Origin of the sequence: Ralstonia condita (genome assembly GCF_958405655.1) — a bacterium.
GTDB classification, from domain to species: Bacteria; Pseudomonadota; Gammaproteobacteria; order Burkholderiales; family Burkholderiaceae; genus Ralstonia; species Ralstonia condita.
The window spans coordinates 1-55721 of the sequence record NZ_CATYWO010000007.1 but is presented as its reverse complement, the minus strand read 5'-3'; the positions used below and the strand labels follow the sequence as shown (position 1 = coordinate 55721).

The following is a 55721-nucleotide window of genomic DNA, read 5'->3' as shown; positions in this document are numbered from 1 at the left end:
GTTTGCGGTTGCTGAGCTAGGGGGGCATGCAGTGCCGTTCGCGCTTCATCGCTCCCGAGGTATAAAAAAACGGCGGCACATTGGCCGCCGTTCCGTTGTCCGTGTCGTCGCTTACGGTTACTGCTCCTCCTCATCCGGCGACGGCATTGGCAAGCTACGGCGCGTCGGCGGAGGACGCTTGCCCACGATGATGGTGAGCTCCACCGGCTTGCCCTTGCGCGAGACCGCCACCTTGGCCTCTGCGCCCGGCTTCAGCTGGGCGATGCTATTGAGCAGAGCGGTCGTATCCGGAATCGACTCACCGTTCACGCTGGTCAGGATGTCTCCGGGCCGCAAGCCTGCGCGGTCTGCCGGGCCACCCTGCACGACCGCCGCAATCAGCGCGCCATCCTTGCGCGAGAGGCCGAATGATTCAGCAATCTCGGGCGTCACATCCTGCGGTTCGACGCCGATCCAGCCACGGACCACGCTACCGGTCGAGATGATCGACTCCATGACCTGTTTGGCCAGCGATACGGGAATCGCGAAGCCGATCCCGAGCGAACCGCCCGACCGCGAGTAGATCGCGGTATTGATGCCCAGCAGGTTGCCGTCGGCATCGACCAGTGCGCCACCCGAGTTGCCTGGGTTGATTGCTGCGTCGGTCTGGATGAAATTCTCGAACGTGTTGATCCCCAAATGGCTGCGGCCCAGCGCCGAGACGATGCCCATGGTGACCGTCTGGCCGACACCGAATGGATTGCCGATGGCGAGCACGACATCGCCGACGCGCACGTTCTCGAGGCGGCCCAGCGTAATCGCCGGCAGGTTCGGCAAGTTGATCTTGAGGACCGCCAAATCAGTTTCGGGGTCGGAGCCGACCACCTTGGCGTTGGTCTTGCGTCCGTCGGTCAGGGCGACTTCGATTTCATCCGCGCCATCCACGACGTGGTGGTTCGTTAAGATGTAGCCTTCCGAGCTGACGATCACGCCGGAACCGAGACTGGCCGTCGGTTCCTGCCGTTGTTCGGGGGCGCGATCACCGAAGAAGAAGCGAAACCATGGATCTGCGCTGGCCTGGGGATTGTTGCTCCGTTTCGGCGCGTTCTTGCTGCTGAAAATATTGACGACCGCCGGCATTGCCGCCCTGGCGGCTTCGGCGTAAGAGTTACTGGAGGCGCCGCCATGTCCGATCGGCGCGACTTCCTTGAGCGCGACGATGGGCGAGCCGGACTGCACTGCCAGCTTGCCGCGCTGCAGCCACTCGGGTTTGAGCGTGGCGATCACAAACCAGACGGCGAGCACGACCGTGACGGCTTGCGCGAAGAACAGCCAAAAGCGGCGCAACATAGGGTGAAATTGAGTCGAAATGGATCGAAAAGAACTTGAATTGTACTTGAACGACCTGTTGCAGGCCGCGCGTTTTCGGGACTACTGCCCCAATGGGCTGCAGGTCCAGGGGCGGGAGACGGTGTCCCATATTGTGACCGGCGTCACTGCCAGTCTGGCGCTGATCGAAGCCGCCATCGACGCCCGCGCCGATGCCATCCTCGTCCACCATGGCTATTTCTGGAAAGGGGAGGATGGCCGCATCGTCGGGCAGAAGCATGCGCGGCTGAAACCACTCCTGGTCCAGGATCTGAACCTCTTTGCCTATCACTTGCCGCTGGATGCGCACCCTGAGTTGGGGAACAACGCCCAACTGGGGGCCTTGCTGGGCATTGAGCCGAAGGGACGTTTTGGTGACGACGAATTAGGCTGGATCGGCGTACTGCCGGAGCCGACCACCCTCGAGGTGTTTGCCGAAGCCGTGGCGACGCGACTGGGTCGGACGCCCTTGGTGATTGGCGGGGCCAATCGCCCGGTGCGCACGGTGGGCTGGTGCACGGGCGGCGCACAAGGCTGGTTTGATGCGGCGGTAGCGGCCGGCGTCGATGTCTACCTGAGCGGTGAGGCATCCGAACAGACCACGCATCTGGCGCGTGAATCGGGCGTTGCCTACATTGGGGCGGGCCACCATGCCACCGAGCGCGGTGGCGTACGCGCACTCGGCAACCACCTGGCCGAGCGCTTCGGGGTGCGTCACACCTTCATCGACATCCCGAATCCGGTGTGACGCAAGAGGCTCATGCTCACTTGCTCTTCAGGCTGTCCCGAATTTCGCGCAGCAGCAGGATGTTTTCGGGCGTTTCGGCCGGGGCCGCAGGCGGGTTGGCGTCAATCACCCGCGTGATCGCGCGCACCATCAGGAACACGATGAAGGCCAGGATCAGGAAATTCACCGCCACAGTAATGAAATTGCCGTAGGCAAAGACGGGTACGCCGGCTTTTTTCAGGTCGGCGAGAGTCTGCGGGACGCCAGCGGGTGCATCGGCGAGCTGGATGTACAGATTCGAAAAATCGAGCTTGCCGATGACGCGGCCGATGAGCGGCATGATGAGGTCGTTGACAAGCGAATCGACGATCTTGCCGAATGCCGCGCCAATGATGACCCCCACCGCCAGGTCGATTACGTTGCCGCGCATCGCGAATTTCTTGAAGTCTTGCATCAGGGCCATCGGTTTTCTCCGGATTGTTTGATTCGAGACAAACGGTCAAGCTACAGATCGGTTGACCTGAATTGTTGAAAGCGATGCTGCAATAGAGAAGCCAAAGCCTTGCCAGTATTGGCTTGGCGGGCGATCGCCGTGTCCACTATATCTGCAAGTGGCGCGCCCCGCGACCGCTATCGTTGGCCAGGTACGCTCGGGTATAATTTTTGGTTGACGCGAATCTATCTTGATTTCTTACCCTGGGGTCTTGAATGAGTGACCAGCAAAACGTGGACAAGGGTCGCCGCAATCTGTTGATTGCGACGTCCGTGGCTGGTGGTGTGGGAGGGGTGGCGGTAGCGGCCCCTTTCGTTTGCACATTCGCACCATCTGAAAAGGCCCGCGCAGCGGGCGCGCCCATCGAGGCCGACGTAAGCGACCTGGCCCCCGGCCAGATGAAGGTGGTGGAATGGCGCGGCAAGCCGGTCTGGCTCCTCAAGCGCACGCCCGAAATGCTGGAATCGCTCAAGAAGACCGATACCGAAGTCGCCGATCCCAAGTCCGACGTGCCTTTCACCATGAAGACGCCGGATTACTGCAAGAACGAAACCCGTTCTCGCGCCGAGCATAAGGACCTGCTGGTCGTGGTCGGCATCTGTTCTCACCTCGGCTGCTCTCCGTCCGGTCCGTTCCCCGCAGGCGCCAACGTGCAGCTTGCCGGCGACCCCGGCTTCGTGTGTCCGTGCCACGGCTCCACGTTCGACCTGGCTGGCCGCGTATTCAAGAACAAGCCCGCGCCGCAGAACCTCGACGTCCCGCCGTACATGTTCCTGTCCGACACGAAGCTGGTGATCGGCAAAGACGAGAAAGGAGAGGCTTGATCATGGCCGAGAAAAAGGTGGAGACCACGGGGCTGCTGGGCTGGATCGACGCTCGCTTCCCGCTGACCGAGACATGGAAGGCGCATCTCTCCGAGTATTACGCGCCCAAGAACTTCAACTTCTGGTATTTCTTCGGCTCGCTGGCGCTGCTGGTGCTGGTGATCCAGATCGTCACGGGCATCTTCCTGGTGATGAACTACAAGCCGGACGGCACGCTCAACGCCGCCGGCATCCCCGTCGCCTACGCGAGCGTGGAGTTCATCATGCGCGAGGTGCCGTGGGGCTGGCTGGTGCGCTACATGCACTCGACCGGCGCTTCGGCGTTCTTCATCGTCGTGTATCTGCACATGTTCCGCGGCATGCTGTACGGCTCATACCGTAAGCCGCGCGAGCTGGTCTGGATCTTCGGCTGCCTGATCTTCCTGTGCCTGATGGCCGAAGCCTTCATGGGCTATCTGCTGCCGTGGGGCCAGATGTCGTACTGGGGCGCGCAGGTGATCGTGAACCTGTTCTCCGCCATTCCGCTGATCGGCCCGGACCTGTCGCTGTGGATTCGCGGTGACTACGTGGTGTCTGACGCGACGCTGAACCGTTTCTTCTCGTTCCACGTGATCGCTGTCCCGCTGGTCCTGCTGGGCCTGGTAGTGGCGCACGTCATCGCGCTGCACGAAGTGGGCTCGAACAACCCGGATGGCATCGAGATCAAGGCCAAGAAGGACGCGCGCGGCATTCCGCTCGACGGCATTCCGTTCCACCCGTACTACTCGGTGCACGACATCATGGGTGTGGCGGTGTTCCTCTTCATCTTCAGCGCGATCGTGTTCTTCGCGCCGGAAATGGGCGGCTACTTCCTGGAAGCCAACAACTTCATTCCGGCAGACTCGCTGAAGACGCCGCCGCACATCGCGCCGGTGTGGTACTTCACGCCTTTCTACTCGATGCTGCGCGCGACCACGTCGGACTTCCTGCCGTGGCTGTGGGGCTTCGTCGCGATCATGCTGGGCCTGCTGTTCGTGCGTTCCAAGAGCATGAAGGTCAAGGGCGTGGCGGTGGCTGTGGCGGTGATCCTGGCGCTGGGCTTTGCGTTCATCGACGCCAAGTTCTGGGGCGTGGTGGTGATGGGAGGCTCGGTGGTGATCTTCTTCTTCATGCCGTGGCTGGACCAGTCGCCGGTGAAGTCGATCCGCTATCGCCCGGGCTTCCACAAGGTGCTCCTGGTTCTCTTCGTGATTGCCTTTGCGGTGCTGGGCTATCTGGGCATCCAGCCGCCGAGCCCGGTCGGTTCCATCATTTCGCAGATCGGCACCATCGTGTACTTCGCGTTCTTCCTCGCGATGCCGATCTGGAGCCAGATCGGGACGTTCAAGCCAGTGCCAGAGCGCGTCACGTTCACGCCGCACTGATTCGAGCCGAGCACAAGGTCACCTGAAGGACACAAGAATGAAAAAGCTGCTTGCGATTTTCGCCTTGGCCGGTCTCGTGTTTGCCGCGCCCGTGATGGCCAGTGAAGGCGGCGTGCCGCTTGATCCGGCGCCGAATCAGTCCAGCGATACGTCTGCGCTGCAGCGTGGCGCCAAGCTGTTCGTCAACTACTGTCTGAACTGCCACGGCGCCAGCGCCATGCGCTACAACCGCCTGCGCGACATCGGCCTGACGGAAGAGCAGATCAAGCAGAATCTGCTGTTCACTTCCGACAAGGTCGGCGACACGATGCGCATCGCCATGGATCGCGAGGACGCCAAGAAGTGGTTTGGCGCCGTGCCGCCGGACCTGTCGGTGATCGCGCGTGCGCGCGGCAGCGACTGGCTCTACACCTACCTGCGCACGTTCTACCGTGACGACACGCGTCCGACCGGCTGGAATAACCTGGCGTTCGACAAGGTTGGCATGCCGAATGTGCTGTGGGAACTGCAGGGCCAGCGCGTGCCGAAGTACGAGACGGTCAAGTCTGAGCACGGCGGTGAGCCCGAGCACAAGCTGGTCGGCTTTGAACAGGTCACGCCAGGCAAGATGAGCTCGGTCGAATATGACCAGGCCGTCGCCGACCTCGTCACTTATCTGGACTGGATGGCCGAGCCTGCTGGCAACCTGCGCAAGCGGCTCGGCGTGTGGGTGCTGTTGTTCATCGGCGCGTTCTTCGTGCTCGCTTGGCGCCTGAATGCGGCCTATTGGAAGGACATCAAGTAAAATCCGTGTTTTCCGGGCAAGGGCTAGGCCGGTGCTGAACTGGTCCTAGCCCTTTGCCTTTTCGCTTTTGTGCCGTGGTGATGGGGTTCTATCGCCGCGGCTGTACCGTCATCGGGCCGCCCCCGGTCCATGCGCCAAGGAACTACAACCATGATGGTTTTGTACTCGGGCACCACCTGCCCGTTCTCGCAGCGTTGTCGCCTCGTCCTGTTCGAAAAGGGCATGGATTTCGAGATCCGCGACGTCGATCTCTTCAACAAGCCGGAAGACATCGCGGTGATGAACCCGTACGGCCAGGTGCCGATCCTGGTTGAGCGTGATCTGATTCTGTACGAGTCGAACATCATCAACGAGTACATCGACGAACGCTTCCCCCATCCGCAGCTGATGCCCGCGGATCCGGTGCAGCGCGCCCGCGCCCGTCTGTTCCTGTTCAACTTCGAGAAGGAACTGTTCACGCACGTTTCCGTGCTCGAGAACGAAAAGGGCAAGGCTGCCGAGAAGTCGCACGAGAAGGCACGCGCCGCCATCCGCGACCGTCTCACGCAACTCGCCCCGATCTTCCTGAAGAACAAGTACATGCTGGGCGAAGAGTTCTCGATGCTGGACGTAGCCATTGCGCCGCTGCTTTGGCGCCTGGACCACTACGGCATCGAGGTGTCGAAGAATGCCGCCCCGCTGATGAAGTATGCGGAACGCATCTTCAGCCGCCCGGCATATATTGAAGCGCTGACCCCGTCTGAAAAGGTCATGCGCCGCTGATTGCGGCCGGTTGCCGGCCGCGCCTGCGCGCGGCCGCGCTCAACGGTTATCAATGTCACCATGCCGGAAACTTCGACCAAGCCCTACCTGATCCGGGCCATCTACGAATGGTGCACGGACAACGGCTTCACGCCGTACATTGCTGTCTTTGTCGACAACAGCACCAACGTGCCGCGCGAGTTCGTCAAAAATGACGAGATCGTGCTGAACGTCAGCTTTGACGCGACCAGCCAGCTCGACATGGGCAACGATTGGATCACGTTCCACGCCCGTTTCTCGGGTGTGTCGCGCAAGATCGAGGTACCGGTCGAGAACGTACTTGCCGTTTATGCACGCGAGAACGGCCAAGGCATGGCCTTCCCGGTCGAGCGCAGCGCGCCCACCACAGCGGCTGCGACTGAACGCGAGAACAATCCGCCGCCGAAGTTGGCTGCAGTGGATACGGAATCGGCACCGGCTCCGGTTCCCGCCGAAGCAGACGGCAGCCCCGACGATGAGCCGCCACCTAACGTGCCGCGCATCGGCGGCAAACCGGCATTAAAGGTCGTCAAGTAACGCGCGTTGCGCTAGAATCGCGGTTCTTTGCCGGCTTAGCTCATCAGGTAGAGCAGTTGATTTGTAATCATCAGGTGGCGGGTTCGAGTCCTGCAGCCGGCACCAGTCTCATGAAGCGGCCTCCCTTGCGGAGGCCGTTTTATTTGTTGGTCATCCCGAGCGTCGTTCCGGGCAGGACTGTCCTGCGTCACTCGGCATGCAACGGGATTGCATCCAACACGTCGAGTCGACAGCGAGGGCCGGCTTCCATGTGAAGTGGCAGCGCACCGGAAAGTGATGCATAACTGACTTGCGCCGCGCCTCGAAGGGGCGCGCACTGGTTGAGCACGCGGGCGCACATCTGGGGGCACCGTAGGCTGCGCGCCACTGTGGCTGATTGTCGCAGTGCAACAACAAGCACTTTCGATTTGCTTACCCGCAAAGCCGCGCAAACCCTAGAGATGTAGGGCGGACGAGGCTTGTCAACCGACCGCGCTTTGTCTCTGCCTGAGCAAATTGCGCGATCTCAAGCGCCGTCTGGCGGTAATATCGCGTCCGCAATCCACTCCAACCGCGCTCCCCCAACGAGCGCCTGACGTAGTGCCTGCTTCGACTCCATCCGCCCCCGATCTGTCGTCCGCCGCTTTGTGCGACGCGGCGGCGCTCGGCGTCGCTCGTGCCCGGCATGAGCGAAGCCCGCCTCGGCAACAGAGGGCGTTGGATTCAGCTTTTGCCTGACCGGCGCCCGAGGTGATCGAAGACCTGCAGTCGCACATTGGCGAATCCGACGTGCCGGTAACCAGGTCCTCCCTCATTTCCCGCGTTTTTCCGCCTGTGGCTGCAGTTTGGGCTGCGAGGCTCCCGTGATGGCCGGAAGCACCGCCGGCGCAATTGTGCAAGACATGAAGAACACACTCGTTCCACATATGAAGCGGCTTCTGGCCGCAAGCCTCCCGCTCCTGCTGGCGGGCTGCAACCTGACGGTCCTGGATCCGAAGGGGATGATCGCGGCGGAGGAGAAGACGCTGATCCTGGTGGCCACCGGCCTGATGCTCCTGGTAGTGATCCCGGTGATCGTGCTGACGCTGGTGTTTGCGTGGAAGTACCGCTCCACCAACACCAAGGCGCGTTACGAGCCGGACTGGTCGCATTCCAACGCGATCGAGGCCGTGGTGTGGCTGATTCCGTGCCTGATCATCATCGTGCTGGGCGTGATCACTTATCGCTCGACGCACGCGCTCGATCCGTACAAGCCGATCGAATCGGACGTGAAGCCCATTACCGTCGAGGCGGTTTCGCTCGACTGGAAGTGGCTGTTCATCTATCCGGATCTGAAGATCGCCACGGTCAACCAGCTCGCGTTCCCGGCCAACACCCCGGTTAACTTCAAGATCACGTCCGACACGGTGATGAACGCGTTCTTCATCCCGCAACTGGGTAGCCAGGTCTACGCAATGGCTGGCATGCAGACCAAGCTGCACCTGATTGCCAACGAGACCGGCAAGTTCGACGGCTTTTCGTCCAACTACAGCGGAGCGGGCTTCACGGGCATGAAGTTTACGGCGACGGCCATGACGAACGACGAGTTCGATGCATGGGTCAAGCAGGTTCGCGCTTCGTCGCAAAGCCTGACGAAGGAAGGCTACGCCGAGCTGGCCAAGCCGAGCGAAAAAGTGCCGCCGACGATGTACGCCTCGGTGGACCCGATGCTGTACCACAGCATCCTGCACAAATACATGGGCGACTCGGACAAGGTCCTGACGCTCGATGAGGCTCTCGGTGGCGCGACTTGCACCGTGGAGACGGCTGAGACGATTTCGGACCCGGCTCCGGTGCAGTCGGCTCTGCCGGCATCCACCGCTGTGCGCAAGAATTCCTAGGAGTTGACGATGTTTGGCAAGTTGAGTCTGGAGGCCATTCCGCTGCACGAGCCCATCGTGGTCGTGACGGTATCGGCCATTCTGCTGGGTGGCGCAGGTGTATTCGGCCTGATCACCTACTTCAAGAAGTGGTCGTATCTCTGGAATGAGTGGATCACCTCGGTCGACCACAAGAAGATCGGCGTGATGTACTGCATTCTGGCCATCGTGATGCTGCTGCGCGGCTTTGCCGACGCCGTCATGATGCGCTCGCAACTGGCGCTCGCCTCGGGCGGTGGTGCCGGCTATCTGCCGCCGGAACACTACGACCAGATCTTCACCGCGCACGGCGTGATCATGATCTTCTTCATGGCCATGCCGCTGATGACGGGCCTGATCAACCTGATCGTGCCGCTGCAGATCGGAGCGCGCGACGTGGCGTTCCCGTTCCTGAACACGCTGTCGTTCTGGCTGGCCGCCGCAGGTGTGGTGCTGATCAACGTGTCGCTGGGTGTCGGCAACTTCGCCCGCACCGGCTGGCTCGCATACCCGCCGCTGTCGGAACTGGCCTACAGCCCTGACGTGGGGGTCGACTACTACATCTGGGCGCTGCAGATATCCGGGTTAGGCACGTTGCTGACTGGGGTGAACTTCGTCGCGACCATCTTCAAGATGCGCGCGCCGGGCATGAAGCTGATGCGCATGCCGATCTTCACCTGGACCGCCCTGTGCGCCAACATCCTGATCGTCGCGGCCTTCCCGGTGCTGACCGTGGCGCTGGCGCTGCTGGGTGCTGACCGCTATCTGGACATGCACTTCTTCACGAACGAGCTGGGCGGCAACGCCATGCTGTACGTGAACCTGATCTGGATCTGGGGCCACCCCGAGGTGTACATCCTGATCCTGCCGGCGTTCGGCATGTTCTCGGAAATCGTCTCGACGTTCTCGCGCAAGAAGCTGTTCGGCTACACGTCGATGGTGTGGGCGACCGCCGGCATCACGGTGCTGTCGTTCCTGGTGTGGCTGCACCACTTCTTCACCATGGGCTCGGGAGCGAACGTCAACGCGTTCTTCGGTATCGCGACGATGATCATCTCGATCCCGACGGGCGTGAAGATCTTCAACTGGCTGTTCACGATGTATCGCGGCCGCGTCGAGCTGAACTCGATGATGCTGTGGACGATCGGCTTCATGATCACCTTCGTGATCGGCGGGATGACCGGCGTGCTGCTGGCCGTGCCGGGTGCGGACTTCCTGCTGCACAACAGCCTGTTCCTGATCGCTCACTTCCACAACACCATCATCGGTGGCGTGGTGTTCGGTTACCTGGCAGGTATCACCTACTGGTTCCCGAAGGCCTTCGGCTTCAAGCTGGACGAGAAGTGGGGCAAGCGCGCCTTCTGGTGCTGGTTCGTCGGTTTCTACATGGCCTTCATGCCGCTGTACGTGCTGGGCTTCATGGGCATGACGCGCCGTCTGAACCATACCGACAACCCGGCCTGGCAGCCGTGGCTGATCGTCGCCGTGATCGGCGCTGCGATCGTCGCCTGCGGCATCGCTTCGCAGCTCATCCAGATCTTCGTTAGCATCCGCAATCGCCATGCGCTGGCGGATCTGACGGGTGACCCGTGGGGTGGCCGTACGCTGGAGTGGGCAACGTCCTCGCCGCCGGCGCATTACAACTTCGCCCGCGTGCCGGTCATCCGTGACATCGACGCCTTTGCCGACATGAAGGCGCGCGGTGAAGTGCTGACGCAGGTCGCACCGAGCTACGAGAAGATCCACATGCCGAAGAACACCGGCGCCGGCTTCTTCATCGGCATGTTCTCGATCGTGATGGGCTTCGCGCTGATCTGGCACATCTGGTGGATGGCCGTGCTGGGTCTGGTCGGCATGATCGGCAGCTTCATCCTCCGCAGCAACAACGACGACATCGACTACTACGTGCCCGCTCACGAGGTTCACGAGACCGAGTCGGCCTACTTCCAACGTATCGGTTCGCAGGCTTAAACCATGGCTTCCAATGTTCTAGACGGTCACGCCGCGCACGGTCACGCGCACGGCCACGACCACGCGCATGACCATGCGCACCACCACGACGCCGCAGACACCAAGGTCTTCGGCTTCTGGGTGTACCTGATGAGCGACTTGATCATCTTCGCGTCGCTGTTCGCCACGTTCTGCGTCCTGCGTGGCGCGACGGCGGGCGGTCCGACGGGCAAGGAGCTCTTCGACCTGTCCTATGTCGCGATCGAAACCGGCATCCTGCTGGTGTCGTCGATCACTTACGGCATGGTGATGATCAGCGTACAGAACGGCCGCAAGGATCAGGTCATGCTGTGGCTCGGCATTACCTTCCTGCTGGGCGCCGCGTTCGTCGGCATGGAAATCAACGAGTTCCACCACCTGATTTCCGAAGGCGCCGGCCCGAACCGCAGCGCATTCCTGTCGTCGTTCTTCGTGCTGGTCGGTACCCACGGCCTGCACGTGGCGAGCGGCCTGCTGTGGATCGCCGTCCTGATGTGGCAGATTGGCGTCAAGGGCCTGACCCCGACGCAATCGACCCGCCTGTCGTGCCTGAGCCTGTTCTGGCACTTCTTGGATGTGGTGTGGATCGGCGTGTTTACCGTCGTGTATCTGCTGGGAGCGATGTAAATGGAACACACCAATGCAACGACCGCCGTCGCGCATGATGACGCGCACGGCCATGCAGCCGGCGGCGCCGGTCATGCGACCGTCAAGGGTTACCTGATCGGCTTCGTGCTGGCCGTGATCCTGACGGTCATCCCGTTCAAGATGGTGATGGACGGCGGCTACTCGCACCAGACGCTGCTGGTGACGGTGATGGCACTCGCCGTTGTGCAGATCGTCGTGCACCTGATCTACTTCCTGCATCTGGACGGTTCTTCTGCCCAGCGCTGGAACGTGATGGCCTTCCTGTTCACGCTGCTGATCCTGGCGATCGTGATCGTCGGTTCGCTGTGGGTCATGCACAACATGAACGCCAACATGATGATGCACTGAGGCCTGCCTCTTGCTGCACCGGAAGGGCGCCCCAAGCGGGCGCCTTTTCTTTTGCCCGCGCGGCGTTGCGTCTTGGCTTTGCTACACTCCGCGGGTTCCCAATTTCACGCGCGTTACCCCGCTTTTTTCGCCATGTCACAGTACGTTTTCACCATGAACCGCGTGGGCAAGATCGTCCCGCCCAAGCGCCAGATCCTCAAGGACATCTCGCTGTCGTTTTTCCCGGGCGCCAAGATTGGCGTGCTCGGCCTGAACGGCTCGGGCAAGTCGACGCTGCTCAAGATCATGGCCGGCCTCGACAAGGACATCGAGGGCGAAGCCACGCCGATGCCCAATCTGAACATCGGTTACCTGCCGCAGGAGCCGCAGCTCGATCCCGCCAAGACCGTGCGCGAAGAAGTGGAAAGCGGCATGGGTGAGGTGATGGACGCGCAGAAGCAGCTCGAAGCCATCTATGCGGCCTATGCCGAACCGGACGCCGATTTCGACAAGCTCGCCGAAGAACAGGCGCGTCTGGAAGCCATCATCGCCGCGGGCGCTGGCGACAACGTCGAGCTGCAGCTGGAAATTGCCGCCGACGCACTGCGCCTGCCGCCGTGGGACGCCAAGATCGAGCACCTTTCGGGCGGCGAAAAGCGTCGTGTCGCGCTGTGCAAGCTGCTGCTGTCCCGCCCCGACATGCTGCTGCTCGACGAACCGACCAACCACCTGGATGCCGAATCGGTGGATTGGCTCGAACAGTTCCTCACGCGCTTCCCGGGCACCGTGGTGGCCGTCACCCACGACCGCTACTTCCTCGACAACGCCGCCGAGTGGATTCTCGAACTCGACCGCGGTCACGGCATCCCCTGGAAGGGCAATTACAGTTCGTGGCTGGACCAGAAAGAGACGCGCCTGAAGCAGGAAGAATCGACCGAATCGGCCCGCCAGAAGGCGCTGAAGAAAGAACTCGAATGGGTGCGTCAGAACCCGAAGGGCCGCCAGGCCAAGTCGAAGGCGCGTCTGGCCCGCTTTGACGAGCTGAACAGCCAGGAATACCAGAAGCGCAACGAGACGCAGGAAATCTTCATCCCGGCCGGCGAGCGTCTGGGCAACGAGGTCATCGAGTTCACCAACGTCAGCAAAAGCTACGGCGATCGTCTGCTGATCGACAACCTGAGCTTCACGATTCCGCCGGGCGCCATCGTCGGCATCATTGGCCCGAACGGTGCGGGCAAGTCAACGCTGTTCCGCATGATCACCGGCAAGGAGCAGCCGGACGCGGGCACCATCAAGATCGGCCCGACCGTCAAGCTGGCTTACGTTGACCAGAGCCGCGACGCGCTTTCCGCCGACAAGACCGTCTTCGAAGAAATCTCGAACGGCTCGGACATCCTCACGGTGGGCCGATATGAGACGCCCTCGCGCGCCTACATCGGCCGCTTCAACTTCAAGGGTGGCGATCAGCAGAAGCACGTCGGCACGCTGTCGGGTGGCGAGCGTGGGCGCCTGCATCTGGCCAAGACGCTCATCTCGGGCGGCAACGTGCTGCTGCTGGATGAACCGTCGAACGACCTCGACGTGGAAACGCTGCGTGCGCTCGAAGATGCACTGCTCGAGTTTGCCGGCTGCGTGATGGTGATCTCCCACGATCGCTGGTTCCTCGACCGCATCGCCACGCACATCATCGCGTTCGAGGGCGACTCGCACGTTGAATTCTTCCCGGGCAACTACCAGGAATACGAAGCCGACAAGAAGAAGCGCCTGGGCGAGGAGGGTGCGAAGCCCAAGCGCATCCGCTACAAGCCGGTCGTGCGCTAAGACCGTTCGGAACTCAACGCACAGTCCGATCGGATGGCGCAAGGCGCGCGGTACACAGGTACGGCGCGCCTCTCGAACCGGTTCCAACCGCTCCCCGCGGCCTTTGCGATCACGCCTCAGGCGAGGGTTCAGCCGTCGGCGCGTCAAGATTGCTGTCGAACCCGGCACGCTTGTGGGAGCCGTCGCAAAACGGCTTGTTCTGTGAATGTCCACAACGGCAGAGCCACGCCTGTCCCTCTTCGACGGGGAATTCGCGCCCACCCTGGGTGACGATGCGAAAGCGCCCCTTGATGTGGTACGGCCCGTCATTGCGGATGGTGACGACCGCGTCATTGGCCATGATGGCCTCCGGTACAAGTCAAGTGGCTTTTCAGAACAGGATGCCCTGCATCCGGTACGCGAAATGCGCGGGCTTGGCGTCGCGCATGAGGGCCATGAACTGGTCCATGTCCATGTGCACGACGTTCTCGTGATCGCCAGCCTCGAAGTAGATGTCGCCGTGTGTCATCAGGCTGCTGTCGATGTAGGTCGGCATGCCATAGGCCATGCCCACCGGCGGCACGGCACCCACGTCGCAGTCCCTGAAGACCTCCCGCAATTCGGACTCATCGGCCAGCGTGAGATCCTGCCGGCCGGATTCGCGTTGCAGCTCCGCTAGATGCAGGTGGTACGTCGACGGCAGCACGGCGGCGACATAACCCAGCTTGTCTTCGAGCAGCAGCGTCTTGGCCAGGCGGTCGCCCGGAACATGCGCGGTCTGTGCGGTTTCTGTGCTGGTGTGGGTATGCGGATGACGGATCACCTCGTATAGGCAGCCTTTGCTGCGCAGGCAGCCGTCGAGGGTACTGGAGATCGACATGGCGTCCTCCCGATCGATTCGCGGCCGGGGCGGGATTGCGGTGGCCGCTACGTCAGCATAGGTCGGTTTGCCGCGGGCATACGGACGGCGTACAAAAGCAACGGGCCGCTCGTCGATGAGCGGCCCGCGTGGGCATTGCCGTATCAGCAGGATTCAGCGCCAACCGCCGCGCTCGCGCCATTCATGTTCACGCCACTCATGCTCACGCCATTCGTGCTCGCGGCGTTCGTGGCGGCGCCATGCGCGTTCACGCCAGTCGTCACCGTAGTAGCCGCCATAGATCACGGGCGCCGGCGCATAGACAGGCGCGGGTCGGTACACCACCGGCGGCGGCGCGTAGACCGGCGCGGGCTCCACATAAACCGGTGCGGGTACGCCGATCGACACGCCGACATCCACATGCGCCAGCGCCGCCGTCGAGGCGCACAGCGCGGCGCCACCCAGAACGAATGCGAGCAGTGTGCGTTTCATGGTGCTTCTCCTTGCGGTTACGAGGCCGGGGCAGGGATGCCGTGTCGACTTCATGTATCAGGTTGTTGAAGCCATTCTATGAATGCCCGGGCGCTTCAGGTGATACGTAACTCCTACCGATGTAACGGAAAGTAAAACGCTTCGCCCGCAAAGCCGGGCGGCAGGCCGCGTCAGGCAACCTGCTCACTTCCCGCTTCGGCGGGAAGCCACATTGTGCGCTGCTCCGGAGACGACCATACCGCCAGGTGCAGCGCGGACAGCGCCAGCGGATCGGACAGCAGTACCAGCTTCTGCTTGCCCGTCAGCTGGTCGGGGCCGACTTCCAGCGCGTGACGTACGGTGGCTTCACGCACGGCCACGAGGCCCGGGTCATGCGGCAAGCGCGTCGTGCCGATGGCGCACATCAGTGCATTGGTGACCGGGTCGACCACCGCCTGCCGGAAATCCGGCATCGAAGGGGCATTGCGCAAGTGCTTGCGGGTGGCACGTAGCTCACGAGGCGGACGCACCTCTTCCGGGATCATGAACAGGCGCAGCCGTCGCATGCGCCGACCCAGACTCACTCGGCTGGACAGGACCGACAGCGGAATGGAGACGATCAGCGCACCCACCACCGGCGAGAGCCACCACAGGAAACTCGGGTTCAGCCAGTAGACGATAGCCGCCCAGACGAGGCCGATTACCGTATGCAGACCGTGGCGCCGCACGGCGTCGCTCCAGTGCGTTTGCGCATCCTCACGCGGAGGCGACTTCCAGTGCACCTTCCAACCGAGAAACGCTGCCGTCACGAAGCGTGTATGGAACAGCATGCGCACCGGCGCTGCCAGCACTGAAAACGCCGCCTCGATCACCATCGACAGCGCCAAGTGGACTGCACCGCCAAAGCGCTTGGGCCCCTGTGCCCACAGCACCAGCACACTCAGGATTTTCGGCAGGAACAGCACAGTGGCCGTTGCCGAAAATAGCGCGGCGGCCTTCTCGGGATGCCACTCAGGCCAGATCGGAAACAGTTGGCGCGGCTGGGTGAAGTACTCCGGCGCGATCAACGTGTGCTTGGCCAGCAAGGCCGTGGACAGCAACAGGAACAGAAACCACAGCGGTGCCGACAGGTACGCCATGACGCCGGTGATGAACACGGCGCGGTGAACGCGGTGGAAACCGGGCGCGCCGAACAGGCGGAAGTTCATGAGGTTGCCGTGGCACCAGCGGCGGTCGCGGCCCAGCTCGTCGAGCAGGTTGGGCGGCATTTCTTCGTAGCTGCCGTCCAGGTCGTAGGCGATCCACACGGCCCAGCCGGCACGGCGCATCAACGCGGCTTCGACAAAGTCGTGCGACATGATTTCGCCCGCCAGTGAGCCCTTGCCCGGAATCGGCGCCAGCGCGCAATGCTTGATGAACGGAGCCAGCCGGATGATGGCGTTGTGGCCCCAGTAGTGCGATTCGCCGAGCTGCCAGTAGTGCAGGCCGGCGGTGAACAGCGGCCCGTATACGCGCGTGGCGAACTGCTGGATACGCGCATACAGGGTGTCGCGGCCAGCGGCGCGCGGTGCGGTCTGGATGATGCCCGCGCCTGGCGCCCCTTCCATCAATTGCACGAGGCGCGTCAGGCAATCGCCGCTCATCACGCTATCGGCGTCGAGCACGATCATGTAGCGGTATTTGCCGCCCCAGCGCCGGCAGAAATCGTCGATGTTGCCGCTCTTGCGCTTCACGCGGTGGCGGCGCCAGCGGTAGAAGATGCGGCCGAAGCCATCGAGCGCGCGGCAGATGTGCAGCCAGGCGTCGGCTTCCGCCGTGCGGATGTCGGGGTCGCCTGAGTCCGACAGCACGAAGAAATCGAAGTGCTCAAGGTGCCCGGTACGCTGCAGCGATTCGTACGTCGCGCGCAGCCCGGCGAACACGCGCTGCACATCCTCGTTGCAGATCGGCATGACGATGGCGGTGCGTGCATCGGACGGGATCGGCGCATTGGGTGCCGCGCGGCGCGAGATGACGAAGCGGTCGCCCTTGAAGGCCAGCAGCAGGAAGCCTGTGATGGCGGTCCAGAACCCCGCCGACACCCAGCAGAACAGCACTGCAAACAGCACGATGATGATGGCCTCGAGCCAGTCGCGGCCGTGATACGGCAGCACCGTGCTCATCGCCCACGTCGCGGCGATGGTCTGCGCGATCATCAGCGCCAGCAGCGTCAGGCGTCGACGCGATCCGACAAAGCGCCAGATGCCTTTGGGGTCCGGCGAGTCGGGCGCTTCGTAAGGCGCCGGTGCCTGGCCGCCGTGCATCCAGCGATCGAGGGCCCTGCGCGCGCGCCAGATCGGACCGAGCACCCAGGGCCACGGCACCATCGACCGCCGCGCGGGTGCGGGGCCGGTATCCAGGTGGATGCGGCCGTGACTGTCGTGTTCCAGCGGCGGGGCGGGCTCAGCGGATACGCCATCGGCGTGCTTGGCGCCATACGCGGCATCCAGTCGCGCACCGACCGATGCATAAGTGGGCGCGCTCGCTTCGAGCGAGGCGGTCTGCGCCGGGTCCAGCTTGGCCAGCGCATGATGCAGCTTGGCCAGCGCTGCGGCAGCGTCGTCGCTGGCCGAGACGTCGGCATCGCGCAGCAGTGCGGCGCGCGCGTCCGGCGCCAGCGGCAGCGCTTCAAGATACTGATCAGCCACGGATCGCGCCGTGGCGAGGGGGGTGGAGGGGACGGCGCCAGCGGCGCCGCCAGTCTGGGCGTTTAGCCCGGAGGTAGCAGATAGCTCCACGTCTCTGAAAGTCCGTTGCCGCCGCTGCGCAGGTAGCCGCGCAGCTCGACGGGTTTGTCGTCGTCGACCCGCTTGAGGCGCACGGTAACGCGCCAGCCGCCGGTCGCGGTGTTGGGTTGACCGAAGATCGATTCGATCTTGCCGTTGGCATCCGCCGAAAACACCGGCTCAACCGGGGCGTTGGGCGGCAGCTTGCTCAGCGCCGGACCCTCGAAGTCGACCACGAAGGCGATGGTGTCGTCTGGCTTGCGCTCGTCGGGCCGCTTGGTCGTCCAGCCGTGTGAGCGGCGTGTCTGCGTGACCCAGGCCAGCGCGGGCTTCCTGTCGCCGTCCTTCTGCCACAGCAGGCGGTATTCCAGGTTGAACGGCTGCAGTGGCTTTGGTGGAGTCTGCGGTACCCAATACGCGACGACGTTGTCGTTGGTCTCATCGGGCGTGGGGATCTGCACCAGCTCCACGCGGCCGGCGCCCCACTTGCCTACGGGCTCCACCCAGGCGCTTGGCCGCAACTCGTAGCGATCGCCGATCTCTTCATAGCTCGCGAACGCACGGTCACGTTGCATCAGGCCGAAGCCGCCCGGGTTGGTGGTCGCAAAGGAGCTGACCAGCAGGCGCTTCGGGTTCGTCAGCGGGCGCCAGATCCACTCACCGGTGCCGGAGAGCACGGACAGTCCATCCGAGTCATGGACTTCCGGGCGGAAATCCAGCGCGGCGGCTGGCTGGTTCTCGCCGAAGAAGAACATGCTCGTGAGCGGCGCGACGGCCAGCTTGCTAACGTTTTCGCGCATGTAGACCTGCGCCTTCACGTCGACCACGGTATCGGTGCCCGGCTTGATGACGAAGCGATAGGCGCCCGTGGCGCGGCGCGAGTTGAGCAGGGCGTAGATCGTCAGCGTCTTCGCATTCGCGGTAGGGCGCTCGATCCAGAAATCCGTGAAGCGGGGAAACTCCTCGCCCGAATTGAGCGCGGTGTCGATCGCCAGACCGCGCGCGGACAGGCCGTAGACCTGTCCCTTGCCAATCGCGCGGAAATACGACGCGCCCAGGAAAACGATGACTTCGTCCTTGTACTTGGGCGTGTTCATGGCGTAGTGCACGCGGAACCCGGCAAAGCCCAGCTTCTGGACCTGTTTCGGGTCCAGCTTCACCGGACCGTAGTCGAACAGGCGGGGATCGAAGCGGATTTCACGCACACCGGCCGGCGAGACCTCGTTGATCTTCACCGGCTGGTCGTAGTACGAGCCCTCATGGAAGAAGCCGAGTTCGAATGGCAGCTTGTCTTTGCGCCAGTAGGCCTGGTCCGACTTGAAGCGGATCTCGCGGTACTGGTCGTAGCGCAGTTCGCGCAACTGGCGCGGCAGGGTATCGGCTGGCGCCTGGTAAGGCTTGGCCGCCAGTTGTCGCGCACGCACGGCCACGTCGTTGAAGCCGAAGGCGAGCGCAGCCTGGGCTGAGATCAGCGCCACCAGGCCGATGGCCAGCCGCGCGTAATTTGCCACCGAACGCGCGCGCAAGGCCCGCTGCGGGGCGGGGGACAAGGGAAGAACAGCGTAGGGGGTGTTCAAAATGAGATCGCGTTTATGCGGCTGGCCCAAGAAAAGTGACGCCTAAAGCCTGCCGGTCATTCGTCTGTGCCGCGGAGATTCTACTCGCCCGACCTTAGCCAGATCAAAACCGGCAACATTTTGATAACGTTTTCGGCTGTCATGCTGCCGGCAACTGCGTCAATTCGTGTGTAAACCTTCCGGTGGCGGCGCATTGGAAGATGGGTGGCGGAACGTCGCACGATGGGCGAGGGTCAGACCCGCGTACGCCACGCCTCGTGGCACACTCTCGGCTTACTTTCATGGAGTTCGCATGACCCGCTGGACGCGCCACGCTGCCACGTTCGCTGCGCTTGCTTTTTCGACGTCGATGCTCGCATCGGTGTCGTTCGCGGCACCCGCCGACCCGAAATCTGCTGCGTCGCCGCGCGCGGTACGCGATCCGGGCGATGTGGCGGTGCTGCTCGATGCGTTCCCGCTCGGCAAGCCCCTGCCCAAGTTACCTTCATGCCAGGACGTACGGGCCGACGGCGGTAAGGATGTCTCCGAATACTGCTCCGACGCGCTTGAGTCGCATGGACGCACGCGCTCGCTGGGGGTGCCTCCTGCCAAGCGGCCGGAGTTGATGGATGGCCCGCAGGCGGTGTTGCTGATTGACCAGGGCAACGTCGCCGGGCTCTTTGTGCCCACGCGCGGGGTGGAGACGGAGCAACGTATTTTCCAGGCGCTGTCGGACCGCTACGGCAAGCCCGCCCAGGAGGGCAAGGCGCCGCTCAAGTTGAAGTCGGGCAAGACGGTGGATTCGCTGCGCGCGCGCTGGGCCGGTCACCAGACGATCGTCACGATGTATGCGATTCCCGAAGCGCCGCAGAATGGCACGGTGGAATTTCTGTGGGCACCCCGCGCCGGAGCCGTGATGGAGCAGATGCGCGCAGAAGTCGATCCGGACGCACCTAAGGCGGCGAGCAGTGTGGCGGCCTCAACGCCTGCAGCGACCAGCAAACCGGCTCCAGCCAAGCCTGCATCACATCAGTGAACTGACGGACACACGTTCGTAGCGTGTCGTTACATTGCTTACAGACGCATGACGCGCGCGCCGCCCGGCGCGGTTTATAACGTCCCCACGGCCCCACTTGAGGGGCTAAAAGGACGCAAATCATGAAACTCGTGGCTCTGGCCCTGATGGCAGTGACGCTAGGGGGCTGTGCAGTGTATCCAGCGCCTGTGGCCGTCGCGCCCGCGCCGGTTTATGTGGCGCCCGCTCCCGCCTACTACGGCGGTTATGGTTACTGGGGGCCGTCGGTGCGCTTCAACTATTACCACCGCTGAGCATGGGCCGATGGCGGATCGCGTGACGCGCTACCCTGCCGAGCGAAGACCCGGCCAGCCTGGCGCCAGCGTCTGCGGCAGGCCCAGGAGGTCGAGTACGCGCCCAATCGTATGGTCGACCAGGTCGTCGATGGTCTTGGGCCGCTGATAAAAGCCGGGTACGGGTGGGAAGACAATGCCGCCCATCTCGGTCACGGCGGTCATGTTGCGCAGATGCGCAAGATTCAACGGTGTTTCACGCACCATCAGGATCAGGCGGCGACGCTCCTTGAGCGTGACGTCCGCTGCGCGTGCGATGAGGTTGTCCGACAGACCGTGTGCGACAGCGGCGAGCGTTTTCATCGAACACGGCGCCACCACCATCGACTCGGCCGCAAACGAACCGCTGGCGATCGTGGCGCCAATGTCGCGCACGTTATGCACCACGTGCGCGAGCGCTTCCACTTCTTCGCGTGCCATGTGCAGTTCATGCTGCACATTCATCAGCCCGGCAGGCGACATCAGCAGGTGCGACTCCACGCCCGCCGATTCACGCAACCCTTGCAGGACCTGCAGCAGCCGCACCCCATAGATCGCCCCAGAGGCGCCCGTGATGGCCACGATGATGCGTCGCATGCGCTGCGTGTCGGTCGAGCCGGGAGCGGCGCTGGTCAGAGGCGAGGTCACGCTGGAAACCGCAACGATGCTCAGGCGGCCAGCAGCGGCTGCAGTTCGCCGCTCTGGTACATCTCCATCATGATGTCCGACCCGCCGATGAACTCACCCTTGACGTAAAGCTGCGGAATGGTCGGCCAGTTCGCGTACTCCTTGATGCCTTGGCGGATTTCGTCGTCCTCCAGCACGTTGACGGTGTGCGGCTGGTCGACGCCACATGCCTTCAGGATCTGGATGGCACGGCCCGAGAAGCCGCACATCGGGAACTGCGCCGTGCCCTTCATGAAGAGGACGACGGGGTGGCCTTTGACGATCTGGTCGATCTTTTCGTGCGTGGTGCTCATGAGGAGACTCGATTCGTTGAGGGAGCGGCAAGGACGCCGCGTCCGCATTGGAAAACTTGGCTATTTTAGCGAGGAACGCCCGGCGGCGTTTTGATCCCGCCACTGTCCACCGCTGCAGCGGTCCTGACCGGCGAGGTCCTGTGTGGTGAAGACCTGGGCAAAACCGGCATCGAGCAGCAGCACGCGCACGGCATCGCCCTGATCGTAGCCGTGTTCCAGCAGCAGCCAGCCCCCGGATGCCAGGTGTGCCGGGGCGCCGGTGATGATGGCACGCAGGTGCTGCAGGCCATCGCTGTGATCGGTGAGCGCACCGGCTGGCTCGAACCGCAGATCGCCTTGGCCGAGATGGTCATCGGCGGCCGCAATGTAGGGCGGGTTGCTCACGATCAGCTCGAAGGTGCGCGGCGCGTCGGTCTTGGCGAGTGCGCCGTACCAATCGCCCAGCGCAGTGTGCAGTTGGGTTGCCCCAAGCGCCTGGGCGTTGCCGGTCGCCACGGCCAGTGCCTCGGCAGACGCATCGGTAGCCCAAACGCGCGCGTCACGCCGCGCCAGCGCAATGGTGATGGCGATGATGCCGCTGCCGGTGCCGAGATCGAGCACAGTGGGGGCGTCAAACGCTTCCATGCGGTCCAGTGCCTGCTCGACCAGCAGTTCGGTGTCGGGGCGCGGGATCAGCACCGCGGGCGTTACCTGGAATGTCCTGCCGAAGAACTCGCGCTCGCCCACCAGATAGGCCATCGGCTCGCCGGCCAGGCGCCGCGCGGCGAGTTCGCTGATCTGCTGGCGCGCGGCGGCATCCAGGGCACGGGTGTCCTGCGTGATGAGCTGCACACGCGACAGCCCGGTCACGTGCGAGACCAGCATGCGTGCCTCCAGTGCGGGCAGGCCAGCCCGGGCGAGCGCAGTCAGCGCATCGGTGACGCGGGCGAGGGTTTCGGGCGGAATGGCAGGAACGGACGACACGGCGGGCAGATGGGCGGGACGGCGACGGCAAGGATCGGGCGCACAAAATAACACGGGCCCGGCCGGTGCGGCGCGAGCCCGTGAGCACGTCGGTAAGAGGGCGCGACGCTTACTGCTTGGCCGCGTCCTTCACCTTGTCCGCGGCCGCTTTGGTTGCGTCCGCAGTCTTATCGGCGGCCGTCTTGGCTGCGTCGGCCGTCTTGTCGGCGGCTTCCTTGGCAGCGTCCTTGGCCTGGGACAGCGCATCGGATGCCGCCGCTTGCGCGTTCGACGCGGCTTGCGACATCTCCACCTTGGCAGCGTCGGCGGCCTTGCTCACAGCGGTGCCGGCGTTGTCGACGGCCTGCTTGGCGGCGTCTTTCGACTGCTCCATGGCGCTTTTCGCGGCTTGATCGGCCGCTTCGTCCTTTTTGCCGCAAGCGGCCAGGCTCAGGGCGAGGGTGGTGGCGACCGTGACGGCCAGCAGTGGGTTACGCATTGCGATTCTCCTGATCGTGGTGGGCGTCGCGCCTGTTAGGGGAAAGGGTGCCGGATGCGACCGGCGGCGCACTCGGCGCGATCGAGATCGATTATAGGAACGCAGGACCGGCGCGCCATCGCGCAAAGCTGTATCAAACGCAAGCGGATGTTACGGAGGGCGCGCTTTTTAACGATTCGGGGATCAGGCGTCTTCGCCCAGCGCGGCGAGCTGTTCCGCCTGGTGCTCAGCGGCCAACGCGCCGACCAGTTCATCAAGGTCGCCGTCCATGATGGCGTCGATCTTGTACAGCGTCAGGTTGATGCGATGATCGGTCACGCGGCCCTGCGGGAAGTTGTACGTGCGGATGCGGTCGGAGCGGTCGCCCGAGCCGATCAGGCTCTTGCGGGCGCTGGCTTCCCTGGCTTGCGCCTCGCGCTCCTGGCGATCCTTCAGGCGCGCGGCGAGGACCTGCATGGCGCGGTCCTTGTTGCGGTGCTGGCTGCGGTCGTCCTGGCACTCCACCACCAGGCCGGTCGGCAGGTGCGTGATGCGCACGGCCGAATCCGTCTTGTTGATGTGCTGGCCGCCCGCCCCCGACGCGCGGAACGTATCGATGCGCAGATCGGCCGGATTGATCTGGATGTCGGCCAGCGCATCGGCCTCGGGCATGATCGCCACGGTGCAGGCTGACGTGTGGATGCGTCCCTGCGCCTCCGTGGCCGGCACGCGCTGCACGCGGTGGCCGCCCGATTCGAACTTCAGGCGCGAGTACGCACCTTCGCCGACCAGCCGCGCAATCACTTCCTTGTAGCCGCCCAGGTCCGACGGCGATTCGCTCACGATCTCCACCTGCCAGCGCTGACGTTCGGCGTAGCGCGTGTACATGCGCAGCAGGTCGCCGGCAAAGAGCGCGGATTCATCGCCGCCCGTGCCGGCGCGGATTTCCACGAAGATGTTGCGATGGTCGTTTGGGTCCTTCGGCAGCAGCAGGCGCTGCAACTCGCCTTCGAGGGTTTCCATGCGCTCGCGGGCCGCGCGAAGTTCGTCTTCGGCAAACGCCTTCATGTCCGGATCGGCCGCCAGCTCCTGCGCGGTGGCGATGTCTTCCTCCGCCTGCTTCCACGCGGCAAATTGCGCGACCACGGGCTCCAGCTCGGCGTGTTCGCGCGTGAGCTTACGGTATTGGTCGAGGTTGGCGGTGGCGTCTTCACGCGCAAGCAGCGCGTTGATTTCGACGATGCGCTCGGCCAGTTGGTCGAGCTTGGACAGCATGCTGGGCTTCATTCGGGCAGTCGCGGAGGAAACGCTGGAAGCGAGGGCGGCGCATCATACCGCGCCGGAAGTCGCGTGCCTGGGCGGCACGCAGGCGACGCAATGGCCGCTAGCGCTCGGAGTGGCTGGACTGCCGGAACAGTGCCGGCAGCAAGTCGATGAGTTGTTCACGGCCTTCGCCTTGCGCGTGGTTGAGCGCGTGCGTCGGGCCATGGAGGAATTTCTTCGTCAGCGCCTGCGAGAGCGCCTCCAGCACCAGCGCCGGATCGTCACCACGCGCAAGCATGCGTTGCGCGCGTTCGAGTTCGCCCTGGCGCAGCGTTTCGGCTTGTGCGTGCAGGTCGCGGATGATCGGCACCACGCTGCGCGCGTCCAGCCAGTGCATGAAGTTCTGCACGCGTGTCTCGATGATGGCTTCTGCTTGGGCAACGGCGGCCTGCCGCAGCGCATTGCCTTCGCGCACGATGGCACCAAGATCGTCCACTGTGTAGAGAAAGACATCGGACAGGCGCGACACTTCCGGCTCGATGTCGCGCGGCACGGCCAGGTCGACCATGAACATCGGGCGATGGCGGCGCTGCTTGATGGCGCGCTCGACGGCGCCCAGCCCGATGATGGGCAGCGTGCTCGCCGTACACGACACAACGATATCGAAATCGGCCAGCTTGGTCGGCAACTCAGCCAGGCGCACGGCGCGGGCGTTCAGGCCCTGGTTAGACAGCGCCTCGGCCAGCTTCTCGCCGCGCTCGAGCGTGCGGTTGGCGATCACGACCTCGCGCGGCATCTGCGCGGCGAAGTGGGTGGCGCATAGCTCGATCATCTCGCCGGCGCCGATGAACAGCACGCGCTGCTCGGCGATCGACTCAAAGATGCGCTGCGCCAGGCGCACGGCGGCAGCGGCCATCGACACCGAGTGCGCGCCGATTTCGGTGGTGCCGCGCACCTCCTTGGCCACCGCGAACGTGCGCTGGAACAGCTGATTCAGGTACGTGCCCAGCGCACCAGCCTCGGTGGCGGTACGCACGGCGTCCTTCATCTGGCCGAGGATCTGCGTTTCCCCCAGCACCATCGAGTCGAGGCCGCTGGCCACGCGAAAGGCGTGGCGCACCGCCAGCGATTGCCCGAGCGAATACACATGGGGCGCGAGTTCGCCGGGGTCGATGTTGTGGTGCTGTGCCAGCCATCGGATCGCGTGCTCATGCGCGGTCTCTTCGGGCAGGTTGCCGTCGGTGGCGCAGTAGAGCTCGGTACGGTTGCAGGTGGACAGGATGGCCGCTTCGGCCGTGTTCTTGCGGTGCGGCAGGTGCTGGCGCAGCGTGGTCAGCGCGGGCTTGAGCTGCTCGAGCGGAAACGCCACCTTCTCGCGCAGGGAAAGCGGCGCCGTGTGGTGGTTGATTCCGAGGGTCAGCAACTGCATGTGGGGCGGCCGGTTGGGGAGATCGGCACAATTTTTGAGCCGTGTGAATTATAACGCCGGCCCTGCGCCTCGACAGGATGCAGGTCAAATACGATGAGGCTGACCCGAGACATGTGTGGTATCCATCACGGTACGCAGGGCGCCCGGCCGTGGCCTTCCGCCCGGCCTTGCGCTAAGGTACGCGTCCAACGGAATGGACACGGCAACACGGAGACAACGATGGGGTGGTTGGGGCCGCTTTGGATCGGGCTGGCGGTGGGCGGTGCGGCGCATTGGCTGCATCCGGCGGGCAAGCGCCTGGGCTGGCGCCCAGCCTTGCTGGCGGGCGCGCTGGGCGCCCTGGCCGGCTACTACGGCGGCCAGTTTGCGCACCTGTATGCCGACGGACAGATCCTGGCATGGACGGCCGCCGTGGTAGGCGCCATGCTGGCGCCGGCTGTCTGGGGCCTGTTGCGCCGATAGCACATCGGGTGCGACGTTCCGGCGCGCCGCCTCAGCGTGCGCGCAAGTCGGCCGTACCTGCATCGCGTGCCGCCAGATACCCCGCCAACAGCCGTTCCAGGCGCTTGAAATCGACCGGCTTGGTCAGGTGGTCCGTAAAGCCAGCTTCGTGACAGCGTGCGATGTCCTCTTCCATGCCGTAGCCCGTGATGGCGATCGACGGCGCCGCGTGCCGCTCGCCAAACGCCCGCACCACGTCCAGGCCGCTGCCGTCCGGCAGGCCGATATCGCTGATGAGCAGATCGAACGGGCCGGATTCGGCCGCGCGCATGGCCGTCTGCGCGCCGCTGGCTACGGTGACGGTGTGGCCGAGAATCGCCAGCACCTGCCCCATGGCCTCGGCCGTGTCGGCGTTGTCTTCCACCAGAAGAACATGTAGACCGCGCGTCGGCTGGGCGCGCGCTATGGGCGGAGCGGGGGTTGCCTCGCGTTGCGTCGGCTCGGCTGCAACCGGCAACATGAGCGTAAAGGTGGCGCCCTGGTGCCGGCCCGCGCTTTCTGCGGTGAGCGAGCCGTCGTGCTTCTGCACCAGCGCATGGGCGATCGCCAGCCCCAGTCCCAGCCCGCCAAAGCGCTGCGTGATCGAGGCGTCGGCCTGTTCGAACGCCGAGAAGATGCGCGGCAGGGCTTCCGGCTCGATGCCGATGCCGGTGTCCTTGACCGCGACCGCCACGGTGCCTGCTCCCGGATTCCAGGTGCGCACCTCGATGGCCCCGCCTGGTGGCGTGAACTTCACCGCGTTGCGCACGAGGTTCCAAATGACTTGCTGAATGCGCGCGCCGTCGGCATGTAGCGTGCTGCGCCGGGCTTCGAACCGGGTCTTGAGCGACAGGCGTTTTTCCTGCATGTCGCTGCGCGACATTTCCAGCGTGCTTTCCAGCAGCGGATAGAGATCCACGGGCGCAAAACTGACCGCCAGCTTGCCGCGCGCAATGCCTGTGATGTCGAGCAGGTCGTCGATGAGGCGCGCTTCCAGCTCGGCGTTGCGGCGTACGACTTCCAGCTGCGCAACCACATCCGGAGGCAGATCGCGGCGCAGTTCCAGCAGATGCACGGCGGTCAGGATGGGGGTGAGGGGAGTGCGCAGTTCGTGCGAGAGCACCGCGAGAAAGTGATCTTTTGCGTGGTTGGCTGTTTCGGCCTCCTCCTTCGCGCGGCGCAGCGCGTCGGCAGCCATGCGGTCTTCCGTGGCGTCGCGGATGATCTTCGAGAAACCGATCAACTCGCCCATTTCGTTGTGGATCGCGGTGACCACGCTGGACGCGAAGAATGGCGTGCCGTCCTTGCGCAGCATCCAGCGGTCGTCGCTGATGCTGCCTTCCTGGCGCACGCGGTCGAGCTTGCGCTGGAAGTCGCCGGCCTCGCGCGCGGCCTGCGGATACAGGATGTCGGCCGATTTGCCGAGGATGTCCTCTCGCCCGTAGCCGAGGATGCCGCGCGACGCAGCATTCCAGGTCCGCACGATGCCGTCGGGGTCGAGTGAGAGCACGGCGTGCTCCTTGAGCGCGTTGACGAGCAGGCGGAAGTGCGTTTCCGTCTCACGCAGCGCGGCTTCGGCGGCGATCCGCTGACGGCGCTCGGCGGCTTCCGCCAGGGCGCGCAGCAGCACGACCGGCAGGCGTTGCAGGCGCTGCTTGATCACGTAATCGGTCGCCCCGCGCTTGAGCATGTCGACCGCGTGCTCCTCGCCCAGCGCGCCCGAGACGAAGATGAACGGTGTCTGCGGCGCCATGCGCCGGGCAATGTCCAGCGCCTCCGCGCCAGTGAACTGCGGCAGCATGTAGTCGGCCAGGATGGCGTCGAAGGTGCGCGTGCTGAGCTGGTCGACAAAGTCGGGTTCGTTGTCGACCAGGACGGTGTCCGCCAACAGATTGGCCGTTTCCAGCCGCGCACGCGTCAGTTCGGCGTCCAGCAGGTTGTCTTCGACCAGCAGCAGTTGCAGGTTGGGCATATGGGCGAGTGCGTCGGAAAGAAGGCTAGCCGGCGGCGTGCGTGGCGCGGCGGGTGCGGGTCGAACCCGGTGGCGGCTCATTGAGCACAGCCCAGAACACGCCCAGGTCGGCGATCGCATCGACAAACGCGCGGAACTCGACCGGCTTGACCACATAGGCGTTGACGCCCAGCTCGTAGCTGCGCAACAGGTCGATTTCCTCGCGCGACGAGGTGAGCATGACCACGGGCAGGCTCTTGAGCGCGTGGGTGGATCGGATGTTGGCCAGCACTTCGAGCCCGTCGACCTTGGGCAGTTTGAGGTCGAGCAGGACGACGGCAGGGTTGCCAGGTGCGCGGCCAGCGTAGGTGCCGCGCGCGTGCAGGTAGTCGAGCGCCTCGGCGCCGTCACGGGTCACGACCACATCGTTGGCGAGCTGGCTGCGCTCCAGCGCCAGCAAGGTCAGCTCGAGGTCGTTCGGGTTGTCTTCAACGAGCAGGATGGGTTTGAGCATGGCAGGTTCGACGTAAAAGAACGCATTCAGGCGCCGCGCGTCGCTGGTGCGCGGGCGGTGCCGGGTAAGAAATCCGCCTCGGGTGGCGGCACGCGCGGCAGCGCAAAGTAGAACGTGGCGCCGCGATCGAGCGCGCCCTCGGCCCAGGTGCGGCCGCCGTGGCGCTCGACGATGCGCCGCACGTTGGCCAGGCCGATACCGGTGCCCTCGAATTCCTCCATGCGGTGCAGCCGCTGAAAGACGCCGAACAGCTTGCCCACGTACTCCATCGAAAATCCCACACCGTTGTCGGCGATGCGCACGATGGTTTCGTCGGGGCGTTGCTCAGCATCCACGCGGATGCGGGCCGGGTCGCGCTCGCGCGTGTACTTGATGGCATTGGAGAGCAGGTTGCGCACGGCCAGCTGGAGGAAGGCGGGATCGGCGCGCACCACGGGCAGCGTCGCGATCTCCCACTCGATGTGCCGGTCGCCGGTATCGGCCCGCAGGTCCCGTGCGATGCCGCGCACGAGCTGCGTCAGGTTCACGTCCGTCGGGCGCAGCGCGCCGCGGCCCATTTGCGAGAACGTCAGCAGATCGTCGACCAGCTTGCCGGCAAAGCGCGACGAGCTGGCGATGGTCTGCAGGAAGTGCCGTCCGCGGGCGGACACGTGGTCGCCCTCCATCTCGCCAAGCAGTTCGGCGTAGCCGGCGATGTGGCGCAGGGGCGCGCGCAAGTCGTGCGAAACGGAGTAGGAGAACGCCTCCAGCTCGTGATTGGCGCGGCGCAATTCGCCAGCCAGTTCGGCGGCCTCCTCGGCGCGGCGCAGGACGATATTGAGCACGGCGTAGCGTAATTCCGCCGCGATTTCCACTTCGCTCGGCCGCCACGGGCGTGAGGTATGTGCGATGCGCTGCTGCCAGTGGTGCGTGCGGGCAAGCACTGGCGCGGCGTGTTCGTCGGCCTGCTCGGGCGGCGCGCCACCGGCCCAGTTCACCGTTTGCGGGGCTTCGGGCCGGAACCACAGCACGTAATCACGATGGAGTTGCGAAATCTGGACAGCGAGCACGCCCCCGGCGTGCGGCAGCAGGGCTGCGCCGGCCGCGTAGACGGTCGACAGGCGATCGGTGTGGAACACCTCGCGCGGGTGTTCGCTCGCAAGCCAGTCGGTCAGCTGCAGGATGCTATCGGCCTCGGGCGCGGCGCCCACGCGAACGCATTCGCCCTGATGCACGATGGCCGCCCCGCTGGCCGAGGCAAAACGCAGCAGGTCGGCCGGATGCTCGAGCAACCCGTCGAGGAAGCTGTCGCGATCGGCCATGGCTGCCAGCAGGCGCACGAGGATGCGGCGCAATTCGAGGCGGTGCGCGATCTCTTCCCGGTCTTCCTTGGCTTCAATCTGCAGCGAAAGAATCTGGGCCAGGTGCTCGCACGCCAGTCGCACCTCGAACGGTAGCGTGTGGGGTGTGGCGTGATGACAGGCGATCAGGCCCCAGAGCCGCCCGCGCACGGTGAGGGTCAGCGTGAGGACAGCCCTCGCCCCCATCTGGCACATCGGCTCGCGCTGCGCATCGGAGGGGGCCCGCAGCGCAGCATAGGACAGATCGGTCGCGTGCCCCGAGGTGGGGTTCCGGGGCGGTACCAGCCGAACCGGTGCGTCGTCGACGTCCGCCACCAGACGCAGCGGATTACGCCCGTACATGCGGCGCATTTCAGGCGTCAGGTCGGTGCCGGGCAACTGCGCGCCATGCAGCGAGTCGTAAGCGGGGTCTCGGGCCTCCGCCAGCACGCGCACCGTGTCGCCCGCGTCGAAGTGATGGATCGCGACCCGGCCGAAGCCTGTCATCCGGCGCACCTCCCGTGCCGCCAGATCCGTGAGGGCGTGGATACTTTCCACCGCCTGCAGGCTGGCAACGAACGTGCGCACCAGCGGATACATCGACGCAAATGCACCGTCGGCGGCACGCGTTGCGGGTTCAAGCTCCAGGAGGAGCACGCCACGGTGCCGATGGACGACCGCGTCGAGCAAGAGGCCATGAGGCGTTTGCACCGTGCCGAAATACAACGGGACGCCGTCGATCTGGTGCGTGGCCACGGCGCGCGCCATCTGCTCGCGGCCCGCGACGCCGATCACGTGTTCGACGGGCGCGCGCAATGCTCGCGCCAGCGGCGTGCCCAGTGCAGCTTCCAGGTTTTCGCTCGCCTGGCAGATGTGCAGGTCAGGCTCGGACAGGCACAGCAACACGCCGCGCGACTGGATGGTGGCATCGGGCTCGGCGCCTGCCGAGGCCTCGATGTCGGCGATCAGGGGCGAATGCAAGCTCATGGTCGGGTGCGAAGGAGCCGCACGCGAGCCGGCGTACCGGCCGTGGCGGCAGCGCAGCGCCAAACAACTGGTCGGTCTGCGTATCCGTCGTTGCCGCAGCAAGCGTCGTGCCCGACGGTTGCCTTTGCCGTACTGCCGGGTCCTCCGGACATGGCGCGCGGGTCGACCTCGGCACCCGGTGTGTAAGACGTGATGCCCGGTTATCCCAACTTTGCAATCGGCACGGGCCATGAAAAAACCCCGCCGGAGCGGGGCTTTCCTCAAGCAGGCGTCTGGTCACACGTTGAACAGGAAGTGCAGCACGTCGCCGTCCTTGACGATGTATTCCTTGCCTTCGGCGCGCATCTTGCCGGCTTCCTTGGCACCTTGTTCGCCCTTGAACTGGATGAAATCGTCGTACGAAATCGTCTGGGCGCGGATGAAGCCGCGTTCGAAGTCGGTGTGGATGGCCGCGGCTGCGCGCGGGGCCGTGTCGCCGATGTGGATCGTCCAGGCGCGCACTTCCTTCACGCCGGCGGTGAAGTAGGTCTGCAGGCCGAGCAGCTTGAAGGCCGCGCGGATCACGCGGTTCAGGCCCGGCTCTTCCATGCCGATGTCGGCGAGGAATTCGGCTTTGTCTGCGTCATCCAGATCGGCGATTTCGGCTTCGATGGCGGCGCACACGGCCACCACTGGCGAGTTCGTCTGCGCGGCGTAGTTGCGCACGGCGTCCAGGTGCGGGTTGTTCTCGAAGCCGTCTTCGCGCACGTTGGCCACGTACATGGTCGGCTTGGCGGTGATCAGGCACAGCGGCTTGATGGTTGCCCACTCGTCGTCGGTCAGGTTCAGGCCACGCACCGGTTTGGCTTCATCCAGCACCTTCTGCGCTTTTTCCAGCACGGCGACCAGCTTGGCGGCTTCCTTGTCGTTGCCCGACTTGGCGGCCTTGGTGTAGCGCTGCAGCGCCTTTTCAACCGTACCCAGGTCAGCGAGGGCGAGTTCGGTATTGATGACTTCGATGTCGGCGATCGGGTCGACCTTGCCGGCGACGTGGATCACGTTTTCATCTTCGAAACAGCGCACCACGTGCGTGATGGCATCCGTCTCGCGGATGTTGGCCAGGAACTGGTTGCCCAGGCCTTCACCCTTGGAGGCGCCCGCCACCAGGCCCGCAATGTCGACGAACTCGACCACCGCCGGCAGCACCCGCTCGGGCTTGACGATGTCGGCCAGTGCTTGCAGGCGGGCGTCCGGCACTTCCACCACGCCTACGTTGGGCTCGATCGTGCAGAACGGGTAGTTCTCGGCGGCGATGCCGGCTTTGGTCAGGGCATTGAACAGGGTCGACTTGCCGACGTTCGGCAGACCGACGATGCCGCATTGGAGGCTCATGGTGAAAAAGGCTCTAGATCAAGGGGTTGTGTGCGCGTTGCGGCGAGGCAGACGCCGATCCGGGTACGCCCGGGATACCGCAGGCGGATGCGGCAACACAGCGGCCAGGAAATTTGCCCGGCGGTGCTGCGCGCAGTGATCACGGAAAGCCGTGATTGTAACCGGTCCAGGGGGCTGCCTAACCCCGGGATGCCGCTTCCGTGCGTCTGCGTTGGGTCCGGCTGGCCAGCACCAGGGCGATCCCGCCGAGGATGGCCGCCGAGGCGGCCACCAGGCGTGGCGTCAGCGGCTCGGCCAGGAACAGGACTGCGCCGACCGCCGCGATGGGCGGCACCGACAGTTGCACTGCCGCCGCACGGATCGCCGGCAGCCCTTTGAGGGCGGCATACCAGAGCACGTAGCCGATGCCCGACGTCACGGCGCCTGAGGCGACGGCGAGTGCGATGCCGGTGGGCGTCACATGCATGCGGCTGGCCAGCAGCGCGCTGAGGGCCAGCGCCATGGGCGCCGCGCGCAGGAAGTTGCTGGCGGTGGCGGCGAGTGGGTTGTCGAGCCCTCGGCCGCGCAGCGAGTAGATGCCCCAGGCCACTCCGGCGGTGGTCATGAGCGCGGCGCCCAGTGGCGTCGGCGCCGTCACGCCAGGTGACACGAGGTAGATCAGCCCGCCCAGTGCCAGAGCGAAACCCAGCCAGCCCAGCGGCTCGAAGCGCTCGCCGGCGCGCAGCCCGGCGGCCAGCATGGTCAGTTGCACCGCGCCAAACAGGATCAGCGCACCCGTTCCGGCACTCAGGGTGAGATAGGCGAAGGAGAAGAACGCGACGTAGGCGAACAGCATGGCGGCGGCCGCCCAGTCCGCACGTGCCGGTTCGACGCGCCCCGCGCCCGCACGCGCGAGCAGAGCCAGCGCGGCCGCGCCCGACACCAGCCGGATGCTGGAGAAGCTGGCCGCATCGATGCTGGCGTGTTGCAGCGCCAGTCGGCACAGCAACGAGTTGAAGGCAAACGCCACCATGGTGATGCTCGTCAGCAGCACGGTACGCAGTGCGATATGGCCGTCGTTTGCCTGGTTCATGGCGGTCTCACGTGGGCTGGGTGATGTTCTGGGCAGGCGCGGCGGGCAGCAGGCCGGCACCACGCGACATTCTTCTCGATCGACATCGCGGCAGCAAGCATCCGCCGCCAACCAGGCTGCCTGCGGCGCCCAGGTACGCCGGCAGCATCAAAGGGCACCCAGCGGTACCCGACGCTGACCAGCCCCTCGCGCACACCGCGCCTCAATGCATCGTGCTGCGCGGCGTACCGCCGTGCCGGTGGTTCATGACGATGCTCCGCACCGTGCGGCGCGCGCTGGCGCGGCATTGGAGGGGCGTTACGGGGCTGTTACGCGTTACGTTTCGCGGCCGTAACAATTCCGGCGGGAACCGCGATTTTTGGCTCGGCGATGCCCAGGGCCGGGCGGGTCGGAAATCTGGCAAAGCCAAGCTGGGCAAGGACTTTGCCGGTTGGCAAGCCGCGCGGACTGCCGGGCGAGAAGACCAGGCATGCCTATTGCAATGTGTTCCTGGAAACAACCCATCTGGCTTTGGAGCACAGCATGTCCTGGACCGCAGTCAATGTCGCCCGCCCGATCCGCTCGGTTTCTGACAGCGACGGACTGTTCGCCTGCTACGAGGCGATCGCCAGCCTGTCTGAAGACATGGTGGACGCAGCCGAACGCGGCGATTGGGATGAGGTCAGCCTGCTGGAACGCGAATGCGCGGCCCACATGGAGCGCCTGGGCCGTGCCCAGCGCCCGGCGCTATCGCGCGAGGACCTCCAGCGCAAGCGTGACCTGATGATGCGCATCCTGGCCAATGACGCCCGCGTGCGCGCTCTGGTCTGCCCGCGCCAGGACGAGCTGATGCGCCTGGTCAGCGGCGAGCGGCGCGCCATCGGTGCCCGCCAGGCTTACGCCGCCGTCTCCTATTACTGAGGCCCCGCGAGGCTCGGCGTCTTGGTCGCACCCGGTTCAGCGGTCGGCCCGTAATTTCCTCTGGTTCGTCCATCCTCGTCGGCTGCGGGGCGGCAGGATGTCATGCCTGGGCGTCCTGCGGGCGCTGCCTCGCTGGCGCGTCGCGCACTTCCTTGACGTCCCAATGTCGGCTTCCGCGGTCACGTGGCCAAGGACACATTGACGCAGGCATCCGTCGATCCAGGCGTGGCACCGCCACCCCGCGTCATGGCAGCCGCCGTTGAACACCAGCCGCGCGGCGGGAGCCGCCCCTAGCCGCCATGACACCGTTGCGCGGTGGCGCGGCCGGGACACCCCCGCCGCTATAATCGGCCCACCATGAATACACCCGCGTTTTCCTCCTCCAAGGCAGCGCCGGCTTACCACGTGGCAGTGGTCGGCGGCGGCATCGTCGGGCGCGCGTGCGCGCTGCGTCTCGCGCAGCTCGGTTTGCGCATCGCCCACATCGCGCCACCCGTGCCCCCCTCCGGACCGGCGACGCCCGACGCCTGGGACGCGCGGGTCTACGCGTTTTCTTCCAGTTCGCAGGCCTTGCTGGACCAATTGCGCATCTGGCCGGCGCTTGACATGTCACGGGTGCAGCCGGTCCATGACATGCGGGTCTTCGGCGACGACGCGGCCGCGCGAGGCGAGCATGTCCACGCAGACCTGCATTTTTCCGCCTACGCTGCCGGCACGCCGCAACTGGCCTGGATCGCGGAGTCGTCCCTCGTCGAGCGTGCGCTGGAAACCGCGCTGCGCTTCGCCCATACCGTGCAGACGTTCCCGCACACCGCCACCGGTTTCGAAATGGACGCCGATGCCGTGCGTCTCACGCTGGCCGATGGGCAGGTGCTGCGCGCCGAGTGCGTGATCGGTGCCGATGGCAAGAACTCATGGGTGCGCGAGCAGGCCGGTATCCGGGCGGAAGCCCGGCCCTATCGCCAACTCGGCGTGGTCGCCAACTTTCAGGCCGAGCACGGGCACCAGGACACGGCATGGCAGTGGTTCCTCGGTACCTCCGCCGACACGGCTGCCGCCTCCAATGACACGGTTCCGGCGCGTGGTGAGATCCTGGCGATGCTGCCGCTGCCCGATCGTCGTGTGTCGATGGTGTGGTCCGCCAGCGAAGAGCACGCGCGTGAGCTGCTTGCCCTGTCGCCGGAAGCACTCTGCCGCGCAGTGGAGGCGGCCGCGGGCGGCGCCGTGGCGGCCCGCTTCGGGCGGCTGTCCTGCATCACGCCGGCGCAGGGTTTTCCGCTCATCCTGCAGCACGCCGACAAGCTGGTCGCTCCGCGCGTTGCGCTGGTGGGCGATGCCGCTCATGTGATTCATCCGCTGGCGGGGCAGGGCATGAACCTGGGGCTGCGGGACGTGGCGGAAATCGGCCGGGTGATGGCAGAACGTGAAACCATGCGCGATCATGGAGATCTGAGGTTGCTGCGCCGTTACGAGCGTGCCCGCCGCGAAGACCTCCTCTCGCTGACGGCCGCCACGGACGGATTGCATAAGCTGTTCGCCCTGCCGGGCGCGCTGCCCCGCACTTTACGCAATACGGGGATGCGCATGGTGGGCATGACGCCATTCATTAAACGCCTGCTGGTCAGGCACGCGCTGGGCTGAGGCCACATCGGCGCCTTTGGGGTTCCAGGAGCATTTATGTCGTTTCGAATTCGGGTGGCGGCCATCGCCTCTGCGGTGGCTGTGGCTGCGATCGGCACCGGATATGTGCTGAGTGCCGGCGCAGCCGAGCCCGCGCTGGACAAGGTCAAGGCCACCGTGCAGAAGGCGCTGGGGCCCAACGTCGAGATCAAGGGCGTCGCCAGGTCGCCGCTGGCCGGTCTGTATGAAATCAACCTCGGCAGCCAGGTCGTGTACACCGACGCCACCGGCCGCTACGTCCTCAATGGCGACCTGCTCGACACGCAGACGGCCACCAACCTCACCCAGGAGCGCCTGGCCGAACTCAACCGCGTCAAGTGGTCCGATCTGCCGCTGGACCGTGCGGTGAAGTGGGTGAAGGGCAACGGCGCGCGCAAGATCGCCGTGTTCTCGGATCCGAACTGCCCGTATTGCCACAAGCTCGAGCAGATGCTCACGCAGGTCGACAACATCACGGTCTACACCTTCCTGTTCCCGATCCTGTCGGAAGACTCGAACACCAAGGCCAAGCAGATCTGGTGCTCGGCCGACCGCGCCAAGGCCTGGCGTGACTGGATGACGGCCAAGACCGCCCCGGGCGGCGCCGGCAACTGCGACACGCCGCTCGAGGCGAACCTGAAACTCGGCCAGTCGCTCAACGTGACAGGCACGCCGGCGATCATCTTCCCGGACGGCACGCGGGCCCCCGGCCTGATCGACGCCGCCACGCTGGAGCGCAAGTTCGCCTCTCTGAAGAAGTCGTAAGCCCCCTTCTGAAAGCGCCGGTTCACCCGGCGCTTTGTCTTTGAACGTTCCGCAAACCAACAAGATTGGAGACCTCCATGTCGTTTCGCGCCCTGATGCTGGAAAAGCAGGACGGCGGGCCACTGGCCCACATCGTTGACCTTGATGACGCGGCGCTGTCCACGCCCGAGGCGCTCGCCAACGAGGTGACCGCCGGCGACGTGCTGATCCGCGTGGACTGGTCGACGATCAACTACAAGGACGGCCTGGCCATCACTGGAAAAGGCCCCGTCGTGCGCAAGTGGCCGATGGTGGCCGGTATCGACGGCGCGGGCGTCGTGCTCGATTCGTCGCACCCGGATTGGCGGACCGGCGATGCGGTCGTGCTCAACGGGTGGGGCGTCGGCGAGACGCACTGGGGTTGCCTTGCCCAGCAGGCGCGGCTTTCCGGCGACTGGCTGGTCGCGCTGCCGACCGGGCTGGACGCGCGGCAGGCCATGGCCATTGGCACGGCCGGCTACACGGCGATGCTGTCGGTGCTGGCGCTCGAGCGTGCCGGCGTCAAGCCGGGGGATGGCGAAGTCCTGGTGACGGGCGCGTCGGGCGGCGTGGGCTCGATCGCCATTGCCCTGCTGGGCAAGCTCGGCTACCGCGTCGTGGCGTCCACGGGCAAGACGAACGAGGCGGATTTCCTTCGCGCATTGGGCGCCGAAGACGTGATCGATCGCGCCGAACTGTCCGCCCCGGGCAAGCCGCTGCAAAAGGAACGCTGGGCGGCGGTGGTGGATTCGGTGGGCTCCCATACGCTGGCCAATGCCTGTGCGCAGGTGCGCTACGGTGGTGTCGTTACCGCATGCGGGCTGGCGCAGGGCATGGATTTTCCGGCGACGGTGGCCCCCTTCATCCTGCGCGGCGTGACGCTCCACGGTATCGACAGCGTGATGGCGCCGCGCGCGCTGCGCCAGACTGCGTGGCAGCGCCTGGCGGTGGATCTGCTGCCCGACCGGCTGGAGGCCATCACGCGCGAGGTGACACTGTCGGAGGCCATCGATGCCGCGCACGACATCATGGCGGGCAAGATGCGCGGCCGCGTAGTCGTCGACGTCAACCGATAGGCTGACAAGCCGCGCTGCGGACGATTTGCCTTCGGCAGCGTGAGGCGGCGACGCTACAATGTTCGCCATGAAGCCGATCCGCTACACCATCGTTCCCGCCGCGCCCGAAGCGCACGTTTTCACCGTCACGGTGACGGTCGATTCTCCGGATCCGCAGGGGCAGCGATTCTCGCTGCCGGCGTGGATCCCGGGCAGCTACATGATCCGCGAGTTTGCGCGCAACATCGTGCGCATCGAGGCGGCATCGGGTGACAAGCCGGCGCGACTCACCAAGCTCGACAAGCACACGTGGCAGGCCGCGCCGTGCAGCGGGCCACTGACGGTTTCGTACGATGTGTATGCGTGGGACCTGTCCGTGCGCGCCGCGCATCTCGATGCCACGCATGGATTCTTCAACGGCACATCGGTGTTCCTGCGCGTGGAAGGCGCGGACCACCTGCGCTGCCTGGTCGATATCCAGCCGCCCGCGGGCGAGGCCTACCGCGGCTGGCGCGTCGCCACCGCATTGCGCGAGGCCAGCGGCCGCGTGCAGGGCCGGGCAGGCGCCAAGCGATACGGCTTTGGCTGGTACGAAGCGGCCGACTACGACGAGTTGATCGACCACCCGGTCGAGCTGGGCACCTTCGCCATGGTCTCGTTCGAGGCCTGCGGCGCGCAGCACGACGCCGTCTTCACCGGCCGCGTGCCCAGCCTCGACCTGGAACGCATCGCCCGCGACTTCAAGCGCATCTGCGAAGCGCAGATCCGCCTGTTCGAGCCGCACACCGCCACGGCGCCCTTCCTCGACAGCAACCGCCGCTACGTCTTCATGACGATGGTCACCGCCGACGGCTACGGCGGCCTCGAGCACCGTGCGAGCACGGCGCTGATGTGCGCACGCAATGACCTGCCGGTTGCCGGGCGAGACGAGACGACCGAGGGCTACCGCACCTTCCTCGGCCTTGTCAGCCATGAGTATTTCCATACCTGGAACGTCAAGCGCATCAAGCCGGCGGCTTTCGTGCCATACGCGCTTGACCGCGAGGTGCACACGCCGCTGCTATGGCTCTTCGAGGGCTTCACGAGCTATTACGACGATTTGATGCTGGTGCGCTCAGGGTTGATCTCCGAGGCGCAGTATCTGGAGATGATCGCCAAGACGTGGAATGGCGTGCTGCGCGGCAGCGGCCGCTTGAAGCAGAGCGTGGCGGAAAGCTCGTTCGACGCGTGGACGAAGTACTACCGCCAGGACGAGAACGCGCCCAACGCCATCGTGAGCTACTACACGAAGGGCTCGCTCGTGGCACTGGCGCTGGACTTGACCATCCGGACGCAAAGCAACGGCGAGCGCTCCCTCGACGACGTGATGCGCGCCCTGTGGGCCGCCTACGGCCGGGACTTCTACGCGCCCGGCCACACGCAGCGCGGCGTGACCGAGGCCGAGCTGATCGTGCTGATGGAAGACACGACCGGCCTGCGCCTGCGCACGCTGCTGCGTCAACTGACCGAAGGCCGTGATGATCTGCCGCTGCCGGCGCTCCTCAAGGCGATCGGGGTGAGCGCAACACGCAAAGCCGCCGAGACGGCACTGGCCCTGGGCGTAAAGGCTGCCGCCGAGAATGGCTTCGTCAAGCTGCAACAGGTGTTCGACGATGGCCCGGCGCAGCGTGGCGGCTTGTCCGCAGGCGACCTGGTCGTTGCCGTGGATGGCCTGCGCGTGCCGGCCGGTCAGCTGGATAAGGCCCTGGCGCGCTACCGGGCCGGCGACGTCGTCCCCGTACATGTATTCCGCCGCGACGAACTGATGCAGCTGGACGTGACGCTCGCCACGGATGCCACGCCGCAGTTCACGCTGGCGCTTGCTTCCGATCCGTCGCCATTGCGCTCGGCCTGGCTGGGCAAACGCGCTGTGGCGCGCGGCACGCGCACGGCGCGCGGCAAGTCGGCCTGAACGCGCAGCCGATGGACTACGTCCACGATCCACGCACCTTTCTCTACAGCCATTACGTCTCGCGCGGCATCCGTACTGCCACCGGCGTGATCGGCCTGACGCTGCTCGCGCTGCTGGTCGTGGACCTGCAGGGCGCAATGGTGGTGTCGATCGGCGCGCTGTGCACCAGCCTCATGGACTTGCCCAGCCCGCTGCGGCACAAGTTCAATGAGATGCTGGCCTGCGTGCTGCTGACGACGGCCGTCACCTTCATCGTGGCGGCCGTCACGCCGTACGCGATCCTGCCGGTGGTGATCGTGGCGGTGGCGTTTCTCGCGGGGCTGATGGTGGCGTACGGCAACAAGACGATGCCGCTGCAGTTTGCGGCGCTGTTCGTCATGACGCTCACCTTTACCGAGGAGTTCGCCCTGCGCGAGGCGGTGGAACACACCGTGCAATTCTTCCTCGGGGCCATCGGCTACATGGCGTTTGCGATGGCTGTGGCGTGGGGCCAGCGTCGTCGCATCAAGGAACAGGTGCTGGCCGAATGCCTGTACGAACTGGCCGTGTACGTCGAGTGCAAGGCTGGCTTCTACGACGCCTCCAGGGACTTCGAGAACCAGTTCGACGCATTGGTGCGCCAGCAGATTTCCGTGGCCGATAAGCAGCAGGTGGCACGCGACTTTGTCTTCCGTGACAACCGCACCGCCAGCGACGGGCGCCTCGTGCAGATCCATATGCGGATGCTCGACATCTATGAGTATCTGCTGTCGTCCAACACCGACTATCCCTTGTTGCGCCAGTGGCTGGCCGATGCCGAGATCATGCGCTTGCTGCGCGAAGTGATCGATCGCATGCGGCAGGACATCGAAGGGGTGGCGTACGCCGTCGGGCGCGACCGGCCATCGCCCACGCCGATGTCCTACGACCAGGAAATGGCCGCCATCGAAGCGGCATTGCAGGAGTTGCAGCACAACCACCACGGCGTGCCGATCGAAGCGATTGCCGCGGTGGAGGAGTCCGTCGCCACCGTGCGCGGCGCCATCCGGCTGATGGCCCAGTTGCACGCCGCCACGGCCACGCAGGTCGAACCTTCGCAAGTGCTGCTGCGGCCCGACATGACGCCGTTCCTCACGCGCCAGAAATACGAGTTGCGTCAGGTGCTGGAAGCGTTGACGTGGCGCTCACCGGTGCTGCGCTTCGCGCTGCGCATCTCGATGGCGGTCGCCGCTGGGTTGTGGATCGCCGGCCATCTTCCGTATGCGTCTCACGGCTACTGGGTGCTGCTGACCATCGTCGTGATCCTCAAGCCGACGTTCAGCATGACGCGCCAGCGCAATGTCGACCGTGTCCTCGGCACGCTGATTGGCTGCGTGATTGCGGCCGTGATCCTGCGCTACGTCCATTCGACCTGGATCCTGATGGGCGTGCTGTATGTGTCCACCGCGGCCAGCGCAGCGTTCGTCACCGTCCGCTATCGCTACACCGCCATTGCCGCCTGCGTGCAGGTGCTCATCCAGATCAACCTGCTGCTGCCGGGCAGCAAGGGCGCGATCGGCGAGCGGCTCATCGACACCCTCATCGGAGCGGCTATCGCCACGGCCTTCAGCTATGTGCTGCCGAGCTGGGAATACCGCAACCTGCCCAAGCTGGTGGACGACGTGCTGCGCACCAACCGCCGCTTCATCGAAGCCGCGCGCGACCTGCTGCTCGGCACGCTCAAGGATGACTTTGCCTACCGCGTGCAGCGCAAGCAGTTCATGGAGTCGCTCACGGGCTTGATTTCGGCCTTCGGGCGCATGCTTGACGAACCCAAGAGCCGGCAGCGCGCCGTCGATAACCTGAACCGCTTCATCGTGCAGAACTATCTGGTGGCGGCGCATGTGGCGGCGGTGCGCATCCTGGTGCGCCAGCGCACGCAGGAGCTGGACGAGGCCGACACCCGCGCCCTGGTCGAGCAGACCGTGGAAGCTGCGCTGGAGAGCCTCACCCGTGCCAAAGACCGGTTCGACCAGGCAGTACACGAAGGCGGATGGGGTGTGCGTCCGCGCGATACCCAGGAACTGGGCGCCGCGGATTTTGCCGATCAGGCCGCACGGTCGCGCATGGTGGAGGCCGCAGCCGAATCGGATTCGCTTTCAGCCATGCATCTGCTGGAGCGTCGCCTGCAGGCCCTGCGCGCCGATACGGCCAAGATCGCGCTGCGCTGCGGGGCACTGGGCCGCGCGTTGCGCAATTCCGCCGACTAGGAAGGGCGACCGGTCCTCAGGGCATCACGAACGTGTCTGCACGCGTCGGTGTTGAACCTCGACGGGACGCATTCGAGTCCTGGAGCGTCAAAGGCGAGCTTCCGGGCGTCAAGGTCGAGGCTCAGACAGTCAACACCGAACCTCTGAGAGTCAAAATCGAGCCTCCTGGAGTCGAAGTCGAGCTTCCGAGGGTCGAAGTCGAGCCTCAAAGAGTCGAAGTCGAGCTTCCGAGGGTCGAAGTCGAGCTTCCGAGGGTCGAAGTCGAGCTTCCGAGGGTCAAAGTAGAGCTTCCGAGGGTCACACTCGACACTCGCCCCGTCCTCCATGCGGCTCCGGACCTGGGCGCATGCCTCAATCCGCTTGCGGCTTGAGCCAATCGATGGTTGGTTGGCCCTGCGCGGCAAGCCATCCATTGGCGGTCTTGAAGTGGCCGCAGCCCAGGAAGCCTCGATGCGCCGACAACGGTGACGGGTGCGGCGCCTCCAGCACGAGATGCCCCTCGGGCAACAACGCCCGCTTGGCCTGCGCGTGGCTACCCCACAGCATGAACACGCGCTTATGACCCACGCGTGCCAGGTGTTCCAGCAAGCAATCGGTCACACGCTCCCACCCGCGCCGGGCGTGGCTGGCGGCGTGGCCTTGCTCGACGGTCAGCACCGTGTTGAGCAGCAGGACGCCCTGCTGTGCCCACCCTTCGAGATTGCCCGACGTGCCGGGCAGCTTGCCGCCGAACTCTGCTTCGATTTCCTTGTAGATATTGCGCAGGCTCGGTGGCACGCGAATGCCGGCTGGCACCGAGAACGCCAGCCCGTGCGCCTGAGGAAGCTCGCGGCCATCGACAGTGCCGGTGCCGTGATACGGGTCCTGGCCGAGGATGACCACGCGCACATCGTCCACCGAGGTCAGGTGCAGCGCGCGGAACACATCGGTCGGGAAGATCGGTTTCCCGGCTGCGCGCTCGCCGTCGACAAACGCGCACAGCGCAGGCCAATTGGATGGCGCGAGGCAGGGCGTCAGCAGCGCCTTCCAGTCGGTGGGCAAGGCGTCGAACTGCTCGGCGAGGGGAACAAAAGCGCCACGGGTAGCTTCCGCGGCGGGCGCGTCAAACAGGGCGGCCTGCGCCGGATCAGCGCGGCGCCTCACGCTTGCGCTCCCTTGGCCTGCGCGCGCAACTGATAGCCGCGCTGTGCCTTGCTGACATCCAGCGGCGTGAGGCCGGGTATGGCGGCGCGCAGCATTTGCGTCCAGGCGTGCAGGCGTTCGGCGATTGCCGCTTCATTGACCGTGCTGCCCGTCGCCGGCTTCCATTCGAGTTCGAGTTCATCGATCGGCTCGCGCGCATCGGTGCCGGGGATGACGATGACGCCGGCATCCAGCGCGATCTCGATCTCGCCGCCATCGGCTGCCACGTGCCACAGGCGGCGCGTGAAGTCAGTGCGGAACAGCGGGGCGAGGGCGCTGGCGTGTGGGCGGACATAGTCGGCAGCTTCCGTCGCGTTGTGGGCGGCGAAGGCTTCGACCGACAGCGCGTCGCCGGCAAGCGGCACTTCCCATTCGTGACGCGCGGAAAGGCCGGATGTACTCACTGCTGCGGTTTTCAGGGTCTGCAACCACTGGCTGCCATGCAGGCGCACGCGCAGCGCGGCGCGGCTGCGCGCCAGCGCCAGGTCGGGTGTGTCGTAATAGACATTGGCCAGCGCGACCGTGCCCGCTGCTTGCGCATGCGCATCCAGCCAGTCGATCAGCGCGGCATGCGCGCCAGCCGGCACCGCCAGCTTCAGTTCAATCTCGCGTGCCATCGCCCAGGCGCATCAGGCAAACAGGCGGGCCAGTTCGGCACCCGGGTCGTCGGCGCGCATGAAGGCTTCGCCGACGAGGAACGCATTGACGGCCGCCGCGCGCATCTTGCGCACATCATCCGGCGTGAGGATGCCGGATTCCGTTACGACGATGCGATCGTCCGGCATGTGCTTGAGCAGGCCGAGCGTAGTGTCGAGCGACGTCTCGAACGTGCGCAGGTTGCGGTTGTTCACGCCCACCAGCGGCGTTTGCAGGCGCAACGCACGGTCCAGCTCGCGGCCGTCGTGCACTTCCACGAGCACGTCCATGCCGAGCTCCAGCGCGCACGCTTCGAGTTCTTCCATCAGGCCCTGGTCCAGCGCGGCGACGATCAGCAGGATGCAGTCGGCGCCCCACGAGCGCGCTTCGTACACCTGGTACAGATCGACCAGGAAGTCCTTGCGCAGCACCGGCAGTGCACAGGCGGCGCGCGCCTCGCGCAGGTAATCGGCGTGGCCCTGGAAGAACTGCTCGTCGGTCAGCACCGACAGGCAGGCGGCGCCGTGCTCCGCATAACTGCGGGCGATCTCGGCGGGCTTGAAGTCGGGGCGCAGCACGCCCTTGGACGGCGAGGCCTTCTTCACCTCGGCGATGACGGCGGCGTGGCCGGCGGCAATCTTCTCGCGCATCGCCTTGGCGAAGCCGCGCGGGCCGAGCGCGCTGTCGCTTCGGTTGGCTTCGGCTTCGGCGCGCACGCTGGGCAGGTCGCGGTGCTTGCGTGCGGCCGCCACTTCTTCGGCCTTGACGGCCAGGATCTTCTGCAGGATGTCGGACATATCAGGCTTTGAACTGGTTGGTGACGCGCACGAATTCGTCGAGCTTGGCGCGCGCGGCGCCCGAGGCGATCGCCTCGCGGGCCAGCTTCATGCCGTCGCCGATCGAGCCGGCGATGTTGGCCGCATACAGCGCCGCGCCCGCGTTGAGCGAGACGATCTCGCGAGGCGTGCCGGGCTTGTTTTCCAGTGCGTCGATCAGCATGGCCTTGGACTCTTCGGCGTCGGCCACTTTCAGGCTGCGGTTGGAGACCATCTGCAGCCCGAAGTCTTCCGGATGGATTTCGTATTCGGTGACGACACCGTCCTTGAGCTCACCGACCAGCGTGGCGGCGCCCAGCGAGACCTCGTCCATGCCGTCCTTGCCGTAGACGACCACGGCGTGCTTGGCGCCCAGGCGCTGCATCACGCGCACCTGGATGCCGACCAAATCCGGATGGAACACGCCCATCAGGATATTGGGCGCACCCGCCGGGTTGGTGAGCGGCCCCAGGATGTTGAAGATCGTGCGTACGCCCAGCTCCTTGCGCATGGGGGCGACATTCTTCATGGCGGGGTGGTGGTTGGGCGCGAACATGAAGCCGATGCCGACCGTCTCGATCGATTCGGCCACCTGCTCGGGCGTGAGCATGATGTTCACGCCCAGTGCTTCGAGCACGTCGGCGCTGCCGGACTTGGAGCTGACCCCGCGTCCGCCGTGCTTGGCGATGCGCGCGCCGGCCGCCGCCGCCACGAACATGGACGCGGTGGAGATATTGAAGGTGTTGGCGCCATCGCCGCCCGTGCCGACGATGTCGACGAAGTGATCCGACACCTCGGTCGGCACGTCGACCTTGGTGGCGAACTCGCGCATGACGGTCGCGGCGGCCGCGATTTCGCCGATGGTCTCTTTCTTGACGCGCAGCCCCATGGTGAGGGCGGCCGCCATGACTGGCGACATTTCGCCGCGCATGATGAGCCGCATCAGGTGCAGCATCTCGTCGTGGAAGATTTCCCGGTGCTCGATACAGCGGGTGAGCGCTTCTTGCGGTGTGATGGGCATGGTCATTTGGTGTTCAGTTGGGTGCCGTTGGCGCCGCTGCCGGGGTGGCCGGTGCTGCGGCTTCGCGCAGGGCGCCAATGCGCTCGCGCAACAGATCGGCCTCGCACGCGGCTTCGGCCAGGTCGGCGTCGGGCGTGTGGCGGGCCAGGCGGCGTTGCAGGTCGCATTCGGCCTGTCGATAGAGTTGGTGCGCGCGCACGGTGCGGTCGAATGCCATGGAGGCGCCACGGTCCGTGCCCTTGTTGGCAGCGATGCGGGCGCGCAGCGCGGTGCGGCGTGTCGATTCGGCAGATGCCAGTTCCGTTTGCGCCGCCTTGCGCGCGGCCTGCACGCACTGGGCGACGTTGCCGGCCTCAGGCTGGGCGGCGCGGCACGCTTCAAGCGTACCGGCCATCGCCGGAAGGCTTGCCATCATCAGCAGCGCCACGGCGCACGCGCCGCGCATCAGACGCGTTCCTTCAGGAAGTTGCCGAGCAGCGCGTGGCCGTGTTCCGACAGGATCGACTCCGGGTGGAACTGCACGCCTTCCACCGGCAGCGTCTTGTGGCGCACGCCCATGATTTCGCCGTCTTCGGTCCAGGCCGTCACTTCCAGGCAATCGGGCAGCGTTTCGCGCTCGATCGCCAGCGAGTGATAGCGCGTCACCTTGAAATGCCGCGGCAGGTTGGCGAACACGCCCACGCCGGTGTTTTCGATGGTGCTGACCTTGCCGTGCATCACCTTCTGGGCACGGATCACGCGTCCGCCAAACGCATCGGCAATGGCCTGGTGCCCCAGGCACACGCCCAGGATGGGCACGCGCCCCGCAAAGTGCTTGAGCGCCGGGACCAGGATGCCGGCTTCGGTCGGCGTGCACGGGCCGGGCGACAGGCAGATGCGCTCGGGGTTGAGGCGTTCGATGTCTTCGATCGTGATCTCGTCGTTGCGATAGGTACGCACGTCCTGGCCGAGTTCACCAAAGTACTGGACGATGTTGTAGGTAAAGGAGTCGTAGTTATCGAGCATCAACAGCATGGTGGTCTCCTTAACCTCAGAAATCGGCGTCGAGGCCGTCTTGTACTTGCTCGGCCGCACGCAGCACGGCGCGCGCCTTGTGTTCGGTTTCTCTCCATTCGGCATCCGGGTCCGAATCGGCCACCACGCCGGCGGCAGCCTGCACGTAGAGATTGCCGTCCTTGATGATGCCGGTACGGATGGCAATGGCCAGATCCATCTCACCCGAGAACGAGAGATAGCCCACCGCACCGCCGTAGATGCCGCGCTTGACGGGCTCCAGCTCGTCGATGATCTCCATCGCGCGCACCTTGGGCGCGCCCGACAGCGTGCCCGCCGGGAAGGTCGCGCGCAGCACGTCCATGTTGGTCATGCCGGGCTTCAGCCGGCCTTCGACCGAGCTGACGATGTGCTGCACGTGCGAATACTTCTCGATGACCATCTGGTCCGTCACCTTGACCGAGCCGATTTCAGCAATGCGGCCGATGTCGTTGCGCGCCAGATCGATCAGCATGACGTGCTCGGCGATTTCCTTCGGATCGTTGAGCAGCTCGGTGGCGAGTTCTGCGTCGCGCTCGGGCGTGTTGCCGCGCGGGCGCGTGCCGGCCAGCGGGCGGATCGTGACGATGCGGGCGGATTCGTCGGCGCCGTTGCCGTTATTTTCAGCGGCCGGCACACGACGCTCTTCCTGGCGCACCAGGATTTCCGGCGATGCCCCGACGATCTGCATGTCGCCGAAGTTGTAGAAGTACATGTACGGCGACGGGTTCAGCGAGCGCAGCGCGCGGTACAGCGACAGCGGCGCGTCGCGGAACGGCTTGACCAGGCGCTGGCCGATCTGCACCTGCATCATGTCCCCGGCGGCGATGTATTCCTTGGCCTTGAGCACGGCAGTGATGTAGTCCGCCTTGTCGAACTCGCGGATGGTGTCGGTACGCACGGACGCCGACGTCACCGGGACGTCCACCGGCTGGTGCAGCTTGGTGCGCAACGCGCGCAGGCGCTGCTTGGCGCGTGAATACGCTTCGGGCTTGGACGGGTCGGCGTAGACGATCAGGTAGAGCTTGCCGGACAGGTTGTCGATCACGGCCAGCTCTTCGCAGAGCATGAGCTGGATGTCGGGCAGTTGCAGATCGTCGGGCGGGGCGGTTTCGGCGAGGCGCGGCTCGATGAAGCGCACGGCGTCGTAGCCGAAGTAGCCGGCCAGGCCGCCGCAGAAGCGCGGCAGGCCCGGGCGGAGCGCCACTTTCTGGCGGCGCTCGAACGCAGCGATGAAGTCCAGCGGGTTGCCTTCGTTCGTCTCCACCACCTTGCCGTCCGTCACGACTTCCGTGCGATTGCCCTTGGAGCGCAGCAGCGTGTGCGCGTGCAGGCCGATGAAGGAGTAACGCCCGAAGCGCTCGCCGCCCACCACCGATTCCAGCAGGAACGTGTGCGTGCCGCGGTCGTGCGATTGCGCCAGCTTCAGATACAGCGACAGCGGCGTCTCCAGGTCGGCCAATGCCTCGGCAATCAGCGGAATGCGGTTGTAGCCCTGGTCGGCCAGCGATTTGAATTCGAGTTCGGTCATGAGCGGTCAGGTCGATTCGCCAGGCGGGGCGGTTGCGCGCCCACCGGCATGCGTTCGGTCCACGGCAAACGCAAGAGCGTCAATGATGCCGTCGGAACGTTAGCAGAACATCAGGGATGGGAACGCGCGAACGTCGTAAAAGCGACCGTGCGATCCCGCAAGGGTCGTCCGCAGCCGATAGCGGGCCAGCGGAAGACCGGCGGGCGGTCAGCGTTTGGGGCAGGAGAAGCGAGGTGGTTTGGGCGGCGCGATTGTGACGCGCCAGAGTGCCGAAACCGGGGAAGAACGATCAGCAGCCGTGCAAACGCTTACGCCCGGACGAGGGCGTGCCAGGGCCGCCAGGGCCAGGCCCCCCGGTCACCACCAGCGTCGACGCGTTTGCGATTCAGGAACATGGATCGTCAGTTGGAAGCGGCAGAGATAGCGTTGTGTGGCTCTGCATGGGGCCGGATCAACTCGGCTGCCGCAAAAAGTGTCTCGACTATAGCATCGGCTCCGGCGGCCTGTATAGGCTGGCCGTGGTTGTAGCCATACGGTACCGCCAGCACGCGCATGCCGGCCGCACGGGCCGCGCGGGCGTCGTTTTCCGAATCGCCAATGGCCACGACTTCAGCCGGGGCCACGCCAAACGCCTCCGCCACCCGCAGCATGGGGTACGGATCGGGCTTGCGATACTGGAAAGCGTCGCCTGGGTAGACGAGGTCGAAATACGTGTTCAGGCCGAGCTGCGCGAGCAGCGGCTGCGTGAAGTCGTGTGGCTTGTTTGTCACACACGCGAGCGCGACGCCCATGTCGCGCAGTGCGGTCAACCCTTCGCGGACGCCGTTGTAGACGGTCACATGTTGGCCGTTGATGGCGATGTAGGCGCGCTGATAAGCCTCCAGGCCTTCCGCAAAGCGGCTATTTGCCTGGACCGGTGGCAAGCGCGCATCCAGCACGCGTCGCACGAGGTTTTCCGAACCTTTGCCGACGTAGCTGACGACTTCCTCGGCAGGCATGTCAGGCGTGCCGCCAAGTGCCTCCAGCATCGTGTTGATGGCGGCGTGGAAATCGCCTGCCGTGTCGACCATCGTCCCGTCCAGGTCGATGATGACGGCGCGGACGGCGCCTGCCGGCAGCATGCCCGTCATGCCGAGATCCCGGCCAGGGCCTGGCGCAGTGCGCCGACGGTGCCGCGGTAACCGCCGTCCGCGTCCGGCTTGCCGAACACGGCCGAACCCGCGACGAAGGTGTCAGCGCCGGCTTTGGCAATCTCGGCGATGTTATCTGCCTTCACGCCGCCGTCGATCTCCAGCAGGATCTTGCGGCCGGTCTTGTCCTGGTATGCGTCGAGCTTCTGGCGCACGGCGCGCAGCTTGTTCAGCGCTTCCGGAATGAACGATTGGCCGCCAAAGCCCGGGTTGACCGACATGATCAGCACCATATCCAGGCGGTCCATCACATGGTCCAGATAGTGCAGCGGCGTGGCCGGGTTGAAGACGAGGCCAGCCTTGCAGCCGTTGTCGCGAATCAGCGCGAGCGAGCGGTCGATGTGCTCGGAGGCTTCTGGGTGGAATGTGATCAGATCGGCGCCCGCCTTGGCAAAATCCGGAATGATGCGATCGACCGGGCTGACCATCAGGTGCACGTCGATCGGCACCGGCTTGCCGTCCTTTTGCGCGTGCGGGCGGATCGCCTCGCACACCAGCGGGCCGACGGTCAGGTTCGGGACGTAATGGTTATCCATCACGTCAAAGTGGATCCAGTCGGCGCCCGATTCAAGTACGCGGCGCACCTCTTCGCCCAGGCGGGCAAAGTCGGCGGACAGGATGGACGGGGCAATGCGGAAACCGGACGGGTCGATGGCTGCGGACATGATGGGAGACGGGTAAGGCGCGCGCAAGCGCGAAGAAGGCCGCTATTTTAGCCGGATCGGCCGCGTGGCCGCGCCTTGCCGCTGCCACGGCCATGCCGCACAATGGGCGCCATTCTTATTGTGGATCGTCATGCCGAGCTACGAACTCACCGTCCAGGTCCGGACGCGCTATCTGCCGGAGCAATCCGAGCCGGAGCAGGGCAGCTACGCCTTCGCCTACACCATCACCATCCGCAACACAGGTGACGTGCCGAGCCAGCTCATCTCCCGCCACTGGGTGATCACCGACGCCGACGAGCAGGTGCAGGAGGTCAGCGGCCTGGGTGTGGTCGGCCATCAGCCGCTGCTGCCGCCGGGCGAGTCTTTCGAATACACGAGCTGGGCGACGATCAAGACGCCCGTGGGTACGATGCGCGGCGAATACTTTTGCGTGGCCGAGGACGGTCACCGCTTCGAGGCGCCGATCCCCGAATTTGCGCTGGTGATGCCGCGCATGCTGCACTGATCAGTGGGTGTCGGACTTGGCCGGGCGCGAATCTTTTGGCGCGGATTCGGTCGATTCCGAGGGCTTGGCGGTCTGGGGGTCCTGCGCCCCCTGGCGCGACGGATGGTCCGGCGGCGCGCGCAGGGGACGCGGATGCTTCTTGGCGCCGGACATCGTCCAGACCACGACGAAGAGCAGCAGGAACAGCGCCACGCCGGCCTCCAGGCCAAACAGCATCATTGGATGGTTTTCAAAGAATTTGCTCATGATCGACGGCGAGAAGCGCAGATGCCGGGCATTGTAGCCAAGCCGGCCGCCCACATCGAACCGCCGGACAGGATGAAACAGGCATGACAGCAGCAACCTTGGACGCATTGACACCGGCTCGTACCGCCGCCCATCGCCGTTGGGCCGGGCTGGTCGCCACCCTCGTCACCGCCTTGCTTGCCGCCTGTACCAGCGGCCCGCCGCCGCGCGTTGAATCGACGCAACCGCCTACGGCAACCCTGGGCGGGCATCTGGCCCCCGCGACCTGGGCGGACGTCGCCGGCTGGACCGCCGATGATCTCGCCTCCGCCTGGCCCGCGCTGCAATCGAACTGCGAGGCGATGAGGCGCCGCGCTGACTGGTCGCGCGTCTGCTCGGCCGGCCTGATGGTCGATGCCGGCGATCCCATCGCCATGCGTGTCTTCTTCGAAGACAATTTCACCCCTTACCGTGTCGTCAAGGAGGACGGTACAGACAGCGGGCTGATCACCGGCTATTACGAACCGCTGCTGCGCGGGTCGCGCACGCGCCACGGCATCTACCAGACGCCGTTGTATCGCATGCCCGCGGCATGGCGTGGCAAGACGCTGCCACCGCGTGCGCAGTTGATCCACAGCCCGGTGTTGCGGGGGCAGGAAATTGTCTGGGTGGACGACCCGGTCGAGGCGGCATTCCTGCAGATTCAGGGCTCGGGGCAAGTCCAGCTGGAAGAGGGCGGCATCATGCGCCTGGGCGTGGGCGGCACCAATAACCAGCCCTTCCGTTCGTTCGCGCGCTGGCTGCTCGATCAGGGCGAGATCACGCCGGTGCAGGCGACCATGCAGGGCATCAAGGCCTGGGCGCGCGCCAACCCTGGCCGCGTGGAAGAGATGCTCAACGTGAACCCGCGTTTTGTCTTCTTCGCCGAGACCCCTGGCAATACCGGCGGGCCTATCGGCAAGCTGGGCGTACCCCTCACGGACGAACGGTCGATTGCGGTGGACCCCAGTTACATTCCGCTCGGCTCCCCCGTCTTTCTGTCGACGACGAAACCATTGTCGACCGATCCGATCCAGAAGCTCGTGTTCGCGCAGGACGTGGGCTCAGCCATCCGTGGCGCCGTGCGGGCCGACTATTACTTCGGCCACGGCGATGCCGCCGGCGATCTGGCCGGACGCATGAAGCAAGCCGGCCGGCTGTGGGTGCTGGTGCCCAAGGGCGGCAGTGTCGGGGTCGCTTCCCGCTGAAGCCAGGCGCTAAGCGCGCCGCAGGTCGACCACGCGGCGCGCCTTGCCTACCGAGCGTTCAATTCCCCCGGCCGCCAGGACTTCCATCGCTGCGGAAATGCCGATCATCGACTTGATGTCGTGCGCCAGTCGCCTGCTTGCAGCCTGAGCCGTCTCTGCCGGGGCGCCCAGCGCTGCTTCGATCCGTACCGTCAAGGTGTCGAGCGGCCCCTCCTTGGCGAGGACGCACTGATAGTGCGGTGAAAGCGCCGCATGTTTGAGGATCAACTCCTCGATCTGTGATGGGAAGACGTTCACGCCGCGCACGATCATCATGTCATCGCAGCGCCCGGTGATCTTTTCCATGCGGCGCATGCCCGGTCGCGCCGTGCCGGGTAGCAGGCGCGTCAGGTCGCGCGTGCGGTAGCGCACCACCGGCATGGCCTCCTTGGTCAGCGACGTGAAGACCAGTTCGCCGAATTCGCCGTCCGGCAGGACCTCGCCGGTGTCCGGATCGATGATCTCCGGATAGAAGTGATCTTCCCAGATGGTCGGTCCGTCCTTGGTTTCGGCGCACTCGCTGGCAACGCCAGGGCCCATGACTTCCGAGAGTCCATAGATGTCGACAGCCGATAGCCCCATGCGCGCCTCGATGGCGTTGCGCATTTCGGGCGTCCACGGTTCTGCGCCGAAGATGCCGATCTGCAGGCTGGATGCGGCAGGGTCCATGCCTTGGCGCTCGCACTCATCGGCAATCGCCAGCATGTAGCTGGGCGTGACCATGATGATCTGTGGCTGGAAATCGGCGATGAGCTGGACTTGCCGCTCCGTCTGTCCGCCGCCGAATGGAATGACCGTCAGGCCGGCGCGCTCGGCGCCATAGTGAGCGCCCAGGCCCCCGGTGAAGAGGCCGTAACCGTAACTCACGTGAACTTTGTCGCCCCGCCGTGCGCCCGCCGCTCGAATCGAGCGTGCCACCAGCCCGGCCCACGTATCGATGTCGGCGAGCGTGTAGCCGACCACGGTGGGTTTGCCCGTCGTGCCCGATGAGGCGTGGATCCGCGCAATCCTGTCCTGCGGCACGGCAAACATGCCAAAAGGATAGTTGTCGCGCAGGTCTGCCTTGGTGGTGAAGGGGAACTTCGCCAGATCGGCCAGCGAGCGCAAGTCTGCGGGATGTGCGCCCACTGCATCGAATTTGGCCCGGTATGCGGGGACGTTGTCGTAGGCATGGGCAAGGCTGCGCTTCAGCCGCTCGAGCTGCAGCGCCTGGATGGCGTCACGGCTGGCGGTTTCGGTCGAATCGAGGGGCAGGTCGGTTGAGCGGGGGCGCATGCGGGTCTCCTCGGGGCGCCGTCGTGCGGCGTCCTCCTGTGATGGCGCGGCAAAGGCTCTATATAGAGCGGCGAACTAGCTAGTGCTCGATGCTCTCCGGGACGGGAATGACATGGCCGCGAATCTGGGCAGACTTGCCCCGGAACAGGGCAATGACCTCGCCGGTCTGGTTGGAGACGCGCACGTCGTACACGCCGTGCCGCCCAGCGAGGATTTGTTCGGTCGCTTCGGCCGTCAGCACGTCGCCGCCGTGCGCGGGACGCAGAAACTCGATGCTGCACCCGGCCGCCACGGTGTTGTGGTTGCGGCTGTTACAGGCAAAGGCGAACGCCGAATCGGCCAGCGTGAAGATCAGCCCGCCATGGCACGTGCGGTGTCCGTTGAGAAAGTCCGGGCGCACGGTCATCGACAGGCGAGCGTAGCCTGGTCCGACCGCCTCCACGCGCATGCCGAGCGCGCGCGTACAGGCATCGGCGTCATACATGCTCTTGCAGGCGGCTTCAGCCAGGGTTTGTGCGTCCAGGAGGGTGGGCTGGGTCATGCAAGCTCCTTCATTCGCCGGTGAAGTGTGCGGGGCGCTTGTGGAGGAAGGCGTCGACGCCCTCCGCGTAGTCACGTGAGTGGCCCAGCTCGCGCTGCAGGTCGCGCTCCAGGTCGAGCTGCGCATCCAGCGACTGCGTGGGCGCCGCCTGCATGGCGCGCTTGATGGCGGCCAGCGCCCGGGTAGGTTGCTTGGAGAGGTGATCGGCCATGGCGCGCACCTCCGTCATCAGGATCTTGGCATCGTGATAGACGCCCCAGATCAGGCCCCACGCCAGCGCGGTCTTGGCGTCGAGCTTTTCGCCGAGCATCGCCAGCCCCATCGCGCGCGCCATGCCGATGCGTTGCGGCAAGAACCACGTGCCGCCCGAATCCGGCAGCAGCCCGATCTTCACGAACGCCTGGAGGAAGCACGCGTTTTCCGCCGCCAATACGATGTCGCACGCCAGCGCCAGGTTGGCGCCGGCTCCTGCGGCCACGCCATTGACTGCAGCAATGACCGGCAGGGGAAGGGCGCGAAGACGGCGCACCAGCGGGTTGAACTGCTCGTCGATGAGTGTGCCCAGATCCGTCATCTGCCCGGGCGTGAAGCTGAGTTCGGAGAGGTCCTGCCCGGCGCAGAAGCCGCGCCCGGCGCCAGTCAGAATCAGTGCCCGTGCGCGCTGGCGCTCGACCTTATCCAGCGCGTCGCACAGTTCGCGATGCATACCGGCCGTGAAACTGTTGAGTTGATCGGGCCGGTTCAGCGTGATGGTTGCCACATGATCGTGCCAGTCGAGCAGAATGGTCGGGCTTGTCATCTTGTCTCCTCCTCGGTCGCGGGCTCATTGATTAACCGACCGGTTGGTCGGCTAATATTACATGCATTCCAACTGGAGCTTCCATGTCCTACGAAAACATTCTGGTCGAAACGCGCGGTCGTGTTGGTCTTGTTACCCTCAATCGTCCGAAGGCGCTCAACGCCCTAAACGATGCACTCATGGACGAACTCGGCGCCGCACTGCTCGCCTTCGACGCCGATGCCAATACTGGTGCGATTGTGATCACCGGCAGCGAAAAGGCATTTGCCGCCGGCGCCGACATCGGAGCCATGGCCGAGTACGACTTCGCGACCGTCTATAAGAACGAATACATCACGCGCAACTGGGAAACCATCCGTCGCGTCCGCAAGCCGGTGATCGCCGCGGTGGCGGGCTACGCACTGGGCGGTGGCTGCGAGCTCGCGATGATGTGCGACATCATCCTTGCCGCCGATACCGCCAAGTTCGGGCAGCCCGAAATCAAGCTTGGCACCATGCCCGGTGCCGGGGGGACTCAGCGCCTGCCGCGCGCGGTCTCGAAAGCCAAGGCCATGGACCTTTGTCTGACCGCGCGCATGATGGGGGCTGATGAAGCCGAGCGCGCCGGCCTCGTCTCGCGTGTCGTCCCCGCTGACAAGCTGCTTGAAGAAGCCATCCAGGCGGCTGAAACCATTGCCGGTTTCTCGCTGCCTGCGGTCATGATGATCAAGGAGTCGATCAACGCCGCCTATGAGACTTCGCTCAGTGAGGGGGTGCATCTGGAACGGCGACTATTCCACGCCACTTTTGCAACAGAAGACCAGAAGGAAGGCATGCGGGCCTTCCTGGAAAAGCGCGGGCCCGGGTTCAACCATCGATAGGCCGCGGTCCCGGTGGGTGATTCAGGGAATACCCGAGCAATAGTCTCGGGTATATTCGGTGCCACTTTTGCATGATTCTTTGGCGGGAATCCCAGGCCCAGACTAGGTTTGCGAGCATTCTTCATATCCGCGTCATCAATCCGTCACGACAAAGGTGTTGCCAACCTCCGGAAACCCGCCTAATATTCGCCCCTCGCTGCACGACACAGCGCCGAAACGAAAGGGACGGCGGGGTGGTCGAGGCGGTGGAGAAGTAGATGTG

General features: G+C 65.1%; 54 protein-coding genes and 1 tRNA gene. 24 read left to right on the top strand and 31 right to left on the bottom strand.

Features of this window, described 5'->3' with window-relative positions; translation table 11 throughout:
* Window positions 1-117: 117 nt before the first annotated feature.
* The gene (locus tag R2N03_RS18270) at window positions 118-1329 is read right to left on the bottom strand and encodes a Do family serine endopeptidase (RefSeq protein WP_316659257.1); all 1212 of its coding nucleotides are present in this window, start codon (window positions 1327-1329) and stop codon (window positions 118-120) included.
* 19 nt (window positions 1330-1348) lie between these two features.
* On the opposite strand from R2N03_RS18270, the gene R2N03_RS18265 reads away from it, so the two are divergent.
* Window positions 1349-2095, top strand: coding sequence for a Nif3-like dinuclear metal center hexameric protein (locus tag R2N03_RS18265; protein WP_316659256.1), 747 nt, complete (start codon window positions 1349-1351; stop codon window positions 2093-2095).
* A 16-nt stretch (window positions 2096-2111) separates the two neighbouring features.
* On the opposite strand, the gene mscL is transcribed toward R2N03_RS18265, so the two are convergent.
* On the bottom strand, window positions 2112-2537 hold the full coding sequence (gene mscL / locus R2N03_RS18260; RefSeq protein WP_316659255.1) for a large conductance mechanosensitive channel protein MscL: 426 nt from the start codon (window positions 2535-2537) through the stop codon (window positions 2112-2114).
* 245 nt (window positions 2538-2782) lie between these two features.
* Here mscL and petA point away from each other — a divergent pair, with 245 nt between their 5' ends.
* The 11 genes from petA to ettA all read left to right on the top strand — a co-directional run bounded on the left by petA (window position 2783) and on the right by ettA (window position 13557).
* Window positions 2783-3391, top strand: a complete 609-nt coding sequence (gene petA / locus R2N03_RS18255) for a ubiquinol-cytochrome c reductase iron-sulfur subunit (protein ID WP_316659254.1) — start codon at window positions 2783-2785, stop codon at window positions 3389-3391.
* Window positions 3391-4794, top strand: coding sequence for a cytochrome b (locus R2N03_RS18250; RefSeq protein WP_316659374.1), 1404 nt, complete (start codon window positions 3391-3393; stop codon window positions 4792-4794). The genes petA and R2N03_RS18250 overlap by 1 nt, the downstream gene beginning before the upstream one ends.
* A 37-nt stretch (window positions 4795-4831) precedes the next feature.
* Entirely contained in the window at window positions 4832-5578 is a 747-nt protein-coding gene (locus tag R2N03_RS18245) for a cytochrome c1 (RefSeq protein WP_316659253.1), read from the top strand.
* Window positions 5579-5728: 150 nt separating this feature from the next.
* Entirely contained in the window at window positions 5729-6340 is a 612-nt protein-coding gene (locus R2N03_RS18240) for a glutathione S-transferase N-terminal domain-containing protein (RefSeq protein ID WP_296228769.1), read from the top strand.
* 60 nt (window positions 6341-6400) lie between these two features.
* A complete protein-coding gene (locus R2N03_RS18235) occupies window positions 6401-6895 on the top strand; it encodes a ClpXP protease specificity-enhancing factor (protein WP_316659252.1) in 495 nt (164 codons plus the stop codon).
* A 29-nt stretch (window positions 6896-6924) separates the two neighbouring features.
* A tRNA-Thr gene (locus R2N03_RS18230) sits at window positions 6925-7000 on the top strand.
* 776 nt (window positions 7001-7776) lie between these two features.
* On the top strand, window positions 7777-8754 hold the full coding sequence (cyoA, locus tag R2N03_RS18225; protein WP_316659251.1) for a ubiquinol oxidase subunit II: 978 nt from the start codon (window positions 7777-7779) through the stop codon (window positions 8752-8754).
* A 9-nt stretch (window positions 8755-8763) separates the two neighbouring features.
* Window positions 8764-10743, top strand: a complete 1980-nt coding sequence (gene cyoB / locus R2N03_RS18220; protein ID WP_316659250.1) for a cytochrome o ubiquinol oxidase subunit I — start codon at window positions 8764-8766, stop codon at window positions 10741-10743.
* 3 nt (window positions 10744-10746) lie between these two features.
* On the top strand, window positions 10747-11388 hold the full coding sequence (gene cyoC, locus R2N03_RS18215; RefSeq protein ID WP_316659249.1) for a cytochrome o ubiquinol oxidase subunit III: 642 nt from the start codon (window positions 10747-10749) through the stop codon (window positions 11386-11388).
* Entirely contained in the window at window positions 11389-11757 is a 369-nt protein-coding gene (locus R2N03_RS18210) for a cytochrome o ubiquinol oxidase subunit IV (protein ID WP_316659248.1), read from the top strand. It begins immediately after the preceding gene.
* A 132-nt stretch (window positions 11758-11889) separates the two neighbouring features.
* Window positions 11890-13557, top strand: a complete 1668-nt coding sequence (gene ettA, locus R2N03_RS18205; protein WP_316659247.1) for an energy-dependent translational throttle protein EttA — start codon at window positions 11890-11892, stop codon at window positions 13555-13557.
* A 109-nt stretch (window positions 13558-13666) separates the two neighbouring features.
* Here ettA and R2N03_RS18200 read toward each other — a convergent pair whose 3' ends face one another.
* The 5 genes from R2N03_RS18200 to R2N03_RS18180 all read right to left on the bottom strand — a co-directional run bounded on the left by R2N03_RS18200 (window position 13667) and on the right by R2N03_RS18180 (window position 19142).
* Entirely contained in the window at window positions 13667-13897 is a 231-nt protein-coding gene (locus tag R2N03_RS18200; protein WP_316659246.1) for a CDGSH iron-sulfur domain-containing protein, read from the bottom strand.
* A 30-nt stretch (window positions 13898-13927) separates the two neighbouring features.
* Window positions 13928-14416, bottom strand: coding sequence for an aminoacyl-tRNA deacylase (locus tag R2N03_RS18195; protein ID WP_316659245.1), 489 nt, complete (start codon window positions 14414-14416; stop codon window positions 13928-13930).
* A 153-nt stretch (window positions 14417-14569) separates the two neighbouring features.
* Complete coding sequence (locus R2N03_RS18190) at window positions 14570-14887, bottom strand: hypothetical protein (protein ID WP_316659244.1); 318 nt, start codon at window positions 14885-14887, stop codon at window positions 14570-14572.
* Between the two features lie 170 nt (window positions 14888-15057).
* Window positions 15058-17643: a glucans biosynthesis glucosyltransferase MdoH gene (mdoH, locus tag R2N03_RS18185; protein ID WP_316659242.1), complete on the bottom strand. Its 2586-nt coding sequence runs from the start codon at window positions 17641-17643 to the stop codon at window positions 15058-15060.
* Window positions 17616-19142 carry a glucan biosynthesis protein G gene (locus R2N03_RS18180; RefSeq protein ID WP_316659373.1) on the bottom strand — a complete coding sequence of 509 codons (1527 nt, stop codon included), beginning with the start codon at window positions 19140-19142 and terminating at the stop codon, window positions 17616-17618. Before R2N03_RS18180 ends, mdoH begins: the two co-directional genes overlap by 28 nt.
* 358 nt (window positions 19143-19500) lie before the next feature.
* Here R2N03_RS18180 and R2N03_RS18175 point away from each other — a divergent pair, with 358 nt between their 5' ends.
* Both R2N03_RS18175 and R2N03_RS18170 read left to right on the top strand, forming a co-directional pair.
* Window positions 19501-20223 (top strand): hypothetical protein, encoded by a 723-nt coding sequence (locus tag R2N03_RS18175; protein ID WP_316659241.1) that lies wholly within the window; start codon window positions 19501-19503, stop codon window positions 20221-20223.
* Between the two features lie 122 nt (window positions 20224-20345).
* Window positions 20346-20516, top strand: a complete 171-nt coding sequence (locus tag R2N03_RS18170; RefSeq protein WP_316659239.1) for a hypothetical protein — start codon at window positions 20346-20348, stop codon at window positions 20514-20516.
* 30 nt (window positions 20517-20546) lie between these two features.
* Here the strand turns inward: R2N03_RS18170 and R2N03_RS18165 are convergent, their stop codons facing one another.
* The 6 genes from R2N03_RS18165 to hemA all read right to left on the bottom strand — a co-directional run bounded on the left by R2N03_RS18165 (window position 20547) and on the right by hemA (window position 25626).
* Window positions 20547-21131 (bottom strand): UbiX family flavin prenyltransferase, encoded by a 585-nt coding sequence (locus R2N03_RS18165; RefSeq protein ID WP_316659372.1) that lies wholly within the window; start codon window positions 21129-21131, stop codon window positions 20547-20549.
* 71 nt (window positions 21132-21202) lie between these two features.
* Complete coding sequence (gene grxD / locus R2N03_RS18160) at window positions 21203-21514, bottom strand: Grx4 family monothiol glutaredoxin (protein ID WP_199031693.1); 312 nt, start codon at window positions 21512-21514, stop codon at window positions 21203-21205.
* 60 nt (window positions 21515-21574) lie between these two features.
* Window positions 21575-22477, bottom strand: a complete 903-nt coding sequence (gene prmC, locus R2N03_RS18155; RefSeq protein ID WP_316659238.1) for a peptide chain release factor N(5)-glutamine methyltransferase — start codon at window positions 22475-22477, stop codon at window positions 21575-21577.
* Between the two features lie 109 nt (window positions 22478-22586).
* Complete coding sequence (locus tag R2N03_RS18150; protein ID WP_316659237.1) at window positions 22587-22955, bottom strand: hypothetical protein; 369 nt, start codon at window positions 22953-22955, stop codon at window positions 22587-22589.
* Between the two features lie 183 nt (window positions 22956-23138).
* On the bottom strand, window positions 23139-24221 hold the full coding sequence (gene prfA / locus R2N03_RS18145; RefSeq protein WP_316659236.1) for a peptide chain release factor 1: 1083 nt from the start codon (window positions 24219-24221) through the stop codon (window positions 23139-23141).
* Between the two features lie 97 nt (window positions 24222-24318).
* The gene (gene hemA / locus R2N03_RS18140) at window positions 24319-25626 is read right to left on the bottom strand and encodes a glutamyl-tRNA reductase (protein WP_316659235.1); all 1308 of its coding nucleotides are present in this window, start codon (window positions 25624-25626) and stop codon (window positions 24319-24321) included.
* 219 nt (window positions 25627-25845) lie between these two features.
* Here hemA and R2N03_RS18135 point away from each other — a divergent pair, with 219 nt between their 5' ends.
* A complete protein-coding gene (locus R2N03_RS18135; protein ID WP_316659234.1) occupies window positions 25846-26088 on the top strand; it encodes a GlsB/YeaQ/YmgE family stress response membrane protein in 243 nt (80 codons plus the stop codon).
* A 31-nt stretch (window positions 26089-26119) separates the two neighbouring features.
* Here R2N03_RS18135 and R2N03_RS18130 read toward each other — a convergent pair whose 3' ends face one another.
* The 5 genes from R2N03_RS18130 to R2N03_RS18110 all read right to left on the bottom strand — a co-directional run bounded on the left by R2N03_RS18130 (window position 26120) and on the right by R2N03_RS18110 (window position 33320).
* Window positions 26120-28078, bottom strand: coding sequence for a hybrid sensor histidine kinase/response regulator (locus tag R2N03_RS18130; protein ID WP_316659233.1), 1959 nt, complete (start codon window positions 28076-28078; stop codon window positions 26120-26122).
* Between the two features lie 25 nt (window positions 28079-28103).
* On the bottom strand, window positions 28104-28571 hold the full coding sequence (locus R2N03_RS18125; protein ID WP_316659232.1) for a response regulator: 468 nt from the start codon (window positions 28569-28571) through the stop codon (window positions 28104-28106).
* Window positions 28572-28597: 26 nt separating this feature from the next.
* On the bottom strand, window positions 28598-30877 hold the full coding sequence (locus R2N03_RS18120) for an ATP-binding protein (protein WP_316659231.1): 2280 nt from the start codon (window positions 30875-30877) through the stop codon (window positions 28598-28600).
* A 276-nt stretch (window positions 30878-31153) separates the two neighbouring features.
* Complete coding sequence (ychF, locus tag R2N03_RS18115; RefSeq protein ID WP_252694972.1) at window positions 31154-32248, bottom strand: redox-regulated ATPase YchF; 1095 nt, start codon at window positions 32246-32248, stop codon at window positions 31154-31156.
* A gap of 178 nt (window positions 32249-32426) precedes the next feature.
* Window positions 32427-33320: a DMT family transporter gene (locus tag R2N03_RS18110; protein ID WP_316659230.1), complete on the bottom strand. Its 894-nt coding sequence runs from the start codon at window positions 33318-33320 to the stop codon at window positions 32427-32429.
* A gap of 522 nt (window positions 33321-33842) precedes the next feature.
* Here R2N03_RS18110 and R2N03_RS18105 point away from each other — a divergent pair.
* From R2N03_RS18105 to R2N03_RS18080, 6 genes are all read left to right on the top strand, one after another.
* Window positions 33843-34220, top strand: coding sequence for a flagellar protein FliT (locus tag R2N03_RS18105; RefSeq protein ID WP_316659228.1), 378 nt, complete (start codon window positions 33843-33845; stop codon window positions 34218-34220).
* 357 nt (window positions 34221-34577) lie between these two features.
* Complete coding sequence (locus R2N03_RS18100) at window positions 34578-35861, top strand: UbiH/UbiF family hydroxylase (protein WP_316659227.1); 1284 nt, start codon at window positions 34578-34580, stop codon at window positions 35859-35861.
* A 36-nt stretch (window positions 35862-35897) separates the two neighbouring features.
* Window positions 35898-36644 carry a DsbC family protein gene (locus R2N03_RS18095; RefSeq protein ID WP_316659225.1) on the top strand — a complete coding sequence of 249 codons (747 nt, stop codon included), beginning with the start codon at window positions 35898-35900 and terminating at the stop codon, window positions 36642-36644.
* Window positions 36645-36721: 77 nt separating this feature from the next.
* Complete coding sequence (gene acuI, locus R2N03_RS18090; RefSeq protein ID WP_316659224.1) at window positions 36722-37738, top strand: acrylyl-CoA reductase (NADPH); 1017 nt, start codon at window positions 36722-36724, stop codon at window positions 37736-37738.
* A gap of 67 nt (window positions 37739-37805) precedes the next feature.
* A complete protein-coding gene (locus tag R2N03_RS18085) occupies window positions 37806-39668 on the top strand; it encodes a M61 family metallopeptidase (RefSeq protein WP_316659371.1) in 1863 nt (620 codons plus the stop codon).
* Window positions 39669-39679: 11 nt separating this feature from the next.
* Entirely contained in the window at window positions 39680-41896 is a 2217-nt protein-coding gene (locus tag R2N03_RS18080) for an FUSC family protein (protein ID WP_316659223.1), read from the top strand.
* A gap of 351 nt (window positions 41897-42247) precedes the next feature.
* On the opposite strand, the gene R2N03_RS18075 is transcribed toward R2N03_RS18080, so the two are convergent.
* The 9 genes from R2N03_RS18075 to rpe all read right to left on the bottom strand — a co-directional run bounded on the left by R2N03_RS18075 (window position 42248) and on the right by rpe (window position 49968).
* On the bottom strand, window positions 42248-43039 hold the full coding sequence (locus tag R2N03_RS18075; RefSeq protein ID WP_316659222.1) for a uracil-DNA glycosylase: 792 nt from the start codon (window positions 43037-43039) through the stop codon (window positions 42248-42250).
* Window positions 43036-43695: a CYTH domain-containing protein gene (locus R2N03_RS18070; RefSeq protein WP_316659221.1), complete on the bottom strand. Its 660-nt coding sequence runs from the start codon at window positions 43693-43695 to the stop codon at window positions 43036-43038. Before R2N03_RS18070 ends, R2N03_RS18075 begins: the two co-directional genes overlap by 4 nt.
* Before the next feature lie 12 nt (window positions 43696-43707).
* Entirely contained in the window at window positions 43708-44511 is an 804-nt protein-coding gene (gene trpC / locus R2N03_RS18065) for an indole-3-glycerol phosphate synthase TrpC (RefSeq protein WP_316659219.1), read from the bottom strand.
* A 1-nt stretch (window position 44512) separates the two neighbouring features.
* Window positions 44513-45550 carry an anthranilate phosphoribosyltransferase gene (gene trpD, locus R2N03_RS18060; RefSeq protein ID WP_316659370.1) on the bottom strand — a complete coding sequence of 346 codons (1038 nt, stop codon included), beginning with the start codon at window positions 45548-45550 and terminating at the stop codon, window positions 44513-44515.
* A 13-nt stretch (window positions 45551-45563) separates the two neighbouring features.
* Window positions 45564-45995: a lysozyme inhibitor LprI family protein gene (locus R2N03_RS18055; protein ID WP_316659218.1), complete on the bottom strand. Its 432-nt coding sequence runs from the start codon at window positions 45993-45995 to the stop codon at window positions 45564-45566.
* Window positions 45995-46564 (bottom strand): aminodeoxychorismate/anthranilate synthase component II, encoded by a 570-nt coding sequence (locus R2N03_RS18050; RefSeq protein WP_316659217.1) that lies wholly within the window; start codon window positions 46562-46564, stop codon window positions 45995-45997. Before R2N03_RS18050 ends, R2N03_RS18055 begins: the two co-directional genes overlap by 1 nt.
* A 16-nt stretch (window positions 46565-46580) precedes the next feature.
* Window positions 46581-48113 (bottom strand): anthranilate synthase component I, encoded by a 1533-nt coding sequence (trpE, locus tag R2N03_RS18045; protein WP_316659215.1) that lies wholly within the window; start codon window positions 48111-48113, stop codon window positions 46581-46583.
* Window positions 48114-48514: 401 nt separating this feature from the next.
* Entirely contained in the window at window positions 48515-49243 is a 729-nt protein-coding gene (locus R2N03_RS18040; protein WP_316659214.1) for a phosphoglycolate phosphatase, read from the bottom strand.
* Window positions 49240-49968: a ribulose-phosphate 3-epimerase gene (gene rpe / locus R2N03_RS18035; RefSeq protein ID WP_316659213.1), complete on the bottom strand. Its 729-nt coding sequence runs from the start codon at window positions 49966-49968 to the stop codon at window positions 49240-49242. Before rpe ends, R2N03_RS18040 begins: the two co-directional genes overlap by 4 nt.
* A gap of 130 nt (window positions 49969-50098) precedes the next feature.
* Between rpe and apaG the strand changes: the two genes are divergently transcribed.
* Window positions 50099-50473 carry a Co2+/Mg2+ efflux protein ApaG gene (gene apaG, locus R2N03_RS18030; protein WP_316659212.1) on the top strand — a complete coding sequence of 125 codons (375 nt, stop codon included), beginning with the start codon at window positions 50099-50101 and terminating at the stop codon, window positions 50471-50473.
* On the opposite strand, the gene R2N03_RS18025 is transcribed toward apaG, so the two are convergent.
* Complete coding sequence (locus R2N03_RS18025; RefSeq protein ID WP_316659211.1) at window positions 50474-50719, bottom strand: hypothetical protein; 246 nt, start codon at window positions 50717-50719, stop codon at window positions 50474-50476.
* 83 nt (window positions 50720-50802) lie between these two features.
* On the opposite strand from R2N03_RS18025, the gene mltA reads away from it, so the two are divergent.
* Window positions 50803-51945, top strand: coding sequence for a murein transglycosylase A (gene mltA, locus R2N03_RS18020; protein ID WP_316659209.1), 1143 nt, complete (start codon window positions 50803-50805; stop codon window positions 51943-51945).
* 9 nt (window positions 51946-51954) lie between these two features.
* Here the strand turns inward: mltA and paaK are convergent, their stop codons facing one another.
* From paaK to paaG, 3 genes are all read right to left on the bottom strand, one after another.
* A complete protein-coding gene (gene paaK, locus R2N03_RS18015; protein ID WP_316659208.1) occupies window positions 51955-53259 on the bottom strand; it encodes a phenylacetate--CoA ligase PaaK in 1305 nt (434 codons plus the stop codon).
* A 79-nt stretch (window positions 53260-53338) separates the two neighbouring features.
* Window positions 53339-53800 (bottom strand): hydroxyphenylacetyl-CoA thioesterase PaaI, encoded by a 462-nt coding sequence (gene paaI, locus R2N03_RS18010; RefSeq protein ID WP_316659206.1) that lies wholly within the window; start codon window positions 53798-53800, stop codon window positions 53339-53341.
* A gap of 10 nt (window positions 53801-53810) precedes the next feature.
* On the bottom strand, window positions 53811-54599 hold the full coding sequence (gene paaG, locus R2N03_RS18005; protein WP_316659205.1) for a 2-(1,2-epoxy-1,2-dihydrophenyl)acetyl-CoA isomerase PaaG: 789 nt from the start codon (window positions 54597-54599) through the stop codon (window positions 53811-53813).
* Between the two features lie 83 nt (window positions 54600-54682).
* Between paaG and R2N03_RS18000 the strand changes: the two genes are divergently transcribed.
* Complete coding sequence (locus R2N03_RS18000; RefSeq protein ID WP_316659204.1) at window positions 54683-55459, top strand: enoyl-CoA hydratase; 777 nt, start codon at window positions 54683-54685, stop codon at window positions 55457-55459.
* Window positions 55460-55721: the final 262 nt, after the last annotated feature.

Excerpts from the sequence above, each read along its gene's own strand:
- R2N03_RS18270 (WP_316659257.1), bottom strand. The coding sequence starts at position 1,329 with ATGTTGCGCCGCTTTTGGCTGTTCTTCGCGCAAGCCGTCACGGTCGTG.
- R2N03_RS18265 (WP_316659256.1), top strand. The coding sequence starts at position 1,349 with ATGGATCGAAAAGAACTTGAATTGTACTTGAACGACCTGTTGCAGGCC.
- mscL (WP_316659255.1), bottom strand. The coding sequence starts at position 2,537 with ATGGCCCTGATGCAAGACTTCAAGAAATTCGCGATGCGCGGCAACGTA.
- petA (WP_316659254.1), top strand. The coding sequence starts at position 2,783 with ATGAGTGACCAGCAAAACGTGGACAAGGGTCGCCGCAATCTGTTGATT.
- R2N03_RS18245 (WP_316659253.1), top strand. The coding sequence starts at position 4,832 with ATGAAAAAGCTGCTTGCGATTTTCGCCTTGGCCGGTCTCGTGTTTGCC.
- R2N03_RS18240 (WP_296228769.1), top strand. The coding sequence starts at position 5,729 with ATGATGGTTTTGTACTCGGGCACCACCTGCCCGTTCTCGCAGCGTTGT.
- R2N03_RS18235 (WP_316659252.1), top strand. The coding sequence starts at position 6,401 with ATGCCGGAAACTTCGACCAAGCCCTACCTGATCCGGGCCATCTACGAA.
- cyoA (WP_316659251.1), top strand. The coding sequence starts at position 7,777 with ATGAAGAACACACTCGTTCCACATATGAAGCGGCTTCTGGCCGCAAGC.
- cyoB (WP_316659250.1), top strand. The coding sequence starts at position 8,764 with ATGTTTGGCAAGTTGAGTCTGGAGGCCATTCCGCTGCACGAGCCCATC.
- cyoC (WP_316659249.1), top strand. The coding sequence starts at position 10,747 with ATGGCTTCCAATGTTCTAGACGGTCACGCCGCGCACGGTCACGCGCAC.
- R2N03_RS18210 (WP_316659248.1), top strand. The coding sequence starts at position 11,389 with ATGGAACACACCAATGCAACGACCGCCGTCGCGCATGATGACGCGCAC.
- ettA (WP_316659247.1), top strand. The coding sequence starts at position 11,890 with ATGTCACAGTACGTTTTCACCATGAACCGCGTGGGCAAGATCGTCCCG.
- R2N03_RS18200 (WP_316659246.1), bottom strand. The coding sequence starts at position 13,897 with ATGGCCAATGACGCGGTCGTCACCATCCGCAATGACGGGCCGTACCAC.
- R2N03_RS18195 (WP_316659245.1), bottom strand. The coding sequence starts at position 14,416 with ATGTCGATCTCCAGTACCCTCGACGGCTGCCTGCGCAGCAAAGGCTGC.
- R2N03_RS18190 (WP_316659244.1), bottom strand. The coding sequence starts at position 14,887 with ATGAAACGCACACTGCTCGCATTCGTTCTGGGTGGCGCCGCGCTGTGC.
- R2N03_RS18175 (WP_316659241.1), top strand. The coding sequence starts at position 19,501 with ATGACCCGCTGGACGCGCCACGCTGCCACGTTCGCTGCGCTTGCTTTT.
- R2N03_RS18170 (WP_316659239.1), top strand. The coding sequence starts at position 20,346 with ATGAAACTCGTGGCTCTGGCCCTGATGGCAGTGACGCTAGGGGGCTGT.
- R2N03_RS18165 (WP_316659372.1), bottom strand. The coding sequence starts at position 21,131 with ATGCGACGCATCATCGTGGCCATCACGGGCGCCTCTGGGGCGATCTAT.
- grxD (WP_199031693.1), bottom strand. The coding sequence starts at position 21,514 with ATGAGCACCACGCACGAAAAGATCGACCAGATCGTCAAAGGCCACCCC.
- R2N03_RS18150 (WP_316659237.1), bottom strand. The coding sequence starts at position 22,955 with ATGCGTAACCCACTGCTGGCCGTCACGGTCGCCACCACCCTCGCCCTG.
- prfA (WP_316659236.1), bottom strand. The coding sequence starts at position 24,221 with ATGAAGCCCAGCATGCTGTCCAAGCTCGACCAACTGGCCGAGCGCATC.
- hemA (WP_316659235.1), bottom strand. The coding sequence starts at position 25,626 with ATGCAGTTGCTGACCCTCGGAATCAACCACCACACGGCGCCGCTTTCC.
- R2N03_RS18135 (WP_316659234.1), top strand. The coding sequence starts at position 25,846 with ATGGGGTGGTTGGGGCCGCTTTGGATCGGGCTGGCGGTGGGCGGTGCG.
- R2N03_RS18130 (WP_316659233.1), bottom strand. The coding sequence starts at position 28,078 with ATGCCCAACCTGCAACTGCTGCTGGTCGAAGACAACCTGCTGGACGCC.
- R2N03_RS18125 (WP_316659232.1), bottom strand. The coding sequence starts at position 28,571 with ATGCTCAAACCCATCCTGCTCGTTGAAGACAACCCGAACGACCTCGAG.
- R2N03_RS18120 (WP_316659231.1), bottom strand. The coding sequence starts at position 30,877 with ATGAGCTTGCATTCGCCCCTGATCGCCGACATCGAGGCCTCGGCAGGC.
- ychF (WP_252694972.1), bottom strand. The coding sequence starts at position 32,248 with ATGAGCCTCCAATGCGGCATCGTCGGTCTGCCGAACGTCGGCAAGTCG.
- R2N03_RS18110 (WP_316659230.1), bottom strand. The coding sequence starts at position 33,320 with ATGAACCAGGCAAACGACGGCCATATCGCACTGCGTACCGTGCTGCTG.
- R2N03_RS18105 (WP_316659228.1), top strand. The coding sequence starts at position 33,843 with ATGTCCTGGACCGCAGTCAATGTCGCCCGCCCGATCCGCTCGGTTTCT.
- R2N03_RS18100 (WP_316659227.1), top strand. The coding sequence starts at position 34,578 with ATGAATACACCCGCGTTTTCCTCCTCCAAGGCAGCGCCGGCTTACCAC.
- R2N03_RS18095 (WP_316659225.1), top strand. The coding sequence starts at position 35,898 with ATGTCGTTTCGAATTCGGGTGGCGGCCATCGCCTCTGCGGTGGCTGTG.
- acuI (WP_316659224.1), top strand. The coding sequence starts at position 36,722 with ATGTCGTTTCGCGCCCTGATGCTGGAAAAGCAGGACGGCGGGCCACTG.
- R2N03_RS18085 (WP_316659371.1), top strand. The coding sequence starts at position 37,806 with ATGAAGCCGATCCGCTACACCATCGTTCCCGCCGCGCCCGAAGCGCAC.
- R2N03_RS18080 (WP_316659223.1), top strand. The coding sequence starts at position 39,680 with ATGGACTACGTCCACGATCCACGCACCTTTCTCTACAGCCATTACGTC.
- R2N03_RS18070 (WP_316659221.1), bottom strand. The coding sequence starts at position 43,695 with ATGGCACGCGAGATTGAACTGAAGCTGGCGGTGCCGGCTGGCGCGCAT.
- trpC (WP_316659219.1), bottom strand. The coding sequence starts at position 44,511 with ATGTCCGACATCCTGCAGAAGATCCTGGCCGTCAAGGCCGAAGAAGTG.
- trpD (WP_316659370.1), bottom strand. The coding sequence starts at position 45,550 with ATGCCCATCACACCGCAAGAAGCGCTCACCCGCTGTATCGAGCACCGG.
- R2N03_RS18055 (WP_316659218.1), bottom strand. The coding sequence starts at position 45,995 with ATGCGCGGCGCGTGCGCCGTGGCGCTGCTGATGATGGCAAGCCTTCCG.
- R2N03_RS18050 (WP_316659217.1), bottom strand. The coding sequence starts at position 46,564 with ATGCTGTTGATGCTCGATAACTACGACTCCTTTACCTACAACATCGTC.
- trpE (WP_316659215.1), bottom strand. The coding sequence starts at position 48,113 with ATGACCGAACTCGAATTCAAATCGCTGGCCGACCAGGGCTACAACCGC.
- R2N03_RS18040 (WP_316659214.1), bottom strand. The coding sequence starts at position 49,243 with ATGACGGGCATGCTGCCGGCAGGCGCCGTCCGCGCCGTCATCATCGAC.
- rpe (WP_316659213.1), bottom strand. The coding sequence starts at position 49,968 with ATGTCCGCAGCCATCGACCCGTCCGGTTTCCGCATTGCCCCGTCCATC.
- apaG (WP_316659212.1), top strand. The coding sequence starts at position 50,099 with ATGCCGAGCTACGAACTCACCGTCCAGGTCCGGACGCGCTATCTGCCG.
- R2N03_RS18025 (WP_316659211.1), bottom strand. The coding sequence starts at position 50,719 with ATGAGCAAATTCTTTGAAAACCATCCAATGATGCTGTTTGGCCTGGAG.
- mltA (WP_316659209.1), top strand. The coding sequence starts at position 50,803 with ATGACAGCAGCAACCTTGGACGCATTGACACCGGCTCGTACCGCCGCC.
- paaK (WP_316659208.1), bottom strand. The coding sequence starts at position 53,259 with ATGCGCCCCCGCTCAACCGACCTGCCCCTCGATTCGACCGAAACCGCC.
- paaI (WP_316659206.1), bottom strand. The coding sequence starts at position 53,800 with ATGACCCAGCCCACCCTCCTGGACGCACAAACCCTGGCTGAAGCCGCC.
- paaG (WP_316659205.1), bottom strand. The coding sequence starts at position 54,599 with ATGACAAGCCCGACCATTCTGCTCGACTGGCACGATCATGTGGCAACC.
- R2N03_RS18000 (WP_316659204.1), top strand. The coding sequence starts at position 54,683 with ATGTCCTACGAAAACATTCTGGTCGAAACGCGCGGTCGTGTTGGTCTT.